At 69.6% G+C, this 55,669-nt stretch carries 54 protein-coding genes (1 of these 54 cut by a window edge); 22 read left to right on the top strand and 32 right to left on the bottom strand.

Annotated elements, in window-relative coordinates; translation table 11 throughout:
• Positions 1–892, bottom strand: partial view of a DNA topoisomerase III gene (locus tag BUE42_RS02090; RefSeq protein ID WP_073462456.1) — the start only. It extends 1,784 nt beyond the left edge of the window; only the first 892 of its 2,676 coding nucleotides appear in the window; its start codon is at positions 890–892; its stop codon lies beyond the left edge, outside the window.
• A gap of 174 nt (positions 893–1,066) precedes the next feature.
• Between BUE42_RS02090 and BUE42_RS02085 the strand changes: the two genes are divergently transcribed.
• From BUE42_RS02085 to BUE42_RS02075, 3 genes are read left to right on the top strand one after another with little or no spacing between them, the layout of a single operon-like run.
• Positions 1,067–1,540 (top strand): SET domain-containing protein, encoded by a 474-nt coding sequence (locus tag BUE42_RS02085; RefSeq protein WP_056803783.1) that lies wholly within the window; start codon positions 1,067–1,069, stop codon positions 1,538–1,540.
• A gap of 7 nt (positions 1,541–1,547) precedes the next feature.
• Positions 1,548–2,540 carry a biotin--[acetyl-CoA-carboxylase] ligase gene (locus BUE42_RS02080; protein ID WP_073462455.1) on the top strand — a complete coding sequence of 331 codons (993 nt, stop codon included), beginning with the start codon at positions 1,548–1,550 and terminating at the stop codon, positions 2,538–2,540.
• Positions 2,540–3,205, top strand: coding sequence for a hypothetical protein (locus tag BUE42_RS02075; protein ID WP_073462454.1), 666 nt, complete (start codon positions 2,540–2,542; stop codon positions 3,203–3,205). The genes BUE42_RS02080 and BUE42_RS02075 overlap by 1 nt, the downstream gene beginning before the upstream one ends.
• A gap of 36 nt (positions 3,206–3,241) precedes the next feature.
• Here the strand turns inward: BUE42_RS02075 and BUE42_RS02070 are convergent, their stop codons facing one another.
• The 5 genes from BUE42_RS02070 to tkt all read right to left on the bottom strand — a co-directional run bounded on the left by BUE42_RS02070 (position 3,242) and on the right by tkt (position 11,092).
• Positions 3,242–5,047: a S8 family peptidase gene (locus BUE42_RS02070; protein WP_073462453.1), complete on the bottom strand. Its 1,806-nt coding sequence runs from the start codon at positions 5,045–5,047 to the stop codon at positions 3,242–3,244.
• Between the two features lie 22 nt (positions 5,048–5,069).
• Positions 5,070–7,097, bottom strand: coding sequence for a S8 family peptidase (locus BUE42_RS02065; RefSeq protein WP_073462452.1), 2,028 nt, complete (start codon positions 7,095–7,097; stop codon positions 5,070–5,072).
• A gap of 219 nt (positions 7,098–7,316) precedes the next feature.
• Complete coding sequence (gene gap, locus BUE42_RS02060) at positions 7,317–8,315, bottom strand: type I glyceraldehyde-3-phosphate dehydrogenase (RefSeq protein ID WP_073462451.1); 999 nt, start codon at positions 8,313–8,315, stop codon at positions 7,317–7,319.
• A gap of 38 nt (positions 8,316–8,353) precedes the next feature.
• Complete coding sequence (locus tag BUE42_RS02055; protein WP_083613817.1) at positions 8,354–9,031, bottom strand: TonB family protein; 678 nt, start codon at positions 9,029–9,031, stop codon at positions 8,354–8,356.
• 3 nt (positions 9,032–9,034) lie between these two features.
• A complete protein-coding gene (gene tkt / locus BUE42_RS02050; protein ID WP_073462449.1) occupies positions 9,035–11,092 on the bottom strand; it encodes a transketolase in 2,058 nt (685 codons plus the stop codon).
• Positions 11,093–11,184: 92 nt separating this feature from the next.
• Between tkt and speD the strand changes: the two genes are divergently transcribed.
• Entirely contained in the window at positions 11,185–11,547 is a 363-nt protein-coding gene (gene speD / locus BUE42_RS02045) for an adenosylmethionine decarboxylase (protein WP_073462448.1), read from the top strand.
• Positions 11,544–12,248, top strand: a complete 705-nt coding sequence (murU, locus tag BUE42_RS02040; protein ID WP_073462447.1) for an N-acetylmuramate alpha-1-phosphate uridylyltransferase MurU — start codon at positions 11,544–11,546, stop codon at positions 12,246–12,248. The genes speD and murU overlap by 4 nt, the downstream gene beginning before the upstream one ends.
• Here the strand turns inward: murU and BUE42_RS02035 are convergent.
• From BUE42_RS02035 to BUE42_RS02010, 6 genes are read right to left on the bottom strand one after another with little or no spacing between them, the layout of a single operon-like run.
• Positions 12,245–14,227, bottom strand: a complete 1,983-nt coding sequence (locus BUE42_RS02035) for a glycosyltransferase (RefSeq protein WP_073462446.1) — start codon at positions 14,225–14,227, stop codon at positions 12,245–12,247. The two genes, murU and BUE42_RS02035, sit on opposite strands and share 4 nt — an antisense overlap.
• Before the next feature lie 34 nt (positions 14,228–14,261).
• Entirely contained in the window at positions 14,262–15,581 is a 1,320-nt protein-coding gene (locus BUE42_RS02030; RefSeq protein WP_073462445.1) for an NAD(P)/FAD-dependent oxidoreductase, read from the bottom strand.
• A gap of 36 nt (positions 15,582–15,617) precedes the next feature.
• A complete protein-coding gene (locus BUE42_RS02025) occupies positions 15,618–16,742 on the bottom strand; it encodes an ABC transporter permease (RefSeq protein ID WP_073462444.1) in 1,125 nt (374 codons plus the stop codon).
• Positions 16,739–17,683, bottom strand: a complete 945-nt coding sequence (locus BUE42_RS02020; RefSeq protein WP_073462443.1) for an ABC transporter ATP-binding protein — start codon at positions 17,681–17,683, stop codon at positions 16,739–16,741. Before BUE42_RS02020 ends, BUE42_RS02025 begins: the two co-directional genes overlap by 4 nt.
• Positions 17,680–18,645 (bottom strand): HlyD family secretion protein, encoded by a 966-nt coding sequence (locus tag BUE42_RS02015; RefSeq protein ID WP_073462442.1) that lies wholly within the window; start codon positions 18,643–18,645, stop codon positions 17,680–17,682. Before BUE42_RS02015 ends, BUE42_RS02020 begins: the two co-directional genes overlap by 4 nt.
• The gene (locus BUE42_RS02010; RefSeq protein ID WP_073462441.1) at positions 18,642–19,286 is read right to left on the bottom strand and encodes a TetR/AcrR family transcriptional regulator; all 645 of its coding nucleotides are present in this window, start codon (positions 19,284–19,286) and stop codon (positions 18,642–18,644) included. The genes BUE42_RS02015 and BUE42_RS02010 overlap by 4 nt, the downstream gene beginning before the upstream one ends.
• 61 nt (positions 19,287–19,347) lie before the next feature.
• Here BUE42_RS02010 and BUE42_RS02005 point away from each other — a divergent pair, with 61 nt between their 5' ends.
• Positions 19,348–19,704 carry a hypothetical protein gene (locus BUE42_RS02005; protein WP_143171258.1) on the top strand — a complete coding sequence of 119 codons (357 nt, stop codon included), beginning with the start codon at positions 19,348–19,350 and terminating at the stop codon, positions 19,702–19,704.
• A gap of 49 nt (positions 19,705–19,753) precedes the next feature.
• Here BUE42_RS02005 and BUE42_RS02000 read toward each other — a convergent pair whose 3' ends face one another.
• Positions 19,754–20,734 (bottom strand): potassium channel beta subunit family protein, encoded by a 981-nt coding sequence (locus BUE42_RS02000; protein ID WP_073462439.1) that lies wholly within the window; start codon positions 20,732–20,734, stop codon positions 19,754–19,756.
• 143 nt (positions 20,735–20,877) lie between these two features.
• Here BUE42_RS02000 and BUE42_RS01995 point away from each other — a divergent pair, with 143 nt between their 5' ends.
• Genes BUE42_RS01995 through BUE42_RS01985 form a run of 3 tightly spaced genes read left to right on the top strand, consistent with a single transcriptional unit; the run spans position 20,878 to position 24,725 of the window.
• Positions 20,878–21,813, top strand: a complete 936-nt coding sequence (locus tag BUE42_RS01995; protein WP_073462438.1) for a hypothetical protein — start codon at positions 20,878–20,880, stop codon at positions 21,811–21,813.
• 26 nt (positions 21,814–21,839) lie between these two features.
• Complete coding sequence (locus BUE42_RS01990) at positions 21,840–23,228, top strand: aminopeptidase P N-terminal domain-containing protein (RefSeq protein WP_073462437.1); 1,389 nt, start codon at positions 21,840–21,842, stop codon at positions 23,226–23,228.
• Between the two features lie 27 nt (positions 23,229–23,255).
• Positions 23,256–24,725, top strand: a complete 1,470-nt coding sequence (locus tag BUE42_RS01985) for a GGDEF domain-containing protein (protein ID WP_073462436.1) — start codon at positions 23,256–23,258, stop codon at positions 24,723–24,725.
• Between the two features lie 12 nt (positions 24,726–24,737).
• On the opposite strand, the gene BUE42_RS01980 is transcribed toward BUE42_RS01985, so the two are convergent.
• Positions 24,738–25,034 (bottom strand): type II toxin-antitoxin system RelE/ParE family toxin, encoded by a 297-nt coding sequence (locus tag BUE42_RS01980; RefSeq protein ID WP_073462435.1) that lies wholly within the window; start codon positions 25,032–25,034, stop codon positions 24,738–24,740.
• Positions 25,031–25,261, bottom strand: coding sequence for an addiction module protein (locus BUE42_RS01975; RefSeq protein WP_073462434.1), 231 nt, complete (start codon positions 25,259–25,261; stop codon positions 25,031–25,033). The genes BUE42_RS01980 and BUE42_RS01975 overlap by 4 nt, the downstream gene beginning before the upstream one ends.
• Before the next feature lie 113 nt (positions 25,262–25,374).
• Between BUE42_RS01975 and BUE42_RS01970 the strand changes: the two genes are divergently transcribed.
• Complete coding sequence (locus BUE42_RS01970) at positions 25,375–25,791, top strand: LIC_13387 family protein (protein ID WP_073462433.1); 417 nt, start codon at positions 25,375–25,377, stop codon at positions 25,789–25,791.
• On the opposite strand, the gene BUE42_RS01965 is transcribed toward BUE42_RS01970, so the two are convergent.
• The 6 genes from BUE42_RS01965 to BUE42_RS01940 form a co-directional block, all read right to left on the bottom strand.
• On the bottom strand, positions 25,785–27,419 hold the full coding sequence (locus tag BUE42_RS01965; protein ID WP_073462432.1) for a flavin monoamine oxidase family protein: 1,635 nt from the start codon (positions 27,417–27,419) through the stop codon (positions 25,785–25,787). The two genes, BUE42_RS01970 and BUE42_RS01965, sit on opposite strands and share 7 nt — an antisense overlap.
• Entirely contained in the window at positions 27,416–28,987 is a 1,572-nt protein-coding gene (locus tag BUE42_RS01960; protein ID WP_073462431.1) for a polyamine aminopropyltransferase, read from the bottom strand. The genes BUE42_RS01965 and BUE42_RS01960 overlap by 4 nt, the downstream gene beginning before the upstream one ends.
• Position 28,988: 1 nt before the next feature.
• A complete protein-coding gene (locus tag BUE42_RS01955) occupies positions 28,989–29,210 on the bottom strand; it encodes a DUF350 domain-containing protein (RefSeq protein ID WP_056804825.1) in 222 nt (73 codons plus the stop codon).
• Between the two features lie 40 nt (positions 29,211–29,250).
• Positions 29,251–30,828, bottom strand: a complete 1,578-nt coding sequence (locus tag BUE42_RS01950; RefSeq protein ID WP_073462430.1) for a DUF4178 domain-containing protein — start codon at positions 30,826–30,828, stop codon at positions 29,251–29,253.
• A gap of 10 nt (positions 30,829–30,838) precedes the next feature.
• Complete coding sequence (locus BUE42_RS01945) at positions 30,839–31,876, bottom strand: SPFH domain-containing protein (RefSeq protein ID WP_073462429.1); 1,038 nt, start codon at positions 31,874–31,876, stop codon at positions 30,839–30,841.
• A gap of 123 nt (positions 31,877–31,999) precedes the next feature.
• A complete protein-coding gene (locus BUE42_RS01940; RefSeq protein WP_159445355.1) occupies positions 32,000–32,854 on the bottom strand; it encodes an EpsD family peptidyl-prolyl cis-trans isomerase in 855 nt (284 codons plus the stop codon).
• 216 nt (positions 32,855–33,070) lie between these two features.
• Between BUE42_RS01940 and BUE42_RS01935 the strand changes: the two genes are divergently transcribed.
• Positions 33,071–34,306, top strand: coding sequence for an FAD-dependent monooxygenase (locus BUE42_RS01935; protein ID WP_073462427.1), 1,236 nt, complete (start codon positions 33,071–33,073; stop codon positions 34,304–34,306).
• 4 nt (positions 34,307–34,310) lie between these two features.
• On the opposite strand, the gene BUE42_RS01930 is transcribed toward BUE42_RS01935, so the two are convergent.
• The 5 genes from BUE42_RS01930 to BUE42_RS01910 are packed head-to-tail and all read right to left on the bottom strand — an operon-like array spanning position 34,311 to position 38,749.
• Complete coding sequence (locus tag BUE42_RS01930; RefSeq protein ID WP_073462426.1) at positions 34,311–35,522, bottom strand: ROK family transcriptional regulator; 1,212 nt, start codon at positions 35,520–35,522, stop codon at positions 34,311–34,313.
• Entirely contained in the window at positions 35,519–35,953 is a 435-nt protein-coding gene (locus BUE42_RS01925) for an RbsD/FucU family protein (protein ID WP_073462425.1), read from the bottom strand. The genes BUE42_RS01930 and BUE42_RS01925 overlap by 4 nt, the downstream gene beginning before the upstream one ends.
• A gap of 17 nt (positions 35,954–35,970) precedes the next feature.
• Entirely contained in the window at positions 35,971–36,738 is a 768-nt protein-coding gene (locus BUE42_RS01920) for an ATP-binding cassette domain-containing protein (RefSeq protein WP_235002057.1), read from the bottom strand.
• A gap of 41 nt (positions 36,739–36,779) precedes the next feature.
• Complete coding sequence (locus BUE42_RS01915; protein ID WP_073462423.1) at positions 36,780–37,733, bottom strand: ABC transporter permease; 954 nt, start codon at positions 37,731–37,733, stop codon at positions 36,780–36,782.
• A complete protein-coding gene (locus tag BUE42_RS01910; protein WP_073462422.1) occupies positions 37,733–38,749 on the bottom strand; it encodes a sugar ABC transporter substrate-binding protein in 1,017 nt (338 codons plus the stop codon). Before BUE42_RS01910 ends, BUE42_RS01915 begins: the two co-directional genes overlap by 1 nt.
• A 192-nt stretch (positions 38,750–38,941) precedes the next feature.
• Here BUE42_RS01910 and BUE42_RS01905 point away from each other — a divergent pair, with 192 nt between their 5' ends.
• Positions 38,942–39,868 (top strand): carbohydrate kinase family protein, encoded by a 927-nt coding sequence (locus BUE42_RS01905; protein ID WP_073462421.1) that lies wholly within the window; start codon positions 38,942–38,944, stop codon positions 39,866–39,868.
• On the opposite strand, the gene BUE42_RS01900 is transcribed toward BUE42_RS01905, so the two are convergent.
• A complete protein-coding gene (locus tag BUE42_RS01900; protein ID WP_073462420.1) occupies positions 39,869–40,684 on the bottom strand; it encodes a carbon-nitrogen hydrolase family protein in 816 nt (271 codons plus the stop codon).
• Positions 40,685–40,831: 147 nt separating this feature from the next.
• Here BUE42_RS01900 and glnE point away from each other — a divergent pair, with 147 nt between their 5' ends.
• From glnE to BUE42_RS01885, 3 genes are read left to right on the top strand one after another with little or no spacing between them, the layout of a single operon-like run.
• The gene (gene glnE / locus BUE42_RS01895) at positions 40,832–43,636 is read left to right on the top strand and encodes a bifunctional [glutamate--ammonia ligase]-adenylyl-L-tyrosine phosphorylase/[glutamate--ammonia-ligase] adenylyltransferase (RefSeq protein WP_073462419.1); all 2,805 of its coding nucleotides are present in this window, start codon (positions 40,832–40,834) and stop codon (positions 43,634–43,636) included.
• Between the two features lie 20 nt (positions 43,637–43,656).
• Entirely contained in the window at positions 43,657–44,235 is a 579-nt protein-coding gene (rrtA, locus tag BUE42_RS01890) for a rhombosortase (protein WP_073462418.1), read from the top strand.
• Positions 44,228–45,127, top strand: coding sequence for a DMT family transporter (locus BUE42_RS01885; RefSeq protein WP_073462417.1), 900 nt, complete (start codon positions 44,228–44,230; stop codon positions 45,125–45,127). Before rrtA ends, BUE42_RS01885 begins: the two co-directional genes overlap by 8 nt.
• 9 nt (positions 45,128–45,136) lie before the next feature.
• Here BUE42_RS01885 and BUE42_RS01880 read toward each other — a convergent pair whose 3' ends face one another.
• The 3 genes from BUE42_RS01880 to BUE42_RS01870 form a co-directional block, all read right to left on the bottom strand.
• Positions 45,137–45,625 carry an adenylyltransferase/cytidyltransferase family protein gene (locus BUE42_RS01880; protein WP_073462416.1) on the bottom strand — a complete coding sequence of 163 codons (489 nt, stop codon included), beginning with the start codon at positions 45,623–45,625 and terminating at the stop codon, positions 45,137–45,139.
• The gene (locus BUE42_RS01875; protein WP_073462415.1) at positions 45,625–46,497 is read right to left on the bottom strand and encodes a ferritin family protein; all 873 of its coding nucleotides are present in this window, start codon (positions 46,495–46,497) and stop codon (positions 45,625–45,627) included. Before BUE42_RS01875 ends, BUE42_RS01880 begins: the two co-directional genes overlap by 1 nt.
• A gap of 82 nt (positions 46,498–46,579) precedes the next feature.
• Entirely contained in the window at positions 46,580–47,506 is a 927-nt protein-coding gene (locus BUE42_RS01870; RefSeq protein WP_073462414.1) for a MerR family transcriptional regulator, read from the bottom strand.
• Positions 47,507–47,634: 128 nt separating this feature from the next.
• Between BUE42_RS01870 and BUE42_RS01865 the strand changes: the two genes are divergently transcribed.
• The 4 genes from BUE42_RS01865 (at position 47,635) to BUE42_RS01850 (ending at position 51,940) form a co-directional block, all read left to right on the top strand.
• Positions 47,635–48,216, top strand: a complete 582-nt coding sequence (locus BUE42_RS01865) for a glutathione peroxidase (protein WP_073462413.1) — start codon at positions 47,635–47,637, stop codon at positions 48,214–48,216.
• A gap of 323 nt (positions 48,217–48,539) precedes the next feature.
• Positions 48,540–49,883, top strand: coding sequence for an NAD(P)/FAD-dependent oxidoreductase (locus tag BUE42_RS01860; protein ID WP_073462412.1), 1,344 nt, complete (start codon positions 48,540–48,542; stop codon positions 49,881–49,883).
• On the top strand, positions 49,880–50,680 hold the full coding sequence (locus tag BUE42_RS01855; RefSeq protein WP_073462748.1) for a DUF1365 domain-containing protein: 801 nt from the start codon (positions 49,880–49,882) through the stop codon (positions 50,678–50,680). The genes BUE42_RS01860 and BUE42_RS01855 overlap by 4 nt, the downstream gene beginning before the upstream one ends.
• Before the next feature lie 36 nt (positions 50,681–50,716).
• On the top strand, positions 50,717–51,940 hold the full coding sequence (locus BUE42_RS01850; RefSeq protein WP_073462411.1) for an SAM-dependent methyltransferase: 1,224 nt from the start codon (positions 50,717–50,719) through the stop codon (positions 51,938–51,940).
• A gap of 6 nt (positions 51,941–51,946) precedes the next feature.
• On the opposite strand, the gene corA is transcribed toward BUE42_RS01850, so the two are convergent.
• Positions 51,947–52,906, bottom strand: coding sequence for a magnesium/cobalt transporter CorA (gene corA, locus BUE42_RS01845; RefSeq protein ID WP_073462410.1), 960 nt, complete (start codon positions 52,904–52,906; stop codon positions 51,947–51,949).
• Positions 52,907–53,186: 280 nt separating this feature from the next.
• On the opposite strand from corA, the gene hpf reads away from it, so the two are divergent.
• The 3 genes from hpf to hprK all read left to right on the top strand — a co-directional run bounded on the left by hpf (position 53,187) and on the right by hprK (position 55,299).
• The gene (hpf, locus tag BUE42_RS01840) at positions 53,187–53,525 is read left to right on the top strand and encodes a ribosome hibernation-promoting factor, HPF/YfiA family (protein ID WP_047501829.1); all 339 of its coding nucleotides are present in this window, start codon (positions 53,187–53,189) and stop codon (positions 53,523–53,525) included.
• A 315-nt stretch (positions 53,526–53,840) separates the two neighbouring features.
• Positions 53,841–54,311 carry a PTS sugar transporter subunit IIA gene (locus tag BUE42_RS01835; RefSeq protein ID WP_047501831.1) on the top strand — a complete coding sequence of 157 codons (471 nt, stop codon included), beginning with the start codon at positions 53,841–53,843 and terminating at the stop codon, positions 54,309–54,311.
• A 31-nt stretch (positions 54,312–54,342) separates the two neighbouring features.
• On the top strand, positions 54,343–55,299 hold the full coding sequence (gene hprK, locus BUE42_RS01830) for an HPr(Ser) kinase/phosphatase (RefSeq protein ID WP_073462409.1): 957 nt from the start codon (positions 54,343–54,345) through the stop codon (positions 55,297–55,299).
• A gap of 85 nt (positions 55,300–55,384) precedes the next feature.
• Here the strand turns inward: hprK and BUE42_RS01825 are convergent.
• A partial coding sequence (locus BUE42_RS01825; RefSeq protein ID WP_143171257.1) for an IS30 family transposase occupies positions 55,385–55,669 on the bottom strand: 285 nt, incomplete at its 5' end.

Here is a 55,669-nt window from a genome sequence, read left to right as displayed (position 1 = left end):
TCAGGTCGTACAGGCCGGGCGCGCTCTGTGTGCTGGGCTTGGCCTCTTCGGTGACGCTGGCCGGCTGGCCCCGCGTGGCCTCGGCGATGGCGTTCGCATCGGCCGCGTTCCACAGGCGGTCGGCGCGCTGCTCGGCGTCGTCGGGGTTCTTCTTCCACTTCGGGTCGAACCACTTGCCGTCGTACTCGCCGGCCTGCGCCGCGAAAGTGGCCTTCAGCTCCCAGTAGTCGCGCGAGACGTGCTTGCGGATCTTTTCCTCGCGCTCGACGACGATCGACAGCGTGGGCGTCTGCACCCGCCCCACAGTGGTCAGGAAGAAGCCGCCGTCGCGCGAGTTGAAGGCGGTCATCGCCCGCGTGCCGTTGATGCCGACCAGCCAGTCGGCCTCGGAGCGGCTGCGCGCCGCCTGGGCCAGGCCCTGCAGGCTCTCGTCGCTGCGCAGGTTGTCGAAGCCGTCGCGGATGGCCGCCGGCGTCATGCTCTGCAGCCACAGCCGGCGCACCGGGTGCTTGCTCTTCGCGTGCTGCTGGATCAGCCGGAAGATCAGCTCGCCCTCGCGGCCCGCGTCGCAGGCGTTGATCAGGTCGGTGACGTCCTTTCGCTTGACCAGCTTGACGATCGCGTTCAGCCGCCCCTTGCTCTTGTCGATCGGGTTCAGATCGAAGTGCGGCGGGATCACCGGCAGGTTCGCGAAGCTCCACTTGCCGCGCTTCACGTCGAACTCCTCCGGCGCCTTGATCTCCAGCAGGTGGCCGACGGCGGAGGTCACGATGTGGTGCTCGCCTTCGAAGTACTCGTCATGCTTGTCGAACTTGCCCGCGGTGGGCGTCAACGCGCGCACGATGTCCTGGGCGACGGAGGGCTTCTCGGCAATGATCAGTGACTTGCTCATGGGACTTTCTGGTGATGGCTCGGCCGGGGTCGGCGCGTGCTCTCTACAATCCGGGCTTCTCGCGCGCATGCACGCATACGCATGCACGCGCGCGCACCCATGAATTCAATGTACCCAAAGAAATCGATGACGCAAGCCGGCACCGTCAAGTCCCCTCGGTCCAGATCGACCCCCGTGAAAGCCGCGGGCCAGGCGGCCGCCGCCGGCCGGCGCATCCAGGTGCGCCGCTCCGGCGTGCACGGCAAGGGCGTGTTCGCGATCGCCCCGATCGCCCGCGGCGAGGTCGTCATCGAGTACAAGGGCGAGGTCATTCCGTGGGAAGAGGCGCTGCGCCGCCACCCGCACGACCCGAAGGATCCGAACCACACCTTCTACTTCCAGCTCGACGGCGACATGGCGATCGACGCCAAGTACGGCGGCAACGCGGCGCGCTGGATCAACCATGCCTGCACGCCGAACTGCGAATCCGACGAGATCGACGGCCGGGTGTTCATCAAGGCCCGGCGCGCCATCAAGCCCGGTGAAGAACTGTTCTACGACTACGGCCTGATCATCGACGAGCGCTACACGCCGAAGCTGAAGAAGGAATACGAATGCCGCTGCGGCACCCGCAACTGCCGCGGCACGATGCTGGCCCCGAAGCGCTGAGGCTGCGATGAGCGACCACCCCGAAGACGACCCCCTCGATCCGACGCTGCCCGCGCCGACGCCGCAGCACTGGGGTGCCGAAGCGCTGTGGCAGCAGCTCGAGCCGCTGCTGCCGGGACTGAGCATCGAGGTGGTCGCGCGCATCTCGTCGACCAACACCGCACTGCTCGAGCGCGCCCGCGTCAACATGAGCGCGATCGACGAGGCCGCGGCCGAGCTGGTGCAGGTGCGCCGCAGCGTCGAGAGCGCCGCGTTCGGCCGGCGCGCCGCCGACGTGCAGCCCTGCCTGCTGGTGGCCGAGCACCAGACCGGCGGGCGCGGCCGCATGGGCCGGGTCTGGAAGGCCGCACCGGTCGCCTCGCTGACCTTCTCGCTGTCGCTGCCGATGAACCCGCCCGACTGGTCGGGGCTGTCGCTCGCGGTCGGCGTCGCGCTGGCCGAGGCGCTCGACCCGCGCGCCCCGGGCGACGCCGGCGCGCCGCGCATCGGCCTGAAGTGGCCGAACGACCTGTGGCTGATGGAGCCGGGCGCCGAAGGGGCCCGGATCGGCCGCAAGCTCGGCGGCGTGCTGATCGAGACGGTGGCGGCCGGCCCGCGGCGGCTGGCGGTGATCGGCATCGGCATCAACGTGCAGCCGATGCATGCCACCACCGAGCTGAACACCGGCTACGGCTGCGTGCAGGAGCTCGACTCCACGTTGACCGCGCCCGGCACGCTGGCCCGCGTGGCGCTGCCGCTGGTGAAGGCGTTGATCGAGTTCAACCGGCGCGGCTTCGGTGCCTTCGTCGACCGCTTCGCCACCCGCGACCTGCTGCGCGGCCGCGCCATCACGACGACGCAGGCCGACGTGGCCGAGGGCATCGCCGACGGCGTCAGCGCCAACGGCATGCTGCGCGTGAGCACCGCCGAGGGCACGCGCGAGGTCGGCAGCGGCGAGGTCAGCGTGCGCCTGACGCCGTCCGACGGCGGTGCGCCCGACCCGCAGGCCGAGGACGCCTGATGCTGCGCGCGATCGTGCTGTTGCTGCTGCTGGCGAACCTGGGCTTCTATGCCTGGACGCAGGGGCAGCTCGACGGCGTGGTCGGCGTGCGCGCGCAGGGCGACCGCGAGCCCGAGCGGCTGGCGCGCCAGGTGCGTGCCGACAGCGTGCGGATCCTGCCGGCGAGCGCCACCACGGCGCCGGCCGGTGGCCCCGGCGAGCCGGCGCTGGCCTGCCTGGAGGCCGGCCCGTACACGCCGGCGCAGATCAGTACCGCCGAGGCGGCGCTGCAGGCCGCGTTGCCGCCCGGCAGTTGGAGCAGCGTGAAGAACGAGCTGCCGGCGGTCTGGATGGTCTACATGGGCAGGTACCCGAACCGCGAAGGCCTGCAGAAGAAGGAAGACGAGCTCAAGCGGATGAAGGTGCCGTACGAGGAGCTGCGCAACGCGCCCGAGTTCGAGGTCGGCCTGTCGCTCGGCCGGTTCGACAACAAGGATTCGGCCGACAAGGCGTTGACCGAGTTGACGCAGCGCGGCGTGCGCACGGCCCGTGTCGCGCAGTTGTCGGCACCCGGCGTGAGCCACGCGCTGCGCATCCCGCGCGCCGACGACGCGCTGTGGGCGCAGGTGATGGCGCTGAAGTCCGACGCGCTGCTGGGGCGGCCCTTCGGCAGCTGTTCGAAATAAGCCCCGACCCTTCGACAAGCTCAGGGCGAGCGGTGTTCAGGCCGAATGGTGTTTGCGCCGCAGCGCGGCCACCGCCGCCAGCAGCCCCAACAGCCAGCCGAACCCCAGCGCACCGCCACCGCTGTCGCCCGGCGGGTTGATCGGCGGATCGTTCGGATTGCCCGGGTTGTCGCTCCCCCCATTCGCCGCCAGATCCTGCCCCTGCGCCGCCGCGGCCCGCAGTGCCGGCGTGTTGATCACCACCGACGACCAGTTCGGCGCGGTGTAGCCGGTCGGGTTCGCCGCATACACCAGTGCCTGTGCCGCATCCATCAAGCCGGCGCCGCAGGTGCTCGTCGTGCAGATGCAGCGCCCCGGGTTCGAATTCGCGCAGGCCCCGACCACCGGCGACGTGACGTGCGGCCGCGCGCTGCGCTTGAGCCCGTCGATCAGCTGCGCGGTCGTCAGGTTGGGGTTCACGCTGACCATCAGGCTCAGCACGCCGGACACCAGTGGGGTCGAGAAGCTGGTGCCGAACACGTTGACGTAGTTGCCGGTGCCGGGCGTGCTGAAACCGCTGTTGCTGATCGTCAACAGCCCGTCGTCGTTGACCGTGCTGCCCCAGTTGCCGATCTGCGACGTGTCGCCACCGACCGTCGCGATCTGGATGCTCGGGCCGAAGTTCGAGTAGCTGGCCTTGAAGCCGTCGCGGTTCACCGCGGCAACGCCGACCACGCCGCTGCAGTTGGCCGGGCGCGTCACGCCACCGCTTTCATTGCCGGCCGGCGCGACGACGACGGTCTTCACCGCGGCCACATCGTCGATGGCGCTCTGGTACGCCTGATTGCACGCGTTGCTGCCACCGAAGCTCAGGTTGATCACGCGGGCCGGGTGCGGGTTGACGGGGATCGTGTTGTTGCTGCCGTCGAGCACCTGCAGGCCGGCGGCCCAGCGCATGCCGTCGACGATGTCGCCGACCGTCGCGCCGCACTTGCCGGAGATGCGCACTGGCAGCACCCGGCTGGTCCAGTTGACGCCGGCCACGCCGACGCCGTCGTTGCTGGCCGCGGCCGCGATGCCGGCCGTCGTCGTGCCGTGCCACGAGCTGTCTTCGACGCCGCAGCCGGCAAAGTCGGGGCTGCTGAGGTCGGCTTGCGTGACCCAGTCGCCCGGATCGCTCGGGTCAGTGTCCCAGCCGTTGCCATCGTTCGAATACGCGAGTTCCGAGACGAAATCGCGGCCCGGCCAGTAGCGCGCGGCCGACAGGTCGGGGTGCGTCGTGACGCCCGAATCGAGGATCGCGATCGTGACCGCAGCGTTGCCGGTCGTCGTGTCCCACGCGCCCTGCACGCCGGGCACGCCGCGCATCCGGTCGCTCGCCACGTTCGCGTCCGATCCGCTGACCGGCTGCAGCCACCACTGTCCGGTGGTGCTGACCGTCTTCGGGAAGCGCGGGTCGGTCGGCAGCGCCAGCCGGCGCTCGATGTCATTCGGGACGACCCACTCGACCTCCGGCTGCGCGCGCAGCCTGGCGGCCAGCGTGGCCGCCTCGCCGGCCGACAGCACGTGGTCGAAATCCACCCGCTGCGCCGCGCGCCCGTTCGGCGAGATCTTCAGCGCGGCGAGGCCGGCGGTCCGCATCACGCCCTGCAGCCGTTCGGTGCCCACCTTCGTGGTGCCGAGGGCCGCGGCCTGTTCGTGCGACGGCGCATCCTTCAGCTTGACCAGCAGCCCGAGCGCGCGGGGCGCTTTCGATGTGACTGTCAGGGACCGTTCCGGCTGGGGCGAGGCGGCAGCGGCGTGGCCGGCGGCCAGGGCCCCGAGCACCGCGAGGGCGCTGGGGAGTGTCAGAAAGTGGCGCATGGGTGTCTCCGTCGAGCGGAGATCATGCCCCAAGGCGAGGCGTCGAGTTGTGTGCAAGGGTCTGGCGGCGGGCGGCGCGATGGCGCGCGCGCGACGACGCCTGCAGCGCCAGCACCGCCGCCAGCAGGCCGGCCAGCCACGGCCAGCCGAGGGCGCCACCGCCGCTGTCGCCGCTGGAGGTGGAGGGCGTCGTGGCCGGGGTTGTCGGCGTGCCGGGCCGTCCCGGCGTCGTGGCTGCATTGACCGTGACCGACGCGGTGCTGGTGGCCTGCGCCGCGGCGTCGTCGGTGACGGTCAGGCTCACGGTGACGCTGCCGGCCGCCGTTGTCGCGACCGTCGCGGTCGCGGCATTGGTCGCGCTGGTGAAGCTGGCGATGCCGCTGCCGGCGGTCAGCGCCCACTGGTAGCCGGTGATCGCATGGCCGGCCGGTGCCGACGAGCCGCTGCCGTCGAACGTGACCGAGGAGCCTGCCGTCGTGCTGGCCGAGCTGGTGTCGATGCGCGCCACCACCTGGGCCACGGCCGCCACCGCCGCGCCGGCGTCCAGCAGCCCGGCGCCGCAGGTGGTCTTCGTGCAGTAGCACTCGGCGCTCTGCGCGGTCGCCGTCGGCGCATGGCAGGCCACCACGCCGGCGGCTGCGCCGGTGGTCGGGAACGCGCGCGCGGTGCTCTTCAGCACGCTGATCGCCTGGGCCGGCGTCAGCGCCGGGTCGGCCGAGAACATCAGGCCGAGCGTGCCGGCCACCAGCGGTGTCGAGAAACTGGTGCCGAGCGACGGGTTGGCGCTGTCGGTGTAGGTGCTGGTGCCCGGCGTGGTGCTGCCGGTGTTGGTGGTCGTCAGGATCGGATAGAGACACGCGCCGCTGGTGTTGACGCAGTTGCCGGCGGGCGCGGCGATCGTCAGCTCCGGCCCGAGGCTCGAGAAGCCGACCTTGCTGCCGGTGTGGCGCACGCCGGCCACGCCGACGACGCCGGGGCAGTTGGCCGGCACGTTGACCGCCAGGCCGTCGTTGCCGGCCGCCGCGACGACGACGACGCCGGCAGCGGTCAGTTCGGTCATTGCGTCCTTGTAGGCCTGCGAGCAGGTGCCCGACCCGCCGAGGCTCAGGCTCAGCACCTTGGCCGGGTTGGTGTTGACCGGCACGCCGGACACCGTGAAGCCGGCGGCCCAGCGCATCGCCGCGATGATGTCGCTGTCGTCGCCGCCGCACTTGCCGAGCACGCGCACCGGCAGCAGCTTCACGTCGCGCCCGATGCTGGCCATGCCGCTGCCGTTGTTGGTCGATGCGCCGACCAGGCCGGCCGTCTGCGTACCGTGCCAGCTGCTGCCTTCGGCGCCGCAGCCGGCGAAGTCACCGCTGGCGTCCTCGGCCGACGTGATCCAGTCGCCGGGGTCGCTCGGGTCGTTGTCGCGGCCGCTGCCGTCGTTCGCGGTCGCCGCATCGCTGACGAAGTCGTAGCCCGGCAGCAGTTTGTTGGTGAGCTCGGGGTGGTCGGGGCGGATGCCGGTGTCCAGCACCGCGACGACGACGCTGCTGCTGCCGGTGGTGATCGCCCAGGCCGTCTCGGCATTGATCGCCGACACCACGCTGCTGGTGGATGCGCGCAGGTACCACTGGCCGACGGACGGCGACACGGATCCACCACCCAGATACAGCGGATCGTTCGGCGCCGCGAACGCGCGGCGGCGGCCGTCCGGCACGGCGTACTCGACATCCGACAGCGCCGACAGGCGCGCCGCCAGCTCGGCCGAGCTGAGCCCGCTCGCCTTCACGACCTGGCTGCGCGTGGTCAGCGCGTGGCCGTCGCTGAGCGCGAGGCCGAGCCGCTGCGACAGCGTCTGCGCCTGTTGCGGCGCGGCCTGCGTGCTGCCGCCGGCGACCGACAGCGCCCGCATCGCACTCGAATCGGCCTTGAACTTGACGATCACCCGCGCCTGCAGCTCGGCGGGGATCTTGCGCACGGTGGGCGCCTGTTCGGCGGCCGATGCGGCCGGCGCGAGCGCCAGGGCCAGCAGCGAGGCGATGCAGCAGGAGATGAGTCGCTTCATGGGACAACCTGGAGGGGCTCGCGGCCCGGAACGGCCAGTGTAGGCAGCGGCGGTGTGTCCAGGGGTGAACCGGACATCGGCTGACACGCTTGGAGACAACTCTGCCCCGCAGGGCGTGCACATTCAACGGATGGCAACACATCGGTCGCTGCACGGCAGGCGGCCGGCCATGAAAAAGGCCTCCCGTGGGAGGCCTTCCAGCGGCAATCGCGATGGCGATTATTTCGAAATCACGCGGACCATCTCGAGCACCTTGTTCGAGTAGCCCCATTCGTTGTCGTACCAGGCCACCAGCTTCACGAAGGTGCTGTCGAGCGCGATGCCGGCATCGGCGTCGAAGATCGAGGTGCGGGCATCGCCGCGGAAGTCGGTCGCGACGACCTTGTCCTCGGTGTAGCCGAGGATGCCCTTCAGCGCGCCTTCGGACTGCGCCTTGAACTCGGCGCAGATCTCCTTGTAGGTCGCTTCCTTGTTCAGCTCGACCGTCAGGTCGACCACCGAGACGTCGGAGGTCGGCACGCGGAACGACATGCCGGTGATCTTCTTGTTCAGCTCGGGGATCACGACGCCGACGGCCTTGGCCGCGCCGGTCGACGACGGGATGATGTTCTCGAGGATGCCGCGACCGCCGCGCCAGTCCTTGTTGCTCGGGCCGTCGACGGTCTTCTGCGTCGCGGTGGTGGCGTGCACCGTGGTCATCAGGCCGCGCTTGATGCCCCACTTGTCGTTCAGCACCTTGGCGAGCGGGGCCAGGCAGTTGGTGGTGCACGAGGCGTTGGAGATGATGTCCTCGCCCTTGTAGGTCTTGTCGTTGACGCCGAACACGAACATCGGCGTGTCGTCCTTCGACGGGCCGGTCATCACGACCTTCTTGCCGCCGGCGGCGATGTGCTTGGACGCGGTCTCCTTGGTCAGGAAGATGCCGGTGCCCTCGACGATGATGTCGGCGCCGACCTCGCCCCACTTCAGTTCGGCCGGGTCCTTCACGGCGCTCAGGCGGATCTTCTTGCCGTTGACGATCAGCGTGTTGCCGTCGACCGCCACCGTGCCGTCGAAGCGGCCGTGCACCGAGTCGTACTGCAGCATGTAGGCGAGGTAGTCGGGCTCGAGCAGGTCGTTGATCGCGACGACCTCGATGTCCTTGAAGTTCTGGACGGCCGCGCGGAACACCATGCGCCCGATGCGGCCGAAGCCGTTGATGCCGATCTTGATGGTCATGAGATCTCCTTGGGGTGAAGCTGAGCGACGGCCGTCGATCAGTTGATTTTGAAACTGAATGCCCGGTCGACCGAGAAAGGATCGCCCGGTTTGAACTTGTAGGCCAGCATGGCCGCCATGGCGATCGCATCGAGCTTGGTATCGCCGGATGATTGCAGCATGCTGACCATCTCCACCGAGCCCGAGTCGTTCACGCGGGCCCGCAAGTTGGTGGTGCCCTCAAAGGCATATGCCAGATGCACGCCAGGAATCTCGGGGGCATGGATCAACCTCTCCGCGATGGCGGCGGCAACCGTGGCCGGATCGGCGCGAGCCAGGCTCTCCGCATTCCAACTGAGCACCGCGGTGTCCTGGTAGCGGCGTCCCTTGTCACGCTCCCATTCGAACCCTTTCGGCAGGTGGTAGCGCGACGAATTCACTCTTTCGACCACGGCCGCGTCGATGATCTCGTCGCCACTGCCCTGATAGACGCAGTCGATCGCAACCTTGCCTGATGCATCGATCAAGTGGTACTGGAAGCCGACGGTACCTTCATGGCCGGCAGCAAACGCCGCCTCCGGGTACTTGAAGGCCGGTCCGCTTCGGCGAGCGAGCGAAGGCACGTCCAGCATCGACGCGCAGCGTGTTGGCGCGGCCTGCCCCCACGCAGCACTCACGAAGAGCAGGCTTGCCATGCCGGAGAACGTTGCCCACCGACGCTTGTCGACCGCATCCATCACTTACTTGCCCAGCACGACACGCACCGTGTCGGCCACGTTCTCCGGCGTGAAATGGAAGTGCTTGAACAGCACCGGTGCCGGGGCCGATTCGCCGAAGGTGTCGATGCCGACCACCGCGGCGCAGCCGTACTTCCACCAGCCGTCGCTGACGCCCATCTCGACCGCGATGCGCGGCACGCCCTGCGGCAACACGCTGGTCTTGTAGGCGGGGGCCTGGCGGTCGAACACCGAGGTGCTGGGCATGCTGACCACGCGCACCGCGATGCCGCCGTTCTCGGGCTTCGCGAGCAGCTGCTGCGCATGCAGCGCGAGCTGCACTTCGGAGCCGGTGGCGATGATCACCGCCTGCGCCTTCTTCTTCAGGCCCACCTCGCTCGGCTCGGCCAGCACGTAGCCGCCTTTCGCGATGGTGTCGACGGCGGCCTGCGGCTCGCCGGCCGCGAATTCGGCCTTCGGCGCGTACGGCAGGTTCTGGCGCGACAGCAGCAGCGCGCTCGGGCGTCCCGAGTTGCCGATCGCGGCGCCCCAGGCCACCGCGGTCTCGGCGGTGTCGGCCGGGCGCCAGACGTCCAGGCCCGGGATCAGGCGCAGCGCCGCGGCATGCTCGACCGACTGGTGGGTCGGGCCGTCTTCGCCGAGACCGATGCTGTCATGCGTGAACACGTGGATCACGCGGATCTTCATCAGCGCCGCCATGCGGATCGCGTTGCGGCTGTAGTCGCTGAAGGTCAGGAAGGTGCCGCCGTACGGGATGAAGCCGCCGTGCAGCGCGATGCCGTTCATGACGGCGGCCATGCCGAACTCGCGCACGCCGTAGTTGATGTGACGCCCGCCGTTCGGCGAGCCGTCGGCTTCCATGCGCAGCGGCGGCGTGCTGCTGGTGTTGGTCAGGTTCGAGCCGGTCAGGTCGGCGCTGCCGCCGAGCAGTTCGGGCAGCGCCTTCGTGAACGACTCCAGCGCGATCTGGCTGGCCTTGCGGCTGGCCACGTTCTCGGCCTTCGCGTTGGCGGCCACCGCGGTGTCGAGCAGCAGCTGCGGGAAGTTCTTCGGCAGCTCGTGGTCCATGCGGCGGATGAACTCGACGGCCAGCTCCGGGAACGCCTTCGAATAGGCCTCGAACGCGTCGACCCACTGCGTCTCGGCGGCCAGGCCGTCGGCGCGGCTGTCCCACTGCTCGTAGGCCTGCTCCGGGATCACGAACGGCTCCCAGGTCCAGCCGAGGGCCTCGCGGGTCAGCTTGATCTCGTCGGCGCCCAGCGCCTCGCCGTGCGCCTTCGAGGTGCCGCCGCGGTTCGGCGAGCCCTTGCCGATGGTCGTCTTGCAGCAGATCAGCGTCGGCTTGTCGGCCTTCTTGGCCGCGGTGATCGCGGCATCGACCGCGGCCGAGTCCTGGCCGTCGACGGCGGCGATCACGTTCCAGCCATAGGCCTCGAAGCGCTTCGGCGTGTCGTCGATGAACCACGGCGCGACCTTGCCGTCGATCGAGATGCCGTTGTCGTCGTACAGCGCGATCAGCTTGTTCAGGCGCCAGGCGCCGGCCAGCGCGGCGGCCTCGTGGCTGATGCCTTCCATCAGGCAGCCGTCGCCGAGGAACACATAGGTGTGGTGGTCGACGATCGCATGGCCGTCGCGGTTGAATTCCTTGGCCAGCAGCTTCTCGGCCAGTGCCATGCCGACGGCATTGGTGACGCCCTGGCCGAGCGGGCCGGTGGTGGTCTCGACACCCGGGGTGTAGCCCACTTCGGGGTGGCCGGGGGTCTTGCTGTGCAGCTGGCGGAAGTTGCGCAGCTCGCTCATCGGCAGGTCGTAGCCGGTCAGGTGCAGCAGCGCGTACAGGATCATCGACGCGTGGCCGTTGCTCAGCACGAAGCGGTCGCGGTTGGCCCAGTGCGGGTTGGCCGGGTTGTGGCGCAGGTGGCGGCCCCACAGTGCGACCGCCATGTCGGCCATGCCCATCGGGGCGCCCGGGTGGCCGGAATTGGCCTGCTGGACGGCGTCCATCGCCAAGGCGCGGATGGCGTTCGCCATCAAGGTGGTGTCGTGGGCGAGGGCAGTCATGCCGGGCGGCTCCTGGGGTTGGGTTCGGGACGATCGCGTCGGGGCGCGGGGGCGGAAGCGGCGCATTTTAGGCGCCACCGATAATCCTGCCGATGCAAGGCCTGCACCTCACCGCCGACCTGCGCGGCTGCGCCCCCGGCAACCCCGCGATGACCGAGCCCGACGCGCTGCGGCGGCGCTGCCTCGCGGCCGTCGCGGCCGCCGCGCTGCAGCCGGTCGGCGAGCTGTTCCACCGCTTCCCGGCGCCGGGCGGCGTGACCGGCGTCGTGCTGCTGGCCGAATCGCACCTCGCGGTGCACACCTGGCCGGAGCTGGGCGGGGTGACGCTGGACGTCTACGTCTGCAACCTCGGGGCCGACAACTCGGCCAAGGCGCATGCGCTGCTCGAGGCGCTGCTCGGGGTGTTCGAGCCGGCGCGGGTCGAACGCCAATCGCTGCTGCGGGGCGCCGCATGAAGGCCATCATCCTGGCCGCCGGCCGTGGCGAGCGCATGCGGCCGCTGACCGATGCGACGCCGAAGCCCCTGTTGCCGGTGCACGGCAAGCCGCTGATCGAATGGCACCTGGCGGCGCTGGCGCGCGACGGCGTGCGCGAGGTGGTGATCAACACCGCATGGCTGGAGGAGCAGATCCCCGCCGCGCTCGGCGATGGCAGCCGCTGGGGCCTGCGCATCCGCTACTCGATGGAAGGGCGCGACCACGGCGGCGCGCTGGAGACCGCCGGCGGCATCGCGAAGGCGCTGCCGCTGCTGGTCGACCGGCCGGACGAGTGCTTCTGGGTTGTCTCGGGCGACATCCACGCCCCCGGCTTCCGCTTTGACGCCGAGCAAGGCGCGCGCTTCGCCGCCGGGTCGCTGCTGGCGCACCTGTGGCTGGTGCCCAACCCGGCGTTCCATGCGAAGGGTGATTTCGGGCTCGATGCCGAAGGCTTCGGGTTGGCCGACGCCGCCGGGCCCGACGGCCTGCGCTGGACCTACGCCAACCTCGCGCTGTGCCGCGCGTCGCTGTGCGCCGGCATCGCGCCGGGCACGAAGGCGGCGCTCGGCCCGCTGCTGTTCGCCGGCATGCGCGAGCGGCGCATCAGCGCCGAGGTGTGGCGCGGCGCGTGGGAGAACGTCGGCACGCCCGCCCAACTCGACGCCTTGAACGGCCCCTAGTTCGACCTGCGCATCGCGTCCACCAGCTGCGCCGTTGCCGCCGTCCAGGACTTGGTGGGCAACAGGCGATCGAGGTGCCGGCGGAAGGCACTGCGGTCGATCGCGTCGCCGGCAGCAAGGCGCGACATCGCTTCGACCAGCGCGTCGAAGTCGGGTTCGCGATAGTGTGCCGGCCGGCCCGGTTCGTCGCCGTCGCGGCTGAGCAGCCTGCTGGGCAGGCGAGTCGCCACTGTCGGCGGGCAGAAGTCATCCGTCGAGCCGCCGTCGGTCACGATCACCGGCACCGCGCAGGCCAGCGCCTCCAGCACCGGCAGGTTGAACCCCTCGGCACGGTAGGGCGAGACATAGCCATCGGCCACGCCATAGAGCCCGGCCAGACGGGTCTGAGACAGATTGCTGCCAACCAGCGCAATGGCGTCGATCGTTTCGGCCGTGAAGAGGGCAGGATGCCGGTTCGACAGGTCGCGCAGGGTGTTCTCGGCTGTCGTGACGGCGTAGACCGCCCGTTGGTCCTTGAGAATCAGCCGGATATCGCGGCGACGCTGCCGCAGCGTGGCGAAAGCCAGCATCAACAGGTCGACGCCCTTGTTCCAGAACGCCGCGCCGAGGTTCAGGAACACGATCTCGTGCTCCCGCAGAGCCAGTTGGCGGCGCCATTCGGCGCGCTGCAACGGCTCGAGCGGCGCGAACACCTCGCGGTTGACGCCGCAGGTGACGATGTCGATGTCGTCGGCGTCCAGCCCCTCGTCGACCAGGCGCTGCTTGGACCACAGGCTGGAAGTGACGACGCGGTTGCCGCCCGCCGTGAAGCGGCGGATGTCCATGCGGCCGTCCGCGAAGTTCGCTTGCGTCAAGCCGCACTCGGTGACCATGTAGGTGAAGGTCCTTCGCGAGTCGTGCAGCTGCGGCGCGGCGAACGGTGAGCTGATGCGGTAGACGCCGTCCGCGGCTGCACCTTCGGGCACCACAGGCACTGCGTCGATCTTCGCCTGCTCGGCCGGCTCGAATCCCGCAGGCACCGTGCGCGGGTTCCAGTGCCCGAGCGCGAAGGGCAGGTCGCGGCAGCTCAGCACGACATCACGTCGCCGCAGCAGTTCGAGGATCTGGCACTGGTGGATCAGCGCGAACGAGTGGTTGATGCCGCGCCAACCCTCGACCACCAGCTGCATCGGCGGGGCATCCCCGGGGTCTTGCTCCGCATCCGCCCCACCATCGGCTCGCACCGGCACGACCTGCCCCAGCCCGGCCAGGCGCCCCTCGAACGCCAGCCGCCCGACCGCGATGCGCAACTCCGGTCGGGCCGGCTCCGCCGCCAGCATCTCGCGGGTGATGTCCAGCGCCCGGAGGGTATCCCCGCTCGCCTCCAACGCGACGACAAGGTTGGAGCGGGCCGTTGGCATCCCGGGCTGCAGCGCCAACGCGCGCTCGAAGGCCTGCACAGCCTGCGCAGGTCCCTGCTGCGAAAAAGTCACGTACCCGGCGAACAGGTGGAAGTCGGCACGGTCGGGGTGGAACTCGATCGCACCGCGCATCACCGCCGACGCACCGGCCAGATCGCCCTGCTCGTACAGCAAACGGCACAACGGCGCGCAGGCGGGCGCAAAGCTGGGTTGGGCCTGCAGCGCGGAGCGGTAGTACGCGATGGCCTGCGCCGGCCGGCCCGCTGCCTGCGCCAGCTCGCCCAGCAGGTAGAGAGGGTCTGCCGATCGCGGCGCCAGCCGGGCTGCGGTGGCCAGAACCGACTGTGCCTCGGCGTTGCGGCCCGCCTCCTTGAGGGCGCCCCCCCACGCCGTGAAGACCTCCGCATCGGTCGGATCGTGCTCGGCGAAGCGTTGGTACAAGCGAGCCGCATCAGCCAGCCGCCCCTCGCCGAGTGCCTGTGTGGCCGATCGCCTCAAGGCGGCGGGGTCGTCATCGGTCACAGGGAGCGTCGCTGCGGGCGCCACGCGGCCGTCCAGGCCCTTGAGAAACTTGAACATGGCGCAAGCCGGCGATCGGGATGGGCAGCAGAAGTCAATGCAGCTTGATTTTCGGTCGATACGTCCGGTCGAGAAACTCCGACAAGGTCACCAGCACCATTCGCCAGAAGCCACCCAGCGCCATCTGGTGCTGCTTGTGCAGCGCCCAGTACATGAACTGCGCGAGCCGCCCTTCGATGAACAAGCTGCCGCGCGTCAGGCTGCCCATCAGGCTGCCGACCGACGAGTACTCCGACAGCGACACCAGCGAGCCCTTGTCGCTGAACACGAACGGCTTCACCGGCTGGCCGGCCAGCAGCTTCGGGATCGCCTTCACCAGGTACATCGCCTCCTGGTAGGCGGCCTGCGCGCGCGGCGGCACCCAGGTGCCGTCGGGCTGCTGGCAGGCCGCGCAATCGCCGAACGCGAAGATGGCCGGATCCAGCGTGGTCTGCAGGTTGCCGTTGACCATCAGCTGGTTCAGCTTGTTGGTCGCCAGCGCGTCCTGGCCGTTCGACGCGCCCAGCGTGCGCAGGAAGTCCGCCGCCTTCACGCCCGCCGCCCACACCGTGAGGTCGGAGCCGATCACCTTGCCGCTCGCCATCCGCAGGCTGTCGGCGGTCACCTCGACCACGCGCTCGTTGGTGTGCACCTCGATCGCCAGCTTGCGCAGCTCGCGCACCGCCGCTTCGCTCAGCCGCTCGGGCAGTTGCGAGAGCAGCCGCGGCGCCGCCTCGACCAGCACGATCTGCAGGTCCTTCTCGGGGTGGATGTGGTCGAAGCCGTAGTTCGCCAGCACGCGCGCCGCGGCATGCAGCTCGGCGGCCAGTTCGACGCCGGTGGCGCCGCCGCCGACGATGGCCACCGTCAGGCGCCCGCTGCCGGCCGCGCGCGGCACGCTCTGCGCGCGGATGCAGGCGTTGATCAGCCGGTCGTTGAAGCGCTTGGCGGCCGGCGGGCTGTCGAGCTTGATGGTGTGCTCGGCCGCGCCGGTGGTGCCGAAATCATTGGTCTGGCTGCCGACCGCGATCACCAGCGTGTCGTAGGCCAGCGTCTGCGCCGGCGTGATCTCGCGGCCGCCCTCGTCGTAGCTCGCATCCAGCTGCACTGTCTTCGCGGCACGGTCGACACCCGACAGCCGGCCTAGCCGGAACTTGAAGTGGTGGCCGCGCGCCTGCGCGAGGAACTCGATCTCTTCGGCATGGGTGTCGAAGCTGCCGGCCGCGAGCTGGTGCAGCAGCGGCTTCCAGACGTGCGTGCGCGCCGCGTCGACCAGCGTGATCTCCGCCAGCCCTTTGCGCCCGAGCGACTTGCCGAGCTGGGTCGCCAGCGCGAGCCCACCGGCGCCACCACCGACGATCACGATCCGTTGCATGCGAAGCCTTCGTTGTTCTGATTCAGGCCAAGGGTATCAGTCGACTGTCTGGCGGTAGCGCATGAGCGCGATGGTGCCCGCCACCGCCATGAACAGCGCGATCGGCCACAGGTGCGGCGCCACCTCGACCAGCCCGTTGCCCTTCAGCATGATGCCGCGCACGATGCGCAGGAAGTGCGTCAGCGGCAGCGCCTCGCCGATCGCCTGAGCCCAGCCCGGCATGCCGCGGAACGGGAACATGAAGCCGGTCAGCAGCATCGACGGCAAAAAGAAGAAGAACGTCAGCTGCATCGCCTGCAGCTGGTTGCGCGCGATCGTCGAGAAGGTGAAGCCGACCGCCAGGTTGGCTGCGATGAAGAGCACCAGCACCGCCGACAGCAGCAGCACGCTGCCTTCCATCGGCACATCGAACAGCAGGCGTGCGGCCGCGAGGATCACCGTCACCTGCACGTAGCCGATCAGGATGTAGGGCACGATCTTGCCGAGCATCACCTCGACCGGCCGCGCCGGCGTCGCCAGCAGGTTCTCCATCGTGCCGCGCTCGCGTTCGCGTGTCATCGCGAGCGAGGTCATCATCACCATCGTCATTGTCAGGATCACGCCGATCAGCCCCGGGATCACGTTGTAGCTGGTCAGTCCTTCGGGGTTGTAGCGGCGCTGCACGCGGATTTCGAACGGCGAGTCGGCTGGCCGCAGCGCGGCGAGCGGCCCGACCAGCTCGCGGCCGATCGCCCGCTGGCCGATGCGGTCCAGCGCGGCGACCGCGTTGCCGGTGGCCGCCGGGTCGGTGGCATCGGCCGCGACCAGCATCGCCGGGCGTTCGCCGCGCTGCAGCCGGCGCGAGAAATCCGGCGGGATCACGAGCGCGAACTGCACGCGGCCGGTGGCCAGCAGCGCATCGGCCTCGGCGACGCCGGCCGGGCGCTCGGTGATGCGGAAGTACTGCGAGTTCTCCAGCCCGGCGACGAAGCTGCGCGTGAACTCGCTCTGGTCCAGCACGACGATCGCCGCCGGCAGGTGCTTCGGGTCGTTGTTGATCGCGAAGCCGAACAGCACCAGCTGCACGATGGGCACGACGACCATCATCCCGAAGGTCAGCCGGTCGCGCCGCACCTGGCGCAGCTCCTTGATCAGGATCGCGATGAAGCGCTGCCAGCTCATGGCTTCTCCGTGGCGAAGTTGTCCTTCGCGTCCTGCATCAGCGCGATGAAGACGTCCTCCAGGCTGGGCTCGATCGGGTTCGCCTTCAGGTCCGGGCGGTTCACCGCGGCCAGCGCGTCGCGGATCGCCTGCTCGTTGTCGCCGCTGACGTGCAGCGTCGAGCCGAACGGCGCGACGGTGCGGATGCCTTTCGCCTCGCGCAGCCGGTGCCCGACCTCCACCAGGTTCGTGCCCGCCACCGCCCAGGTCACGAGCCCGGCACTGTCGATGACCTGCTGCACCGTGCCCTGCGTCAGCAGCTTGCCGTAGGCGATGTAGGCGAGCTCGTGGCAGCGCTCGGCCTCGTCCATGTAGTGCGTCGACACCAGCACCGTCAGGCCGGCCGCGGCCAGGTCGTGGATCTGGTCCCAGAAATCGCGACGCGCCGCCGGGTCGACACCGGCGGTGGGTTCGTCGAGCAGCAGCAACTGTGGCGAGTGGATCAGGCAGGCAGCGAGCGCGAGGCGCTGCTTCCAGCCGCCCGACAGCGAGCCGGCAAGCTGCGTGCGCCGCGTCGCGAGCCCGAGCTGCTCGAGCGTGGCCGTCACCTTGGCGCGGCGGTCGGGCACCGCGTAGACGCGGGCGACGAAGTCGAGGTTCTCCTCGATGCTCAGGTCTTCGTAGAGGCCGAAGCGCTGCGTCATGTAGCCGACCTGCCGCTTGATCAGCCGCGACTGCGTGCGGATGTCGTGGCCCAGGCAGGTGCCGCCGCCGTCGTCGGGCGTCAGCAGCCCGCACAGCATGCGGATCGTCGTCGTCTTGCCGCTGCCGTTCGGGCCGAGGAAGCCGTGGATGCGGCCCTTCTCGACGCGCAGGTCGACATGGTCGACGACGGTGCGGCCGCCGTAGCGCTTGGTCAGGCCATGCACGTCGATCAGCGCGGGGGCAGCGGCATCGCTCATGAGGTGGCGCCCAGCAGCACCTGCAGCGGTTGGCCGGGGTGCAGGCGGCGGGCGTCGGCCGGCTCGGGCCGCGCCTCGACCATGAACACCAGCGCCGCGCGGTTCTCGCGGCTGTAGATCAGCGGCGAGGTGAACTCGGCCTCGCGGGCGACGAAGCTCAGCCGCGCGGCGATCGGCGCGCCGCAACCGTCGCAGTGCAGGCTCACCGCCTGGCCGACGCGCAAGGCGCCGACCACCGCCTGCGGCACGAAGAAGCGCGCCTTGATGTTGCCGGGCGGCAGCAGCGTCAGCACCGGGCCGCCCAGCGGCACGTACTCGCCTTCGCGGTACAGCACGTCGACCACATCGGCGGCAGCGGCGGAGGCGGGCACGCGCTGGGTCTTCTGCGCGACGCGCCAGTCGGCCTGGTCGAGCTGCGCCTGCGCGGCCTTCACCTCCTGCGCGGCGGCGGCGATCTCCGGCGTGCGCGCACCGAGGTTTGCGACGCGCAGCTGCGCCGCCAGTTCGTTGACGTGCGCCTGGTCGCTCGCCACCTTGCTGCGCGCCTGGTCCAGCGTGGCCGGCGAGTTGAACTGCTCGGCCACCAGCTTCGCGGTGCGCGCCAGTTCGGCGTTCGACAGCGCGAGCGCCGCCTGCGCCTGCGCGAGCTGGGCGCGCGCCGCCGCCAGTTCATCGGGCCGCCTGCCCTGCTGCAGGTTGAGCAACTGCTGCTGCGCGGCGCGCAGGCGCGATTCGGCTTCCTCGCGCGCGGCACGCTCGCTGTCCTGCTCCAGCACAAAGGCCGGTGCCGCCGCATCGACGCGGTCGCCGCGCTGCAGGTGCAGCCTGGTCAAGGTGCCGGCGACGGGTGCCGACAGACGCACGTAGTCGCCTTCCGCATAGCCGGCATAGCCTTCGGCGGGCGGCTCCGAGCAGGCGGCCAGCGCGGCCGCGATCGTCATCAACAGCGCGAGATGCTTCATGGGGTCTCCTCGGGGCGGGTGAGCCAGGCGCGCAAGGCCGCGTCGATGCGCGTCTCGATCGCCGCATCGGACAGCAGGTGGTCGTCGATCAACGCGTTGGCCTCGGGCAGGCCGCCGGCGCCCTGCATCGCGGTGCCGATCAGGATCGGCGATGCGACGCCGGCGGCGATGAAGGCCAGCACCTGCGGCGGCGGCGCGGGCCGGAACTCGCCGCGCTGCTGCGCCTGCGCGATCAGCCGGCCGATGACCGCGATGTGGCGCGGCAGGTTGGCCAGCAGGAACTCGCGCGCCAGCGCCTCGCCGGCCATCGCGTCGGCCAGGATGCGCACCATCAGGTGGCGGTGCCGGCGGCCGAAGTGCGCCAGCACGCGCACCGCGCTGCGCAGGTTGTGCACCGGCGACGCCGCGGAGTCGGTCTCGACCTCCAGCGTCAGCGCCGCGAACATGTCTTCGTAGGTGCGTTGCAGCACCGCGCGGATGAAGTTGTCCTTGGACTTGAAGTGGTAGTGAAACATGCCCAGGTTGACGCCCGCATGCTCGGTGAGCCGCCGCACCGACAGCCCGGCGCAGCCGGTCTGCGGCAGCAGTTCGAGGCCCGCATCGAGCAGGCGCTGGTCGACGTTCTGGGAGGGGCGGGGCATGGATTAACTATACGAACGTATAGTTATGTCGTCAATGCGGGTACTCGCAGAATGTCGACCCATGGACTTGAGCCCGCCTCCGCCGGATGAAACTGACTTCAACAAGCATGCGAGCCGCCAACAGGCTCGCCGTCATCAGGCTGGTGTCGAGCGAGAACGCCTCATGCGTCATCAGAGGCTCGCTTCGAGCCTGCTGGCCATGTCCTCGGAGGATTGCGCGCGGATGATTGACGGCGCCAGACAGGTCGTCCGGCGCTGGCGACAGGAGCGCCTTTGCAGCGACGACTACATTGATCGGTGGAGCGAGATCCTCCAAATGCCGATTCCGGAGATGGCCGTGGCGATGGGTTCGGACCTCGATGGATGGGGGACGGCGTTGCGACAGAACTCGCCCTGGGTCGGAATGGCGGGCGAATAAAAGCAGAAAGGGCCCCGCAGGGCCCTTCTCGATTCTTACCGCGGTCGCCTCAAGCCGCGAACGGCGTCGTGATCTCGTCGATCTTCGCCAGCACCTCCGGCGTCAGCTTCGGCGTGATCGCCAGCGCGCCCAGGTTGTCCTGCAGCTGCGACAGCTTCGACGCGCCCAGGATCACCGTGCTGACGCGCGGGTTGCGGTTCACCCAGGCAACGGCCAGCTGCGCCAGGTTGCCGCCCAGGTCGCGGGCGATCGGCTCCAGCTTCGCGACGGCGGCGTTCTTGTCCGCATCGGTCAGCCCCTTCAGCAGGAAGCCCATGCCTTCGAGCGCGCCGCGGCTGCCCTGCGGCACGCCGCCGCGGTACTTGCCGGTCAGCAGGCCGCTGGCGAGCGGGCTCCAGGTCGTCAGGCCCAGGCCGATGTCGTCGTACAAGCGCGCGTACTCCTGCTCGACGCGCTGGCGATGGAACAGGTGGTACTGCGGCTGCTCCATCACCGGCTTGTGCAGGTGGTGGCGCTCGGCGATGTCGTACGCAGCGCGGATCTCGGCGGCGCTCCACTCGCTGGTGCCCCAGTACAAGGCCTTGCCGCGGGTGATCATGTCGCTCATCGCCCACACCGTCTCCTCGATCGGCGTGTGCGGGTCGGGCCGGTGGCAGTACACCAGGTCGATGTGCTCCAGCTGCATGCGCTTGAGCGAACCGTCGATCGCCTGCGTCAGGTACTTGCGGTTCAGCGTGTCGCGCCGGTTGACGGTGTTGCCCTCGCGGTCGAGGCCCCAGAAGAACTTGGTCGACACGATGAAGTTCAGGCGCGGCCACTTCAGCTGGCGGAACGCCTCGCCCATCACGACCTCGCTCTGGCCGGCGGCATAGGCTTCGGCGTTGTCGAAGAAATTGACGCCGGCATCGAAGCCCGCCGCGAGCATTTCCTTGGCCGAGCCGGTGTCCACCTGGTTGTGATAGGTGACCCACGAGCCGAGCGACAGCTCGCTGACCTGCAGGCCGCTGCGGCCCAATCGACGGTATTTCATCGCTACACCTCGTTAAGAATTGCGGCATCTTAGCCACAGCCCCCCGGTCGATTCGCACACCGCGCACGAGCCCCCACGCCCGAGTGCGGGTACTCTCGTCGGTCCCCTTTGCGGACGGTGCGCTTCGCGTTACCGTCGCGTCCGTGACCAAGATTCTTCGCCCCCGCTCTCTCCTGCTGCCGCTGGCGCTGTGCGCGCTCGGCAGCCCGTCCGTGGCCCAGGCCGCTGCCGCCCGCAGCGCCGGCGGCCTCGCATCGTTCAGCACCTGGCTGATGCTGCCCTTCCTCGTCGCGTTCGCGGTCGCCGGCCACATCCTGATCGGGCGCGGCGCGAAGGCTCTGACCGCGTCGTTCCAGCCGCTGGCCAGCGGCGAGCTCGAACTCGCCGGCTACGACCGCAACGTCTATGGCACCTCCGACCGCGCGATGCTCGAGGTCGTGGTCGTCCCGTTCGTCGCGGGCCTGGTGATCTGGCTCGGCGTTGCGCTGTCGTTCGGCTGGCTGATCTTCGTGGGCATCCTCGGCGTGCTCGGCGCGGTCGCCTTCGACATGGCGCGCTGGGAGCGCGTCGGCGTCAGCGCGAACTACGTCTGGTTCCAGCGCGGCGTCACCGGCAAGGTGCACCAGGTGGCGATCGAGAACATCCGCGACGTGAGCGTCGTCGAGGAAGACGGCACGCTGCCGACGCTGCGCCACCAGAACCGCAACCGCGTCTGCCGCCTGTTGATGCGCATGACCGACAAGCGGGTCGTGGCCTTGCCCAAGACCGATGCCGAGACCCAGCTCGAGGCGGTGGAGAACGTGGCCAACCAGATCCGCTGGCGGCTGCAGGCCTTGCTCGACAAGCAGAACGACAAGCGGGGCGACAAACCGGCCGGCGTGGCCCCCCGACCCGGCTTCGTGGCCACCCGCCCGGGCCCGCCCGACACCGTGGCCGGTGCGCCCGACCCCGACGGCGGCCGCATCCCGACGGAGGGCGACAAGGAAATGCTGCGCGAGCTGCGCCGCCTGCGCAAGCAGCGCGCCGCCGCCGCCGCGGCCACCGATCCGTCGAAATCCCGCGCGGACAGCGAGTTCTGACGCGCCGGCGCACCGCCCTCCGCCCGATGCGCACCCACCCTTTCCGCCGGCGCCGTGCCGAGCTGGCCCGCCGCCTGGCCGCCGCCGGTGGTGGCATCGCGATCGTGCCGACCGCGGCGATGCAGATGCGCAACGGCGACAACGAGCACCCGTTCCGCCACGGCAGCCATTTCCACTACCTGAGCGGCTTCGACGAGCCGCACAGCTGCCTGGTGCTGCATGCCGACGGCCGCAGCGAGCTGTTCTGCCACGCCGTCAACGCCGAGCGCTCGGTGTGGGAGGGGCCGATGCTCGGGCCCGAGGCCGCGCCGCAGGCGCTCGGCGTCGACCTGGCCTGGCCGATCGAGCGCCTCGACGAACTGCTGCCCGAGCTGATGGGCCAGGTGCGCAACGTCTGGACGCTGTTCACCGTGCCGAGCGCGCTCGACCAGCGCCTGCCCGGCTGGCTGGCGCGCGCCCGCACGCGCGCCGGCCTCGGTGCCGAAGGCCCGGTGCACCGCGACCTCGGCCCGCTGGTCGACGAGATGCGCCTGATCAAGGACGCCGACGAGATCGACACGATGCGGCGCGCCGCGGCGATCTCGGCCGGCGCCCATGCGCGGGCGATGCGCTACTGCGGGCAGCGCTTCCACGCCGACCCGGCGGCCGCCGTGCGCGAGTACGAGATCGAGGCCGAGCTGCTGCACGAATTCCGTCGCCACGGTGCGAGCGGGCCGGCCTACGGCAGCATCGTCGCGGCCGGCGGCAACGCCTGCGTGCTGCACCATGCGGCCGGCCCGACCGAGCTGCGCGCCGGCCAGCTGTGCCTGGTCGACGCCGGCTGCGAACTCGACGGCTACGCGAGCGACATCAGCCGCACCTTTCCGGCCGACGGCCGCTTCACCGCGCCGCAGCGCGCCCTGTACGACGTGGTGCTGGCCGCGCAGCAGGTGGCGATGGCCGCGACGCGGCCCGGCTGCCGGCAGCGCGATGCCCACGAGGCGGCAGTGCGCGTGCTGTCGCAGGGCCTGCTCGACCACGGGCTGCTGGTGCGCGACCGCGATGGCGATGTCGATGCGGTGATGGCGAGTGGCGCCTACCGGCGCTTCTACATGCACGACACCGGCCACTGGCTCGGGCGCGACGTGCATGACGTCGGCGAGTACCTGTCGCTGCAGGAGCCGGCCGTCGACCAGCCGGATTTCCGCGGCGGGCGCGTCGTGCGTTCGCCGTCGCGCAAGCTCGAATGCGGCATGGTGGTGACGCTGGAGCCCGGCCTGTACGTGCAGCCGGCGCCCGACGTGCCCGAGGTTTTCTGGAACATCGGCATCCGCATCGAGGACGATGCGGTCGTGACCCCCGGCGGTTGCGAGCTGATCAGCCGCGGCGCACCGGTGGAACCCGCCGCCATCGAGGCGTGGATGAACGCGCACTGAGGTCGCCGCTGCCAAAAAGGGCATGTCATGAACGTCAACGAGGCCTTGCCCCCCGCCGAACTCGCCGGCCTGTTCGACCTCGCGCCGGTGTCGCTGTGGCTGGAGGATTACAGCGCGCTGCATGCGCTGTTCGCCCGCTGGCGCACCGATGGCGTGACCGACCTGCGCGCCCACCTGCGGGCCGACCCGCGCCGCGTCGCCGAATGCTCGGCCTGCCTGCGCGTGCTGCAGGTGAACCGGCGCACGCTCGAGCTGTACGGCGCGCGCGACCTGGCGCACCTGGTCGAGAGCTTGCCGCGGGTGTTCCGCGACGACATGTTCGAGCAGCTCGTCGAGGAGCTGGCCGCGCTGTGGGAGGGCCGCACCCGCTTCACGAGCCAGACGGTGAACTACGCGCTGGACGGCCGGCGGCTCGACATCGTGCTGAACGCGACCGTGCTGCCGGGCCACGAGGCCGGCTGGGACCGCGTGCTGCTGTCGATCGAGGACGTGACCGAGCGCACCGCGGCTGCCGAGGCGCTGCGGCTGAGTGAGCTGTATGCGCGCGGGCTGTTCGAGCATTCGCCGGTGTCGCTGTGGGTCGAGGATTTCAGCAGCGTGAAGCGGCTGCTCGACGAGGCGCGCGCGCAGGGCATCAGCGACTTCCGGGTGTTCACCGACGTGCATCCGGAGTTCGTCAGCCGCTGCCTGCAGGAGGTGCGCGTGATCGACGTGAACCAGCAGACGCTGCGCATGTTCGGCGCGCCCGACCGCGACACGCTGCTGCGCCGGCTGGGCGACGTGTTCCGCGACGACATGACGGCGCATTTCGGCGACCAGCTGCACGACCTGTGGAACGGCAAGACCACGCACCAGCGCGAGGTCGTCAACTACAACCTGGCGGGCGACAAGCTGCATGTGTACCTGCAGTTCTCGGTGCTGCCCGGCCATGAGGCCGACTGGGACCTGGTGCTGATCTCGCTGACCGACATCACCGCGCGCAAGCAGGCCGAGGCCTACCTCGAGTTCCTCGGCAAACACGACCCGCTGACCAAGCTGCGCAACCGGGCCTTCTTCGTCGACGAGATCAACCGGCTGGAGCGCAAGGGCCCGTGGCCGGTGACGGTGGTGGTCGGCGACCTGAACGGGCTGAAGACCATCAACGACACGCAGGGCCATGCGGCCGGCGACGCGCTGCTGCGGCGCGCCGGCGAGGTGCTGACGAAGGCGATCGACAAGCCGATGTGCGCGGCGCGCATCGGCGGCGACGAGTTCGCGCTGCTGCTGCCGGGGATGGACGCCCGTGCCGCGCAGCTGCTGCTGGACCGGCTGGCCTCGCTGTCGGAGCTGAACAACCAGTTCCACGGCACCACGACGCTGAGCTTTGCGCTGGGCATCGCGACCTGCGAAGCGGGTGGGCGCATCGAGGCCGCGGTCAACGAGGCGGATCACGCGATGTACGCGTCGAAGAAGGCGTTCTATGAGAGCGCGCAGATGGATCGGCGCAAGGCGGGGTGAGCGGGCGTGCCCTCAGTCGACACGCGAAGCCCAGTAGTTCGGGCGTTTTCGATGAGGCGCGATGGCGACGATAAGCAGCACTTCTTTCTCGGGCTGGTAGACGATGCTGAAGGGGAACCCCTTGACGAGGACGCTGCGCGTCTCCTTGAAGCTCGGTGCGCCACCCAGGGGGTGTGTCCTGACACGAGAGATTGCAGCCTCGACCGCGGTCTGGAAGCGCAGGCCGGCTCCCGTGGCAGCCTTGGAGTAGTAGGTGACTTCCTTCAGCAGTTCGATCTCTGCGGCGGGAAGGAAGATGACCTTGATCACCGTGCTATTCGGCGGGCCTTGGCGAACACATCTTCCGCATCGATCGGCAGGACCTCCCCTCGCTCGAACTCGGCCAACCTGCGCTGGATTTCGTTCTCCCACGCCGCATCAAGCTCGGCGGCGGCTGGCTCATTGAGCGATTCCAGCAATTGCTCGACAAGCCGTTCCCGGTCTTCCGGCGGCAAGGCGCGGCCAAGACTGAGGATGTGGGACACGGGATCGGACATGGTCGGCTCCTGATGGCTGGATAGCAGTCTAGCGCCGGCGCATCGCATCACCCTGCAACGCCCGGGGTTGCGCCTGGTAACGACGCTTGCTCTTCCGACCCACACAATCTCTCATGTCCCAAATCCTGATCCTCGCCGGGGCCGCGATCTACGGCCTGCTCGGCCTGCTGCATCTGACGTACACCTTCTTCGGCACGAACTTCGATCCGCGCGATGCCAACGTTGCCCGCGCAATGCGCTCGAGCTCGCCGCGCCTGACGCGCGACACGACGATGTGGAAGGCCTGGATCGGCTTCAACGCGAGCCACAGCCTCGGCGCGATCCTGTTCTCGCTGGTCTACCTGATGCTCGCCGCGCGGCACATGGACGTGCTGCACCGCTCGCCCACCTTCGTGTGGCTGGCCGGCATCGCGAGCGCCGCCTACGTCGTGCTCTCGCTGCGCTACTGGTTCCGGATCCCGCTGGCCGCCACGGCGATCGCGACGAGCTGCTTCGTCGCCGGGGCCATCACGATGTCATTGGGCTATTGACGCTGCTTGAACGCCGCCGCAATCCGCCGCGCCGCCTCGTTCCCATGAAAGAACGCCTCCTCGAACACCGAGTACCCCGAGAGATCGGCATGCGCGAACTGCACCCGGCCGCCGCCTGAGGCCAGCGCCGCCAGCGCGGTGCTGCCGCGCACGCCGGGCAGCGGGATGCTCATCGCATGGCCATAGCGCATCAGGTCGATGCGCGCCAGCTTGTCCGGCAGGTCCGGGTGCGCCTCCACCAGCGTCTGCAGCACCGCCTGCGACCAGGCCTGCCACGGCTGGTCGAGCAGGCGCTTGCGCTGCGCGATGAGCTGCGCCTCGTTGTCGCCACCCAGCGCCCAGTACGCCGTCAGCACCGTCGGGCCGGGGTAGGGCCGCGTCGCCTGGTGCATCGCGTCGACATACCCGAGCGTGCTGCTGCCGTACAGCACGTTGTCCCACGACGGGGGCGCGCCGGGCTGGTCGTCCAGTGCGTCCGACAGCTGCAGGTTCGCGACCAGCCACGGTGCGTAGCGCATCGCGGCCACCGCTGGCTGCAAGGCCGCCGGCGGCGTGCGCAGCACGCGGGTCGCGATGAACAGCGGCATCGCGAGCACCGCGTGCGCCGCGGTCCAGCGCTCGGTGCGCTGGGCCTTCGCGTTCCACAGGTCCAGCGTCACCTCGTGCCGGCCTTCCTCCAGCGCCAGCGCGACGCAGCCGTCGTGCAGCCGGCCGGTCAGCGGCGTCGCCAGACGTTGCGCGAGCCACGCGTTGCCCTCGGGCCAGGTCAGCACGCCGTCGTCGTGCGCCCGCGCATCGTCGCCCGGCGCATGGAAGCCGTGTCGGCTCGCGAAGTAGTGCAGCCCGGCCCAGGCCGATACCTGCGCGGCACCGGCGCCGTAGTCGTCGCGGCAGCAGTAGTCCAGGTACCAGCGCAACGGCGGCGCGGTGATGCCCTGATCGTCGAGCCAGCGCGCGAAGCTCACGCCGTCCAGCGCCTGCAGCGCCGGCGTCCACGCGGCGCGTGCCGTCGGCAGCGCGAAGCTGCCGCTCGGCCCGGCCAGCGACACCAGCTCCGCGAAGCGGCGGTACTGCGCGAGCGTTGCGTCGCGCTGCGATTCGGGCAGCGCGGCGATCGGCGGCAGCAGGCCGTCGTGCCAATGGCCGTCGATGAAGAGCCGCTCCTGCGGGCTGTGGCACAGGTGGCGCTCGTCCCACACCGCGCGGCCGCCCTCGGTGCGGCGCAGCCCCAGCGATTCGAGCAGGCCGACCAGCTCCACCGCGTCGTCGCCCGGCACCGGCAGGTAGTGCGCGCCGAGCGGGCAGGCCATGCCACCCATGCGGTGCGCGCGGCTGTTGCCGCCGGCGCCATCCTCCAGGTCGAACACGTGCACGTCGTCGATGCCGGCCAGCGCCAGCTTGCGCGCGCACGACAGCCCGGCGATGCCGGCGCCGACGATGATCACGCCCGCGCGCTTGTGCACCGTCGGCTCGGCCAGTGTGCGGCCCCCGTCGCGCAAGCGGTGGCCGCGCTCGTGCTGCGCGCCGACCCATTCGCCGCCGTAGGCCGGCGGTCGCTTCGCCTCGCAGCCGGCCAGCCCGACGAAGGGCAGTGAAGCGGCACGGGCCAGCCAGCTGCGTCTTTTCACTGGTGCACCTTGCCCCATTCTTCTTCGAAGGTCTGCACCAGCACCTGGTTCGACAAGCGGTTCACGTCGGCGGGCACGCGCGCCATGTCGATCGGAAAGTCGAACAGCGCCGGCAGGCCGGAGAGGCTGACGAAGCGCAGCCCCTCGGGCAGCTGCGTCGGCATGCGGTACGGCCGGCGACTCGCGAGGATGAAGCCCCACTCGCCGAAGCTCGGCACATGCGCGTGGTACGGCGTCACCTGCAGGCCCGCGGCCTCCAGCGTGGTCGCCACCGTCCAGAAGCTCTTGCGCGCGATCAGCGGCGAGGTGGTCTGCACCACCGCATAGCCGCTCGCGTTCAGGTGCTGCTCGACCAGCCGGTAGAAGCCGGTGGTGTAGAGCTTGCCGATCGAGAAGTTGGTCGGGTCCGGGAAGTCGATCACGATCACGTCGAACGCGCCCGGGGTCTGCTCCAGCCACGCGAAGGCATCGGCATTGACGATGCGCAGCTTCGGCGACTGCAGCGAATCGCCGTTCAGCGCGCGCAACATCGGCGACTGCGCGAACAGCGTCGTCATGTGCGGGTCGAGCTCCACCAGCGTGACCTGCTCGACGCCGGGGTATTTCAGGATCTCACGCGCCGCCATGCCGTCGCCGCCGCCCAGCACCAGCACCTGGCGCGGCGCACCGTGGCCGGCCATCGCCGGGTGCACCAGCGCCTCGTGGTAGCGGTACTCGTCGCGCGAATGGAACTGCAGGTTGCCGTTCAGGAACAGCCGCACGCCGACGCTGCTCGACGTGACGACGATGCGCTGGTAGGCGCTCGACGCGCTGTAGACGATGCGGTCGGCGTAGAAGCGGTCCTCGGCCCAGCTGCTGACGCGCTCGGCCCCCGCGAAAGCCGCCAGCAGCGCCACGATGACGCCGCCGCAGGCGAGCGCATGCAGGCTCCAGCGCCGCAGCTCGCCCTTGAACAGCCACAGCGCCCACACCGCGACCGCGGCGTTCAGCAGCCCGAAGAACGCACCGGTGCGGATCAGGCCCAACTGCGGCACGAACAGCAGCGGGAACGCGATCGCGACGACCAGCGCGCCGAGGTAGTCGAAGGTCAGCACCTGCGACACCAGGTCCTTCAGCGCATAGCGTTCGCGGAAGTGCCGCTTCAGGATGCGCATCACCAGCGGGATCTCCAGCCCGACCAGCGTGCCCACCAGCAGCACCAGCGCATACAGCGCGAAGCGGAACGACGGCGCGGCCAGCGTCTGCAGCGCGAACAGCGCGAGCGGCATCAGCCCGCCGACCAGCCCGACCAGCAGCTCGATGCGCAGGAAGTGCGCAATGATCTGCCGCTCGAAGAAGCGCGACAGGTACGAGCCGATGCCCATCGCGAACAGGTAGCTGCCGATGATGGTCGAGAACTGCAGGATCGAATCGCCCAGCAGGTAGCTCGCCAGCGTGCCGGCCGCAAGCTCGTAGACGAGCCCGCAGGCGGCGACGACGAAGACCGACGCGAGCAGCGCCACCTCGGCCGGGCGGATGCCGGGCGGCGGTGGACTCGGGGCAGGGGGACCGACCGCCGCGTCGTTCACGCTATCCGTGGATGGCCGCAGAGACGATCATCCCGATCGCGATGCACATCGCGCCGACCACGATGGCCAGCGCGACGTTCTTCTTCTCGACGATCTCGGCCCACAGGTCGTAGGGCGTGATCTTGTCGACGATGACGAAACTGATCCAGAAGACCAGCACGCCGATCAGCGCAAACAGGATGGAGCCGACGAAGATGCCGGGCTTCATCCATTCGATTCCCATCATGAGAGCCTCCTGGGTGTGGTTGCGTGGGTGCGGGTTTTCATTTGTGGCCGCCGCCGCTCGAGAAGCCGCCGAACGAGCCGCCGCCGGTGCGAAAGCCGCTGCCGCCGCTGCGGTTGCTGTTCAGGCAGCTGACGTACTCCTGCGAATTCTCGCCGTAGGTCGTGCGCAGGCCGTCGCAGTTCGACGAACTGCTGCCGCTGCTGCAACGGAACAGCATCAGCAGCACGGCGATCACGAACATCGCGAGAAAGATCTTGGCCAGCAGCCCGCCCGAACCGGACGACGGCAGCGCATCGCGCTGCAGCGCCGCACGCTGGCCCGCGTCGAGCCGGAAGGCCTTCAGGATGGCGTCGGCGCTCATCGCGTCGCCGGCCGACCAGACGATCTCGTCGCCGGTCTGCTCGCGGTTCAGCCGCTTGCTGCCGGATTGGTAGTCGGTGTTGAGCGTGCGCTGTTCGCGCGTGAGCTGCCAGTAGAACTCGCCGAGCACGTAGGTCACCTGCCCGGTGTAGGTGTAGAGCTTGCGGTAGGTCGCGCCCTGGTAGACAGCACTGTCGCCACGCAGCTGCGGCACGCCGGTGATCGGCGCCGTCCAGCTCCAGCCGTCTTCCGCGTCGACGAGAAACGCGAAGCCCTCGCTGCGGTGGTACAGCAGGTACTCGCGCCAGAAGGTCTGCTCGTCGTCCGGGCCGTCCGGCAGCTCGCAGCGTTCGACATAGCCGACCACCTGCCACGGCAGCGGCGCCTTGCCGCCGAGCGCCAGCGTGCCGACGCTGCCGAGCGGGATCTGCGGCTCGCTGCCGTTGTCCTGCACGTAGTGTGCGAGGTCGCCGCCGACGCCCTGCGACACGTCGACCACCGAATGGCACTGGTGGCAGACGATGGATTGCGTCGTCGCCAGCTTCACCTCGAGCGAGGTGCCGCAGTTCGGGCATTCGATGCTGCGCGCCTTCAGCGTCTTCTCGGCGGGCTCGGCCAGGCCGGTCATCGCCAGTTCGCTGATCGCGACCGAGCGGCCGACCGACCACTTCGGCGCGGCCGGGTTGCCGTAGTCGAGCGTGCCGACCTCGTCGCGCGTGCTGCGCAGGTCGCTGACGACGAAGCCCCGTTCGGTGTTGGGCTTGACCGGCAGCTCGCCCTGCGCCGCGATCAGCTTCGCGGCCGAGACCGAGGCCACCGACCACGGCTGGCCGTTGACGATCTGCTGCTGGCCCGGCCGCAGGCTGGTCGGGTCCGGCGCCGCGGCCTGCAACGGCTGGTCGAAGGCCAGCACGTAGCGGCCGTTGTCCTCCGACAGCCAGCCGCTGCGGCCGTTGTCGAACAGCGCGTGCCACTCGTTCCAGGTGCCCTCGGCATAGCGGTACTGCAGCCGGCCCACCAGCGTGAAGGCGGCGCCCTGCATGCGCCCGCTCGCACCGAGCTGCAGCGGCGAATGGTCGTCGAACAGCTCGGCGCTCTGGCCGATCTTGCGCAGCGCATCGCCGTCGCGCACGATGGTGCTGCGGCAGAAGCTGCAGACCGCGAAGGCCGACGCGGCCGAGCGGAACTCGACCTCGGCCCCGCAGTTCGGGCAGGCCGCGCGGTAGACGCGCTGGGGGCTGGGGTCGGTTGCCAAGAACTGGTTTCTAGACCAGCTTCTTCAGCAGCTCGGCCTTCTTGGCGTCGAACTCGTCCTGCGTCAGGATGCCCTTGGCCTTCAGATCGCCGAGCTTCTCGAGCGTGGCCATCACCTCGTCGGGGCGGATCGCCGCCGCGGCGGCTGCCGCGGCCGGCGCCGCCGGCGGCTGCTGCAGGCCCTGGCCCAGCTGCTGCGCCAGCACCTGGCCGAGCGCAACGCCCGCACCCAGGCCCATCGCGTCGCCGGCGATGCCGCCACCACCACCGCTGCCTTCGGCGAACTTCGGCAGCGCCTGCGCCGTCTGGTACTGCATGAACTTGCCCATGTCGTTGCCGACCATGCCCATGCCGATCTTCTGGTCGAGGATCTTCTGCAGCTCCTCGGGCAGCGAGATGTTCTGCAGCGTCACGCTCTCGAGCAGCAGGCCGAGCTTGTTGAACGCCGGCTGCGTCGCCTCCTGCAGCGCCTTCGCGAACTCGACCTGGTTGGCCGCGAGGTCAAGGAAGGCGATGCCGCTGGACGCGACTGCGTCGGAGATGTGCTGCAGCATCAGCGCGCGCAACTGGCCGTCGAGTTCGGCGGTGGTGTAGCTGGCGCGCGTGCCCGAGACCTCGGTGTGGAACAGCTTCGGGTCGGCGATGCGGTAGCTGTAGTTGCCGAAGCCGCGCAGGCGCACCGCGCCGAAGTCCTTGTCGCGGATCGTCACCGGCTGGGTCGTGCCCCAGCGCTGGTCGATCTGCTGGCGGGTGCTGAAGAAGTAGACGTCGCTCTTGAACGGGCTCTGGAACAGCTTGTCCCAGTTCTTCAAGTAAGTGAGCACCGGCAGCGTCTGCGTCGTCAGCTTGTAGGTGCCGGGGCCGAACACGTCGGCGACCTTGCCCTCGTTGACGAACACCGCCATCTGCGATTCGCGCACGGTCAGCGAGCCGCCGTACTGGATCTCGTTGTCGGCCATCGGGTAGCGCCAGGCCAGCACGCCGTCGCCGGACTCGGTCCACTCGAGGATGTCGATGAACTGTTTCTTGATGAAATCCATCAGGCCCATGGCGTGAAGCTCCTGGAAGACGACCGGCTCCGGGATCGGAGTGCGGCGAATAATACGCCGCGGCATCGGCCCCTCGTCTCCCCCTTTTTGGTGAACCGCGTGGCGCGGCCCCCGGTGGATCGGCTAGCGCAGCAGCGGCGCGGACGCCGCGGCGCTCCACTGCATCGAGCGGCCGATGTACTCGACCTTGGCCTGCTGCTGCAAGGCCGCGAGCCCGCGCTCGACCGCCTTGCGGCGCCGCTCGCCGCGGATCAGCGCCGCGATCTGCTTGACGGCCGCCGAGCGCGACACCGCGGCCGGCTGCGTCTGCAGCACCGTCAGCACGCGCACGCCGCCGTCCTGCGGCAGCACCAGCGACTGGCCGACGCGCAGCGGCACCAGGCCGTCGAGCAGCGCCTGCGGCGTCTCTTCGGGCTGCAGCGCGAACTGGCGCGCATTCAGCGGCACGCCTTCGACGCGCAGCGCCTCCATCGTCTTGTCGGGCGTGGTCGCGGCCTGCAGCCGGGCCTTCAGCGCATCGATGCGCGCGGCCGGCAGCGGCAGCACCGCCTCCTGCAGCCACATCAGCCGGCGCTGCGCGAACCACGCGGGATGGGCTTCGTAGAACTGGTCGATCTCGTCGCTGGATGGCTCGACCGCAGTGCCGGCGAGGCGCTCTCCATAGACGCGGGCCAGCACCTCGCGCTGCGCGGCCTCGATCATCTGCACGGTGCGCGGGTCGCGGTCCAGGCCGGCCTTGCGCGCCGCCTGCGCCGCGAGCGATTCCTGCACCAGCCCGGCCACCGCCTGGCGGCCCGCGGCCTGCGACTGCGCGTCGCTGTCGCCGATCGCGCCACGCGGCAGCACCAGTTCGAGCTGGTGCTCGCTGACCGGCTCGCCGTTGATCTTGAAGGCGGCCTGTTCGGTGGAGGCGCCGGCCTGCGGGCTGCAGGCACCGAGCATCGCGCCTGCGGCAACGATGGCAGAGGTCAGGAGCAACAGGCGCGCGGGAACTGCGAAGGCGGGCATTGGTGGGGTACGGCGAAGGGACATCAACCGGCACCGTACCCCCTCGGGGCCCCGGCTGACATGCCCTGAGTCGGGGGTAGGACAGTGGCGAGCCGGCGATCGGTGCGAAATGTCACGCCAAGCTCTCTGAAAGGGGTCGGGCGCGGCAGCGCGACAATGCCGTTTTTTCGCCACACGAGGTGCCCGATGAACGCTCCCCGCCCCACCTCATCCGCCTCCGGCAAGCCGTTGACGCTGGCCGTGGTCGGCGCCGGGCCGGTCGGGCTGGCGCTGGCGCTGCTGGCCGCGCAGTCGCTGCCGCAGGCCCAGGTCAGCGTGTTCGATGCCCGCCCGCTCGACAAGGACGTGTCCGCCGACCCGCGCACGCTGGCGCTGTCGCTCGGCAGCGTGCAGTTGCTGCAGCGGCTCGACGCCTGGCAGGCCGAGGCGGCGCAACCGATCGTCGAGGTGCATGTCTCGCAGCAGCCGCCGTCGCTCGGTGCGGCGCTGGCCGCGTGGATCGGCGAGCCGACGGTGCGCATCAGTGCGCTCGAAGAGGCGGTGCCGATGCTGGGTGCGGTGCTGAGCTACGGCGGCATCGTCGCGCCGCTGCAGCGGGCCTGGATGGCGGCCTGCGAGCGCGAGCCGCAGCGCTTGCTGAGCCGCTTCGGGCAGCCGGTGCAGGGGCTGAAGCCGTTGGACGATGGCGTCGAGATCGATGCCGGCATCGCCGAGCGCTTCGACCTCGCGGTGGTGGCCGAGGGCGGCGTGTTCAGCCAGTTGCCGCGCGAGCGCCTGGGCCGCCTGCGCGAGCCGCTGCACCACGACTACCACCAGACCGCGTGGGTCGGCACCGTGACGCTCGCGAACGCGCGGCCGGGTGTCGCCTACGAGCGCTTCACGCGCCACGGGCCGGCGGCGCTGCTGCCGCTGAAGAACGGGCAGGCCTCGCTGGTGTGGTGCGTGCCGGGGAACGACGACCCGGTCGAGCCGCTGACCGATGCGCAGCGGCTTGCGGTGCTGAACACGATGTTCGATGCCGAGGTCGGCGCGATCACCGCGCTGTCGCCGCTGAAGCGCTTCGCGCTCGGGCTGAGCGCTGAGCGCACGCTGACCGACGGGCGCACGGTGCGCATCGGCAACGCGGCGCAGACGCTGCACCCGGTGGCGGGGCAGGGGTTGAACCTGGGGCTGCGCGATGCGTTCGAGCTGGTGCAGGCCTTGTCGCGCAACCGGGATGTGGCGCAGGTGCTGCGGCGGCTGGAGTGGCAGCGCGGGCCGGACCGCTGGGCGATGATCGCCGCCACCGATTTCCTCGCGCGCAGCTTCACGTGGAAGCTGCCGGGGGCGGGGGCGGCACGGGGGCTGGGGATGGCGGCGCTGCAGGCGTTGAAGCCGGTGAAGTCGGCACTGGCGCGGCAGATGATGTTCGGCTCGCGCTGAGCGATCAGGGCTCCAGCTTCAGGAACAGATCCCGGTCCGGCGCGAAGTTCGCATACAGCGGCAACAGCGCCCCGCCCATCGCCCGCGCATCCGAACCGATCGTGCCCGGCAGCACCTCCGGCCGCGCGACGCCTTCCCAGCTGTAGCCGTCCAGCGCCACTGTCAGCTCGCGCAGCAACGCGGCCAGCAGCCCGCGGCCGAACGAGCCGTCGATGATCACGCCTTCCAGGTCGAGCAGGCAGGCCGCCGTGTGCACCGCCAGCGCGATGCCGGGGCAGGCGTCGCGCAGCCAGGCCTCGGTGATCGGCAGCCAGGGCTCGCTCAGCGCCCGCTCGTCGAGCCAGGCCTGTTCGGCCAGCCCGGCCTCGCGCCAGCGCGCCTCCAGGTCGAACAGCGAGGCCAGGCTCAGCAGCTGCCGCGGCAGTCCGCTGCCGTCGTTCGCGCCCAGCGCGAGTGAACCGACGGCGCCGGCGTTGCCGCTGACGCCGCCGCGCAGGTGGCTGTCCAGCACCAGCCCGCCGCCGATGAAGGTGTCGACGAAGATGTAGAGATAGCTGCGCATGCTGCGTCCGCGGCCCGCCACCAGCTCGGCCACGCAGGCCGCCGCCGTGTCCTTCACGAACACCACCGGCAACTCGGTGAGCGCGGCCACGCGGGCGCGGATGTCGATCAGCGCCCAGGCCCGCGCCGCCTCGGCCGACACCCCGAGCAGCGACTCCCAGCCACCGAGTGACAGCGGCGCTGCGACGCCCACGCCGTGCAGCACGCGCGCCCGCTCGGGGCCGAGCCGCCCGCGCAACTCGGCGAGCCCGTCGGCGATCTCGTCGAACAAGCTGCGCGGATCGGGGAAGGCATAGGCCCGCACCAGCCGCTCGCGCACCTGGCCGGTGAAGTCGACCAGCAGCATGTCCATGCCGCGCCGGCCGATCTTGATGCCGATCGAGAACGCGCCGTCGGGGTTCAGCGCCATCGGCACCGACGGCTGGCCGACCTTGCCGCGCACCGGCGCCTGCTTGACGACCAGCCCGTCGCCCTCGAGCCGGCCGATGATCAACTGCACCGTCTGCGGCGTCAGGTGCGTCAGGCGCGCGATCTCAGCCTTGGGCAGCGCGCCGTGCAGCCGGATCGCCTGCAGCACCACGCGCTCGTTGAACTGGCGCATGCCCACGTGGTTGGAGCCGCGCGGCCGCAGCCGGCTCGCCTGGAGTTCGGTCATGGCCGAAGGGCGTCGGCGATGACGCCCTTCTTGAAGAGGATGTTGGCGAACGGTTGCATCTCGCCAGTCTGCACGATCGCGTACGCGCCGCGCACGCGATCGTAGAACGCGAAGCGCTCGACGGCCTCGCACTGCGCGCCCAGCGGGTCGAGGATCTCGCGCTGCAGCGCCGAGCGGTAGCCCTCGGCCGTGCCGCTCACCTGCATGTAGGCGACCGGCCGCGGCACGGCTTCGTCGAGCGGGAACACCGACAGCACCGCCGCGCAGGCCCGCGCCATGCCGATGCCGGGCAGGCGCAGCACCGGCTGGCCGCCGGCCAGCGATTCGGCGGTGAAGTTGGCATCGGCCAGCACCACCTCGTCGCCATGGCCCATCTCGCACAGCAGCTTCAGCAGCGCCGGGGTCAGCACGGGATCGATGTTCTTCAGCATGGTGTCTCGGTACGGGTTCAGGCCAGGCAGTCGGCCGGCAGTTCGTCGACCCGCTTCGCACCGGTCATCACCGCCACCGTGTCGCTCATGCTGATCTTCTTCGGATTGACGACCGCGGCGCGCTTGCCGAGCCGCGCGATGTGGATGCGGTCGGCGATCTCGAACACATGCGGCATGTTGTGGCTGATCAGGATCACCGGCAGGCCCTTGTCGCGCACGCGGCGGATCAGCTCGAGCACCATGTTGCCTTCCTTGACGCCGAGCGCCGCGGTTGGCTCGTCCATGATGACCACGTGCCGCGCGAACGCCGCCGCGCGGCCCACCGCGACGCACTGGCGCTGCCCGCCCGACAGCGTCTCGACCGCCTGCGTCATCGAGCGGATGCCGACCTTCAGCTCGTTCATCCGCGTGACGCTTTCTTCCAGCATCTTCTTCTTGTCGAGCATGCGCAGCACGTTGCCGAGGAAGCCCGGGCGGCGCAGCTCGCGGCCGAGGAACAGGTTCTCGGCGATGCTCATCGCCGGTGCCACCGCGAGGTCCTGGTAGACGGTCTCGATGCCGGCACGGCGCGCGTCGATCGGGCTCTTGAAGTGGATGGTCCTGCCGTCGAGCTTGATCTCGCCCTCGTCGGGAATCGTCGCCCCCGACAAGGCCTTGATCAGCGAGGACTTGCCGGCGCCGTTGTCGCCGATCACCGCGAGGATCTCGCCGGCGCGCAGCTCGAAATCGGCGCCGTCGAGCGCGACGACCTGGCCGTAGCGTTTCACCAGGCCGCGGGCCTCCATCACGAGGGGCGCTGGTGCGTTCGTTGTCGTATCGGCAGCCATCAGCGCGCCCCCTTGCGAGAAAGTTGGTCGGTGGCCACCGCCAGGATCACCAGCACGCCGGTCACCAGCACCTGGTAGATCGACGACACGCCCATCAGCGTCAGCCCGTTGCGGAACACGCCGACGATCAGCGCGCCGACCAGCGAGCCGAGGATCACGCCGCGCCCGCCGAACAGGCTGGTGCCGCCCAGTACCACCGCGGTGATCGCGTCCAGGTTCTCGGTCTGCCCGGCGTTCGGGTCGCCGACCCCGGTGCGCGCCACCGACAGCAGCGACGCGATGCCGTAGAACACGCCGGCCAGCACGTACACCGACAGCAGCACGCGCTGCGTCGGGATGCCGGTCAGCCGGGTCGCCTCGGGGCTGTTGCCCACTGCATAGACGTGGCGGCCGGAGGCCGTCTCGCGCAGCGCGAACCAGGCCAGGCCGTACAGCGCGAGCATCAGCACCACGCCGTACGCGACGTTGGTGGTGCCGCCGAGCGCGAAGGTGTTGCCCAGCGCCGTCATCGCGTCGGGCACGTCGGTCACCGTCTGCGAGTTCGAGTACAGCTGCGTGATCGCGAACGCGATGTTCAGCGTGCCCAGCGTGACGATGAACGGCGGCAGCTTGATGCGCGTCACGAGCAGCCCGTTGACCAGCCCGAACAGCGTCGTGACGCCGATGCCGCACAGCACGGCCAGCAGCGGCGGCACGCCGAGTTCGGTGGCGAACTTCGTCATCACGATGCCGCCCAATGCCATCACCATGCCGCAGGACAGGTCGATGCCGGCGGTCAGGATGATCAGCGTCTGGCCGATCGCGATCACCCCCACCACCATCACCTGCTGCAGCACCAGCGACAGGTTGCCGCCGGTCAGGAAGCGCTCGTTCTGCGTCGCGAAGAAACCGCAGGCGAGCAGCAGCGCGATGAAGGGGCCGAGCGTCGCGAGCGGGGGCAAGCGCCCCTTCATTACTTCTTGCCCCAGCAGAGGTCGGTGCCGGTCTTCACGTCCTTGCTGTCGACGCCGGCCACCGGCTTGGCGGCGATCAGCGTGACGCCGGTGTCGGTGTAGCCGCTCGGCTTCTTGCCGGTCTTCGCATACGCGATGCCGGCCTCGACGCCCATCGCCGCCATCTTCAACGGGTACTGCTGCGAGGTCGCCGCGATGACGCCGGCGCCGACGTCCTTGATGCCCTGGCAGCCGCCGTCGACCGAGACGATCGTGACGCCCTTTTCCTTGCCGGCCGACTTCAGCGCCTTGTACGCACCGGCGGCGGCCGGCTCGTTGATCGTGTAGACCAGCGTCACCTCGGGGCTCTTCTGCAGGCAGTTCTCCATCGCGGTCTGGGCCTTGGCCTGGTCGCCGAAGCTGTCGGCCATGCAGACCACCTCGGCGGCCTTGCCGAGTTCGTTGCTCTTCGCATCGGGCGCAGCCAGCCCGAAGCCCTTCAGGAAGCCGTTGTGGCGCTGCGCGCCGACCGGGTGGCCGGGGAACAGGTCGAGCGTGACGATCTTCACCGGCTTGCCCGCCATCGCCACCTTCGCGTACTGGCCGATCAGCACGCCGGCCTGGTAGTTGTCGGTCGCGAACAGTGCGTCGGTGCCGTCGGTCGGGTCGGTCGGGCTGTCGAGCGCGATCACCAGCACGCCCTTGTCGCGCGCCTTCTTGATGGCCGGCACGATCGCCTTCGAGTCGCTCGGCGTGATCAGGATGGTCTTGGCGCCGGCGGCGATCATGTTCTCCATCGCGGTCACCTGGCCGGCGTTGTCGCCATCGGCCTTGCCGGCACCGGTCAGCAGCTTCGCGCCCTTGGACTTGGCGGCCTCGTTCGCGCCTTCCTTCATCTTCACGAAGAAGGGATTGGTCTCGGTCTTGGTGATCAGGCCGATGATCGGCTGGTCGGCGGCCTGCGCCGCGGTGCCGGCCACCAGCAGGGCAGCAGCGGCGGTGATCGACGAGAGGGTCAACTGGGTCTTCAAGCGCATGTCTTGTCTCCGGTGTTGTGGGTGAGGCGGCTATCGCGTATCGGGAACGCGCCGCAAAGTATGGGCAGCGCCGTTTAATAAATCAAGTTGATTGATTAATGGAAAACCCTGTAGCCTCCGCGACCCGCCGGCGGGCAAGCTGGCGGCCCGTTTGCAGTCCTTTCTCGCTGACTTTTCCCTCTGGAGCGATCGATGTTCGTGGTGTGCGGTGAAGCCTTGATGGATGTGTTCTCGACCGGCAGCACGCCGACCGGCGTCAGCATGGATGCGCGCATCGGCGGCTCGCCGTTCAACGTCGCGGTCGGACTGGCGCGGCTCGACCAGCCGGTGGCGTTCTTCGGCGGGGTGTCGAGCGGCTTCCTCGGCGAGCGGCTGGTGGCGTCGATGCAGGCGGAGCGCGTCGACACGCGGGCGCTGCACGTCAGCAGCGCGCCGACGACGCTGGGCCTGGTCGGGCTCGATGCGGCCGGTGTGCCGTCGTATGCGTTCTACGGGCACGGCGCAGCCGACCGCGAGGTGCCGCTGGAGGCGCTGCAGCGCGTGCCGGGCGACGCGACCGTGATCCATGTCGGCTCGTTCAACACCGTCGTCGAGCCGGTGGCCGGCACGCTGCGCGCGCTGGTCGAGCGCGAACACGGGCGCTGCCTGATCTCATACGACCCGAACATCCGCCTGAATGTCGAGCCCGATGTCGCGCGCTGGCGCGAACAGCTGCAGTGGATGCTGCCGCGCACGCACCTGCTGAAGGTGAGCGACGAGGACCTGGCGCTGCTGTACCCCGGCGTCGCGCACGAGGCATTGGCGCGCGAGTGGCTGGCGGCCGGTGTCACGCTGGTGGTGGTGACGCGCGGGGCGAAGGGCGCGATCGGCTGGACGGCATCGGCGCAGGCCGAGGCGCAGCCGGTGGTGGTGACGGTGATCGACACGGTGGGCGCAGGCGACACCTTCCAGGCGGCGCTGCTGACCTGGCTGGCCGAGCGCGATGCGCTGGCGGGGAAGGCGATCGCTGCACTGCGCAGCGATCAACTGGCCGATGCGCTGAACTTCGCGGCGCGGGCTGCGGCCATCACCTGCTCGCGGCGTGGCGCGGACCTGCCGCGTCGCAGCGAACTGGCCTGATCAGGCCGCGATCCACCTCGGCTGCCGGTGTGTCAGCGCCGGCAACTGCATCCTGACCTGCGCGATGCGCGCCGGATCGAGCGTCGCCACCACGACGCCTTCGCCCTCCTCGCGCATCGCGAGCACCTCGCCCCACGGGTCGACGATCAGGCTGTGCCCGAAGGTGCGCCGCCCGTTCTCGTGCAGCCCGCCCTGCGCCGGCGCGATCACGTAGCACTGGTTCTCGACCGCGCGCGCCCGCAGCAGCAGCTCCCAGTGCGCATGCCCGGTGGTGTGCGTGAACGCGGCCGGCACCGCCAGCAGGTCGCAGGGCGGCGACATCATCGCGCGGTACAGCTCCGGAAACCGCAGGTCGTAGCAGATGCTCAAACCCACGCGCAGCCCCTCGGCCTCGAAGGTCACCGGCTCGCTGCCGGCCTGCAGCACGCGGCCTTCGTCGAAGTTCTCGCGGCCGTTGTCGTAGCGGAACAGGTGCATCTTGTCGTAGCGCGCCGCCAGCGTGCCGTCGGGCGCGAACACGCAGCTCGCGTTGAGCGCGCGATCGGGGCTGCCGGTGCGCAGCGGCAAGGTGCCGCCGATGATCCACAGCCCGTGGCTGCGCGCCGCCTCGGACAACATCGCCTGGATCGGCCCGTCGCCCGGCACCTCGGCCACCGCCAGCTTGTCGCGGTCGCTGAGCCCCATCAGGCAGAAATACTCCGGCAGCCCGACCAGCTTCGCACCGGCGTCGGCGGCCTGCGCGATCAGCCGGCGGGCGTGGTCCAGGTTCTCGTCGACGCGGGGCGTCGAGACCGTTTGAAGCGCGGCGATCAGCATCGGGATTTCCCTGCAGAGTGTGGCCTTCCTCACACGGTGGCGGCCGGAGCGCCCGAGCTTACGTCGGACTCCGGGCCTTCGCCCGTCACAGGAATTGCGGCTGGGGCAGAATCCGACCGCCTTCCTCGACACGGGCAGCAACGTCTCATGGCTCTCGAGTCTTCCACCCTCGGCGCGCCGGCCTCCGACGCCACGGCCGCGCCAACGATGCCCGGCCCGGCTCTCGCCGAGCACAGCCGCTTCGTGCAGCGGATTCGCCGCCGCTTTGGCGCCGAGCTGTCGCTGCTGGCCCCGGGCCTGCCGACCCGCGAACCGATCGAGGCGCTGATCGACGCGCTGCTCGCCACCGACCGCACGCTGCCGAGCGCGTTGCGCGTGGCCCGCCACCTGGTGCTCGAACGCCTGGCCGTGCTCGACGTGGAGCAGGGCGCGGCGATGGAAGACATCACCCGCTCGATGACCGAGCTGGCCGAAACCACGCTCGACCGCGCGATCGCGCAGGCGCAGCGCGAGCTCGACCAGCGCTACGGCGCGCCGCTGAATGCCGACGGCCAGCGCATCGACTTCTGGGTCGTCGGCATGGGCAAGCTCGGTGCGCGCGAGCTGAACGTCTCGTCCGACATCGACCTGGTCTACGTCTACGAGGAAGACGGCGAGACCACCGGCCCGCAGCAGGTCACCGCGCACGAATACTTCTCGCAGCTCGCACGCAGCCTCTACGCGCTGATCGGCGACACCACCGACGACGGCTTCGTGTTTCGCGTCGACCTCGCGCTGCGGCCGAACGGCAACTCCGGCCCGCCGGTCGTCAGCCTCGCGATGCTGGAGGAGTACTTCCTCGTGCAGGGCCGCGAGTGGGAGCGCTTCGCCTGGCTGAAGAGCCGCGTCGTCGCGCCGCGCGAGAGCGTGCGCAACGGCCGCGCGCTCGCGCTGCGCTCCACCGTGACGAGCTTCGTCTACCGGCGCTACCTCGACTACGGCGTGTTCGAAGGGCTGCGCCAGCTGCACCGCAAGGTGCGCGACGAGGCGCAGCGCCGCGCCGCCGGCCGGCCCGAACGCGCGAACGACGTGAAGCTGTCGCGCGGCGGCATCCGCGAGATCGAGTTCATCGTGCAGCTGCTGCTGGTGGTGCGCGGCGGGCAGTTCCCCGAGATCCGCACCCGCTCCACCTTGAAGGCGCTGAGCAAGCTGACCGCCGGCGGGCTGATGAAGCCGGCCAGCGCCGAGCGGCTGGCCGAGGCCTACACCTTCCTGCGCCGCATCGAGCACCGCATCCAGTTCCTCGACGACCAGCAGACCCACCTGCTGCCGACCGCCGACGACGACCTCAACTGGATCGCACGCAGCATGGGCCTGCACTGCGGCAAGGTCTCGTGCGAGCTGCTCGAATTGCTGGGCGCGGCGCGCGAGATGGTGGCGCTCGAATTCGACGCACTGCTGCACGAAGGCCAGGCGCCCGCCGCCTGTCCGCCCGGCAAGAAGCCCGGCAGCTGCAAGACCTGCGGGCCGCCGCCGTCGCCGGTCGACAGCGAGGAGTTCATCGAGAAGCTGCCGCCCGAGATCGCGTCGCGCGTGCGCAGCTGGTGCGGCCAGCCGAAGATCCGCGCGCTGCGCGACGACAGCAAGGTGCGGCTGGCGCGGCTGATCACGCGCACCGTCGAGGCGGTCGGCGACCGGCGCTGCACGATGGATGCCGCCGCGCGCTTCGTCGACTGGGTCGAGCCGCTGCTGCGCCGCGAGAGCTACCTCGCGCTGCTGGTCGAGCGGCCCGAGGTGCACAACCGCCTGTTGCGCCTGCTCGGCCTCGCGCGCTGGCCGATGCGCTACCTGATGCAGCACCCCGGCGTGATCGACGAACTCGCCGACGAACGCCTGCTGCACAGCCGCTTCGACGCCGCCGAATTCATCGCCGACCTGGAAGCGCGCCACGAGGCCTGGGAGCGCTCCGGCCAGGCCGACGAAGAATCGCTGCTCGACACGCTGCGCCGCGCCCACCATGCCGAGGTGTTCCGCACGCTGGTGCGCGACGTCGAGGGCCACATCACGGTCGAGCAGGTGGCCGACGACCTGTCGGCGCTGGCCGATGCCACGCTGCAGTGCGCGCTGAACTGGGCCTGGGGCCACCTGAAGCTGCGCCACCGGCCGGCCCCGCGCTTCGCGGTGATCGCCTACGGCAAGCTCGGCGGCAAGGAGCTCGGCTACGGCAGCGACCTCGACGTCGTGTTCCTGTACGACGACGGCGACGAGGCCGACACCGACCGCGCCGCCGAGGTCTACGCCGCCTTCGTGCGCAAGTTGATCACCTGGCTCACGCTGCGCACCGCGGCCGGCGAGCTGTTCGACATCGACACCGCGCTGCGGCCGAACGGCAGCTCGGGGCTGCTCGTCACCTCGCTCGCCTCGTTCGAGAACTACCAGCGCGGGCGCGGCAGCAACACCGCGTGGACCTGGGAGCACCAGGCGGTGACGCGGGCACGCTTCTGCGCCGGCGACGCCGAGCTGGCGCCGCGCTTCGAGGCGGTGCGCCGCGCGGTGCTGTGCGCGCCGCGCGACCCGGCCGCGCTGCGCACCGAGGTGCAGGCGATGCGCGAGAAGGTGCGCAGCGCCCATCCGGTGCGCGGCGCGCTGTTCGACGTGAAGCACAGCGCCGGCGGCATGATGGATGCGGAGTTCGCGGTGCAGACGCTGGTGCTGGCCCATGGCGCGGACCATCCGGAGTTGCTCGACAACGTCGGCAACATCGCGCTGCTGCAACGCGCCGAGGGGTGCGGGCTGCTGCCGGCCGGCGTCGGCAGCGCGGCCGCCGATGCCTACCGCGAGCTGCGCCGCGCGCAGCACCGGGCGCGGCTCGACGAGCAGCCGACCCAGTTCGATCCGGCGCCGCTGGCCGCGTACCGCGATGCGGTGCTCGCGCTGTGGGCCGCCGTGTTTCCGGCGTCGGCCGGCGCTTGATCACCAACGCTCCCCGCGCATTGCGACAGCCCGGTCGGGCGTGGGCGCTGCTGTCGGCGTCGATCTTCCTCGCGACGCTCGCGGCGCAGGCGGTGCCGAAGGCGGTGCTCGACTGGCAGCCCGGGCTGGCAGCCACCGAGCCGTGGCGCTGGTGGACCGCGCTGTTCGTTCACTTCAGCCCGTTGCACCTGGGCGCCAACCTGCTGGGCCTGGTGCTCGTCGCGATGCTGGGCCTGTCGGCACGCGTGCCGTGGCCGGTGAGCGCGGCGTGGTTCGCGGCCTGGCCGCTGACGCATCTCGCGCTGCTGCTGCAGCCGGCGTTGCGCCACTACGGCGGGCTGTCGGGCGTGCTGCATGCGGCCGTGGCCATCGTCGCGGTGCACCTGCTGGCGCAACGCGCCGGGCGGTGGATCGGCGCCGCGGTGCTCGGGGGTCTCTGCATCAAGGTGGTCAGCGAGTCGCCGTGGCTCGGGCCGGTGCAGCACACGGCCGGCTGGGATATCGGCGTCGCACCGATCGCGCACGCCTGCGGACTGGTCGTCGGCATCGCCTGCGCGCTGGTCGCAGGTTTTCTCTCCAGAACAAGACCCGATGACTGAACGAAAGAGCGCGCTCGATTCGCTGGCCGTCACCTCGCTGATCGGCCTGTGCTTCCTGTGGGGCCTGAACCAGGTCGCCGCGAAGGCGGCGCTGCCCGAGGTGCCGCCGCTGCAGCAGGCGGCGCTGCGCTCGCTGGGCGGTGCGCTGCTGGTGTTCGTGTGGTCGCGCTGGCGCAGAATCCGGCTGTTCGAGCGCGACGGCACGCTGGGTGGCGGGCTGCTGGCCGGCGCGCTGTTCGCGGCCGAGTTCGTCTGCATCTTCCTCGGGCTGCAATTCACCAGCGCGTCGCGCATGGTGGTGTTCATCTACCTGTCGCCGTTCGTCGTCGCGCTCGGCATGCCGTTCATCGCGAAGTCGGAGCGGCTGTCGGGCGTGCAGGTGGGTGGGCTGGTCGCCGCGTTCGCCGGGGTCGCCTGGGCCTTCGCCGAGGGCTTTTCGCAGCCGGCCGTCGGCGCGCACCAGTGGATCGGCGATGCGCTCGGCGTGACGGCCGGCGTGCTGTGGGGCGCGACCACGCTGGCGATCCGCGGCACCCGGCTGTCGGGCGCGTCGGCCGAGAAGACGCTGCTGTACCAGCTCAGCGTGTCGGGTGTGCTGCTGGCGCTGGCGGCGCTCGCGAGCGGCCGGCCGCTGCCGCAGGCGCTGTCGCCGCTGGCCTGGAGTTCGCTCGCGTTCCAGGTGGTGGTGGTCACGTCGGCCAGCTACCTGATGTGGTTCTGGCTGGTGCGCCACTACCCGGCGACGCGGCTCGCGGCCTTCACGCTGCTGACGCCGGTGTTCGGGCTGCTGCTCGGGCTGTGGCTGCTCGGTGAGCCGATCACGGCGCGGCTGGTGGTGGCGCTGGTGGGTGTCGCGATCGGGATCGCTGTCGTGAACCGGACGTCGCGTTGATCCGGGACCTCAGGCCCTGATTCGCTTCACCAGCGCCGTCGTCGAATACCCGTCGACGAACGGAATCGCCAGCGCCTGCCCACCCCAGCTGCGCACGAGCCGCGTCTCGTCGAGCGTCTCCATGTCGTAGTCACCGCCCTTCACGTAGAGGTCGGCACGCACCTCGCCGAGCAGCGCGACCGGCGTCTTCTCGTCGAACAGCGTCACCAGGCTCACGCTCTCCAATGCGGCCAGCACGCAGGCGCGGTCGGTCTCGGCATTCAGCGGCCGGTCGGGCCCCTTGCCGAGCAGGCGCGCCGACGTGTCGCTGTTCAGCCCGATCACCAGGCTGCCGCCCAGCTCACGCGCCTTCGCGAGGTAGCTGACGTGGCCGCGGTGCAGGATGTCGAACACGCCGTTCGTGAAGACCAGCGGGCGCGGCAGAGCGGAGAGCCGCGCGGGCAACTGCTCGCGCGGGCAGAGCTTGTCGAGGAAGGACGCCACCCGGACGCCGTGCATCAGGCCGGTTGCGCGCCCGGGGTGGCACCCTTGGCCGCGGTCGCGATCGCCGCCGCCATTTCCTTGCGGAAGCGGTTCAGCTCCTGCACGCTCGCGAAGCTGCGTTCCATCAGCAGGCTCATGTTGTGCAGGATGCGCTCGACGACCTTGTTCTCCCAGACCGCGTCGAACTGGATCTGGCGGTCCAGCCACTGCTCCAGCCACTCGGGGTTGGGCAGGCGGCTCTGGATGGTGTCGCGCGGGAACAGCTTGACGTTCACATGCAGGTTGGTCGGGTGCAGCGCCTGCGCGGTGCGGCGGGCGCTGGCCATCAGCACGCCGACCTTCGCGAAGGCCGCGCGCGCCTCGTCGCCGAACTTCTGCATCGCGCGCTTCATGTAGCGCAGGTAGGCGCCGCCGTGGCGGGCCTCGTCGCGCGCGAGCGTCTCGTAGATGGCCTTGATCACCGGCTCGCTGTGCCATTCGGCAGCGCGGCGGTACCAGTGGTTCAGGCGGATCTCGCCGCAGAAGTGCAGCATCAGCGTCTCGAGCGCCGGGGCCGGGTCGAACTCGAAGCGCACCGCATGCAGTTCCTCTTCGCTCGGCACCAGGTCGGGCCGGAAGCGGCGCAGGTACTCCATCAGCACCAGCGAGTGCTTCTGCTCTTCGAAGAACCACACGCTCATGAAGGCCGAGAAATCGCTGTCATCGCGGTTGTCCCGCAAGAACATCTCGGTGGCCGGCAGCGCCGCCCACTCGGTGATCGCATTCATCTTGATGGTCTGGGCTTGCTCTTCGGTGAGCCGGCTGCCATCGAACTCATCCCAGGGGATGTCGGTGTCCATGTTCCATCGGACAGCCTCGAGTTGCTTGAACAGTTCGGGGTAAAGCATAGATAGGGCCTGTGGAAGTCCGGCGGCATTTTAGACGGCGCATCGTGACAGCCCGTCACACAAGAGTAGCGAAGAAGGTTATCTACCGTTCCCGCCAGCGTGTCAGCGCGCCCTGCAGGTCGCCGAGCGCGGCCAGCGCGGTGATGCCGGCCGGCGTGCGGCGGTGCAACACCGGGGCGGCGCCGCCCACCCACACCTCGACCGGCGGCGGCAGCTTGGCGCGCAGCTCGACCAGGCTGTCGGTGACCTGCTGCGGGTTGGTGGCGCCGCTGAAGGCCAGCACGACAATGTCGGCCTCGAAGGCCTGGGCCGCCAGCACGGTGTCCCACAGCGGCGTCTGCAGTCCGAGCGAGGTGCAGCGCGCGCCGGCCATGCCCAGCAGCACCTCGGCCAGCAGCAGGCCCAGCCCGTGCGGCTCACCAGGGAAGGTGGTCAGCAGCACGTTCGGCCGCGTGTCGGCCGGCGGCTGCGGCAGCAGGTACAGCGCCTGGCGCATCACGCCGTGCAGCACCTCCGAGCAGGCGTGTTCCTCGAAGATTTCCAGCTGCCCGCGCATCCAGGCGTCGCCGACCAGCGTATTGAGGGGGACCACCACTTCCACGACGAAGCGGCTCAGGCCCAGGCTCAACTGGGCCTGCGTCAGCAGGCGTCGCAATGCCACCAGATCATGGGCACGAACGAGTTCGAGGTACTGGTTCAACGCCGGCGCGACCGGCTCGAGCGGAGCGGCCGCGGTGGCGGTGCCGCGCACCGGCTCGGGGCTGCTCTCGCTGAGCCGGCGCAGCTCGTCGATCGGCATGCCGACGACCCGGCCGGGCCGGTGCCCGCCGTCCATCAGCCGGCGCACGATGCGCAGCTTCTCGACTTGGTCGAGCGGATACGAGCGCTCGCCCTGCGCATCGCGCTGCGGCAGCGGGAATCCGTAGCGGCGCTCCCAGACCCGCAAGGTGTCCTTGCTGAGCCCGGTGTCGCGCTCGACGGCGGCAATGGACAGGGTAGGGGCTTTCATCGTGGCACGCTCGGGTCGACAAACTTGCCAAGCGAACCAATATTGTCCAGGACAAAACTGGACAATGTCGGCAAAATTGAGCAGTTCGTTGGCATCGACACCCATCCTGACCTGGACAAACCGACCGCATGAAACACTTTCGACCCCTCCTCGCGCTGGCCTCGGCCCTGCTCGCAGGCGCCTTGCTGGCCCCCGCCACGGCATCGGCCGCGCCGTCGTGCCCGGCCCTGTTGAACCGCCAAGCGCTGCGCCTGCAGGACGAGAAGCCGCAGAACCTGTGCCAGTACGCCGGCCAGGTCGTGGTGATCGTCAACACCGCGAGCTTCTGCGGCTTCACGCCCCAGTACAAGGGCCTGGAAGCGCTGTACCAGCGCTACCGCGACCGGGGCCTGGTCGTCCTCGGGTTCCCGTCCAATGATTTCGGCGCGCAGGAGCCGGGCTCAAGCAAGGACATTGCGGATTTTTGCGAGAACACCTTCGGCGTGAAGTTCCCGATGTTCACGAAGACCCGCGTGACCGAGTCTGCCGGCGCCCAGGTCGATCCGCTGTACGTGGAACTGCGCAGGCGCACCGGCGCCGCGCCGAAGTGGAATTTCCACAAGTACGTGGTCTCGCGCGACGGCAACGCGGTGCTGAGCTTCGCGAGCACGGTCGAGCCGGACGACGCGGCCTTCGTGCGCGAGATCGAACGCCAGCTGGCGGCGAAGTGATGCGACCGGACCGGCGCCTCGATGTCACCGCGGTCGGCCACGCCCGGTGGCGGGTCACACGGAGACATGTTTTTTTTCGGAAGACGACGGAACTCGACTGGACACTGGGCGTCTCACCCCACCTGAGACGTGCCGGGGCGCTTGCCGGTGGCACGTGTTTGGATCCTGTTCTTGCGTTGCACAGCCGGCCTGCCCAGCAGGCTGAAATCCCGGGGCGGTTCTCCTCCTCCCTCCTCCCTCCCTCCTTCGCCGCGGGGCGCTGTGCAGCGGTTTTTATTCCCGGCCCGGGCCTCTGTGCCCCGGCCGACCGGGCCTGAGCTGCGATGCGTCGCGTTGCCGTCGTCGGCTCCGGCATCGCCGGCCTGTCGGTCGCGTGGCGGCTGGCCGATGAAGCCCAGGTCACGCTGTTCGAAGCCGGGCCATATTTCGGCGGCCACACGCACACCGTCGATCTGACATTGCCGGCCCGCGATGGCACCGGCGACGTCACGCACGGCGTCGACACCGGCTTCCTCGTCTTCAACGAACGCACCTACCCGCGGCTGATCGCGCTGTTCGCCGAGCTGGGCATCGCGACGACCGCGACCGAGATGTCGTTCTCGGTGCAGGCGCGCGCGACCGGCCTCGAATGGAGCGGCAGCGACCTGAACAGCGTGTTCGCGCAGCGCCGCAACCTGCTGCGCCCACGCTTCCTCGGCATGCTGGCCGAGGTGCTGCGCTTCAACCGCGTCGCGACCCGCATCGCCGAGCGCGGGGATGACGACAACGATGACGACAACGACGACGCGCAGATGCAGCAGTCGATCGGCGATTTCCTCGATGCGCAGCGCTTTTCGCCGCTGTTCCGCGACGGCTACTTCCTGCCGATGATCGGCAGCATCTGGTCGTGCCCGACCGAGCAGATGCTGCGCTTTCCGGTCGCGACGATGATCCGCTTCTGCCACAACCACGGACTGCTGCAGGTCGCAAACCGGCCGCGCTGGTTCACGGTGGTCGGCGGGGCGCGCCGCTATGTCGAGAAGATGCTGCCGCGCATCGCCGACGCGCGGCTGAACACGCCGGTGCGCAGCGTGCGGCGCCTGCCACCCGGCCAGGGCAGCGCCGGCGTGATGGTGCGCACCGACACCGGCAGCGAGCGCTTTGACGAACTGGTGCTCGCCTGCCACAGCGATCAGTCGCTCGCGCTGCTCGACGACGCGACGCCGGCCGAGCGCACGTTGCTCGGCGTGATCCGCTACCACCGCAACCGCGCGGTGCTGCACACCGACACGCGGCAGCTCCCGCAGCAGCGCCGCGCCTGGGCGGCCTGGAACTACGAGCGTGCGGCCGAACTGCCGCGCGAGCAGGCCGCCGTCTGCCTGCACTACCTGATCGACCGGCTGCAGCCGCTGCCGTTCCGCGAGCCGGTGATCGTCTCGCTGAACCCGGTGCGCGAGATCGCGGCCGACCGCGTGCACGGCGAGTTCGACTATGCGCATCCGGTGTTCGACGCGGCGGCCATCGCGGCGCAGCAAGGCCTGCCGGCGCTGCAAGGCCAGGCCCACACCTGGTTCTGCGGCGCATGGACGCGCTACGGATTTCATGAAGACGGACTGATGTCGGGCCTCGCCGTCGTCGACGGCCTGCGCGAACGGTGGGCCGCCGCGGAGCAGGGAGCCGCCGCGTGAGGCCCGGCGCGCAGGCGCTGATCGGCCGGGGCCAGGTGCGGCACGCGCGCCTGCGACCGGCCATCAACCGCTTCGCCTACCCCACTTACTTTCTGCTGCTGCCGCTGCGCAGCCTGCGCGCGCAGCCCTCCCCGGCGCTGCACCGCAACCGCTTCGGGCTCGTCAGCTTCAGCGACCGCGACCATGGCGACGGCCGCGACGACTGCCTGGCCTGGCTCGATGAGCTGTTGTTCACCGAGGGACTGCTCCACGAGACGCGCGGCGAGGTCTGGCTGCACTGCCTGCCGCGGGTGCTCGGCCACAGCTTCAAGCCGGTCAGCTTCTGGTACTGCCACCGGGCCGATGGCGGGCTCGGCGCGATCGTCGTCGAGGTCAACAACACCTTCGGCGAGCGGCATTGCTACCTGCTGCACGGCACGACGCTGGCCTGGGGCCGCGAGCTGACGGCCGACAAGGTCTTCCATGTCTCGCCGTTCTGCGAGCCGCGCGGCCGCTACCGTTTTCGCTTCATGCTGAGTGGCGTGCATCCACCGGCCGCGGATGCGCGTATGGACTCTCCCATGAGAACCATCGCCCGCATCGACCACGACGACAGCGAAGGCCCGCTGATCCGCACCAGCGTCTCGGGCACGCTCGCGCCGCTGTCGGCCCGCAGCGCCCGCGCCGCTTTCTTCGGCATGCCGCTGATGACGCTGGCCGTCGTCGCGCGCATCCACTGGCAGGCGCTGAAGCTGTTCTGCAAGCGCGTGCCCTTCGTGCGCAAGCCGGCGCCGCCGACGCAGTTCCTCACCCGCTGATCTCCCGCTCACCGACGCCTGATCGGGCGCCCCACCATGTCGTATCGATCCTCCACCAGCTTCGCGCCCCGGACCCTGCCCGACAGCGTGCCGATGGCGGCCCGCCCGGTGCTGCGCCTGCTCGAACGCCTGCGCCACGGCACGCTCGACATCCAGCTGCCGAGCGGCGAGCAGCTGCACTTCGGCAGCGGCGGCGAGCTTCGCGCAGCACTGCGGCTGCGCAACTGGAATGGCGCCACCGCGGCGCTGAAGTCCGGCGACATCGGCTTCGCCGAGACCTTCATCGCCGGCGACTGGAGCACGCCCGACCTGGCGGCGCTGCTGAAACTCTTCATCGCGAACCGCGACGAGATGGAGGCGCTGGTCTACGGCCGCTGGTGGGGCGCGCTGCTGCACCGGATGCGCCATCTGTTCAACCGCAACTCGCGGCGCGGCAGCAAGAAGAACATCCATGCGCACTACGACCTCGGCAACGCGTTCTACCGCCTGTGGCTGGACCCGACGATGAACTATTCCAGCGCGTGGTTCGACGGCGACCGCACGCAGGACATGCCGACGGCGCAAGCGGCCAAGATGCGGCGTGCGCTCGGCGAGTGCGGCGTGCGGCCGGGCGATCGCGTGCTCGAGGTGGGTTGCGGCTGGGGCGCACTGGCCGAATGCGCGGCAAGCGAGTTCGACGCGCAGGTGACCGGCGTGACGCTGTCGACCGAGCAGCTCGAGTGGGGGCAGCGTCGGCTGGCGGAGGCCGGCCTGCCGGGCGAACTGCGCTATCAGGACTACCGCGACATCGACGACGGGCCGTTCGATGCCGTCGTGTCGATCGAGATGTTCGAGGCGGTCGGCCACGATTACTGGCCCGGCTTCTTCGCGATGCTGCGACGCCAGCTGAAGCCGGGCGGACGGGCCTGCGTCCAGAGCATCACGATCCGCGACGACCTGTTCGAGCGCTATGTCCGCTCGACCGATTTCATCCAGCAGTACATCTTCCCCGGCGGCCTGCTGCCGAGCCCGCAGGCCTTTCGCGCCGCGGCGGCGCGCGCGGGTTTGCTAGTGGTCAACGAGCTGTCGTTCGGCGGGGACTATGCCGAAACGCTGCGCCGCTGGCGCGAGCGTTTCCTCGCTGAAGATGCAGGCGTGCGCCGCCTGGGCTTCGACACCCGCTTCATGCGCACCTGGGAGTTCTACCTCGCGTATTGCGAGGCCGCCTTCGAGACCGGCAACACCGGCGTGATGCAGTTCACCCTCGAGCGCGCGCCCTGAGAAGAATCAGAGCCAGCCCTTGCGGCGGAAGTACCAGAACGGGGCGATCACGCTGAGCGCCATCAACACCAGCGCGTACGGGTAGCCGAGCGACCAGTCCAGCTCGGGCATCGCCTTGAAGTTCATCCCGTAGATGCTCGCGATCAGCGTCGGCGGCAGCAGCGCGACGCTCGCCACCGAGAACAGCTTGATGATCTTGTTCTGGTTGATGTTGATGAAGCCGACCGTCGCGTCCATCAGGAAGTTGATCTTGTCGAACAGGAACGCGGTGTGGCTGTCCAGCGAATCGATGTCGCGCAGGATCTGGCGCGATTCCTCGAACTGCTCGGCGTTCAGCATGCGGCTGCGCATCATGAAGCTCACCGCGCGCCGGGTGTCCATCACGTTGCGTCGGATGCGGCCGTTCAAGTCTTCCTCGCGCGCGATCGCGGCCAGCACCAGGGCGGCGTCGCTGTCGGTGATCTCTTTCTTCAGCACCCGCGCGCCGACCGCCTCGAGGCTGTCGTAGATGCCTTCGAGCGCGTCGGCGCTGTACTCGGCATCGGCGTCGTAGAGCTTCAGCAGCACGTCCTTCGCGTCTTCGATCAGCGCCGGGATGCGGCGCGCCCGCAGGCGCAGCAGCCGGAACACCGGCAGGTCTTCGCCGTGGATCGAGAACAGCACCTTGTTGTGCAGGATGAAGGCGACCCGCACGTTGCGCGGGGTTTCGTCGTCATCGATCAGGAAGTCAGAGCGGATGTGCAGCTCGCCGTTGTCTTCTTCATAGAAGCGGGCCGATTCCTCCAGGTCGTCGTCGACCACGTCCTCGGGGATGGTCACGCCGAAATGCTCGGCGATCCAGCTCTTTTCTTCGGGGGTCGGCGCCTCGAGGTCGACCCACACCGGCGTCACGTGGGCCAGGGTGTCAGCGCTCGCGATCTCTTCCTGAAACAGGCGGCCGTTGACCAGCGTGAACACATTCAGCATGCAAGGGCTCCGGCAGACGTTCAGGTCAACGCAGGATTATCACATCGCTGAAAACGTCGACCTTCTCACGCCTTCGGCGCGGCGTCCAGTGCGAGGGGCCGATACCGGTGTTTTGCGGGTGTCTTTTGCTTGTCACACCCCACGTCCGGGTGCACACTGTTTTCAACGACCTCCCGGTCCACCCCTTTCGAAGCATTTCCAAGCATCTCCACGCATCGCCTCCAGCCGTTCACGGCGACCCCCTCCCGCTTTCCCCCACACCCCTGCGAAAGGAGATCTCATGAATTTGACGATCAGCGGACACCACCTCGAGGTGACACCGGCCCTGCGTGAGTATGTGCTCACCAAGTTGGATCGGATCACGCGCCATTTTGACCAGGTGGTGGACATCAACGTGCTGCTATCCGTCGAGAAGCTCAAGGAGAAGGAACGCAGGCAAAAGGCTGAAGTCACGCTGCATGTCAAGGGAAAGGACATCTTCGTCGAGAACTGCCATGAAGATCTCTACGCGGCCATCGACCAGTTGATGGACAAGCTGGACCGGCAGGTTTGCCGCCACAAGGACAAGCTGCAGGACCACCACCACGTGGCTGCCAAGCGGATCGATGCGACCTTGTGAGTCCGCGACGCATCTGAACGACCGTGAAGCGGCCTGCGGGCCGCTTTTTCGTTCCGATGAAAGGGCCGTTCTTCGTGCCGCTTCCGGTTGGATTTCTGCAAGGTTTCGCCCGCACCTGGTGCGCTGCCCCCCCCCAAACTGGTCCCGCACGTTGCTGCAATGCAGCGTCGCGTGCAGAATTTGGCCTCTGGCGACGCAGTCCGGCTCCGTGCTGTCAACCCGGTTTCTATAATTTCCCGTTAAGACTGTCGCGGCATACCGCCGTGGCACATCGCCGAATGAATGCCTCCATCCGAGGCCAGAAGTGACCCGCCGATGAACCGACTCGCCGCCATTCTCCCCGTGACCAACGTCCTGATCGACGTGGAGGCCACCAGCAAGAAGCGTGCGTTCGAGCACGCGGGCCTGCTGTTCGAGAACCAGCACGCCATCGCGCGTGCCACCGTCACCGACAACCTGTTCGCCCGCGAACGCCTGGGTTCCACAGGGCTGGGCCACGGGGTCGCCATCCCGCACGGCCGCATCAAGGGCCTGAAGAATCCGCTGGCCGCCGTCGTGCGCGTGCAGCAGCCGATCCCGTTCGACGCCCCCGACGACGAACCGGTCAGCCTGCTGATCTTCCTGCTGGTGCCCGAAGCCGCGACGCAGCGCCATCTCGAGATCCTGTCCGAGATCGCCGAGATGCTCAGCGAGCGCGAGCTGCGCGAGCGCCTGAAGAGCGAGGCCCCGGCGGCGCGCGTCCATGAGCTGATCTCCAATTGGGAACCGCTGAAGTCGGTCGCATGACCCGGTCCACGGGGTTCGACAGGGCCTTCGCGTGAAACCGTCGGTCATCAGCGCCGAGGCGCTGTTCGAGGAACACCGTCCGGCGCTGCGCTGGGAATGGATCGCCGGGCACGCCCACCCGGAGCGCCGCTTCGACGAGGCGGCGGTGCGCAACGCGCAATCGGCCGCCGACCTGGTCGGCTACCTGAATTACATCCACCCGTACCGCGTGCAGATCGTCGGCCGCCGCGAGGTTGCCTACCTGCAGGATGCGTCGCCGGAAGACCAGGAGCGCCGCATCCAGCGCATCGTGACGCTGGAGCCGCCGGTGGTGATCGTTGCCGACAAGCAGATTCCGCCGAACCGGCTGGTCGCGCTGTGCGACCGGGCCGACATCCCGCTGTTCGTCACCGACGAATCGGCCGGCCACGTGATCGACGTGGTGCGAGGCTATTTGAGCCAGCTGTTTGCCGAGCGCACGACGCGTCACGGCGTGTTCATGGACATTCTCGGCGTCGGCGTGCTGCTGACCGGTGAGTCGGGCCTGGGCAAGAGCGAGCTGGGGCTGGAGTTGATCTCGCGCGGCCACGGGCTGGTGGCCGACGACGCGGTCGACCTGTTCCGCACCTCGCAGACGGCGCTCGAGGGGCGCTGCCCGGAGCTGCTGATGAACCTGCTGGAGGTGCGCGGCATCGGGCTGCTCGACATCAAGGCGATCTTCGGCGAGACCGCGGTGCGCCGGAAGATGCGGCTGAAGCTGATCGTGCACCTGGTGCGCAAGGAGACGCTGGACCGCGATTTCGAGCGCCTGCCCTACGAGCCGCTCAACGAGGACATCCTGAACGTGCCGGTGCGCAAGGTGGTGATCGCGGTGGATGCCGGGCGCAACCTGGCGGTGCTGGTGGAGGCGGCGGTGCGCAACACCATCTTGCAGTTGCGCGGCATCGATACGTATCGGGAGTTCATCGAGCGGCATCAGCGGGCGATGCAGAACCCAGGGATGGAGTGATGCCCTGCCCGGGCGGGGGGCCGGGATTTCGCCCCGGCGGGCGAGTCACTTTCATTTGCCTTGCCAAATGAAAGTAACGGCGGTTTCAAAGCCCAAGTGCAACAGTGGGTTGAATTGCGCGGCTGGCGTCGAAGGCTGACTCGAAGAAGACCTCGGAGGGAGTGCGCCAACCGAGGGATTTACGAGGTCGAGTGTTGAGGTCCCAAGCGGTGTGGTCGAGCTCTCGTTGAGAGAACACGCTCAGATCGGAGCCCTTGGGCAGGAACTCACGGATCAGCCCGTTGGTGTTCTCGTTGATGCCCCGCTGCCAGGGGCTGTGGGGATCGGCGAAGTAGATCTTCAGGCCCGTGCTCTCGGCCAGCTTCTTGTG

It is taken from the genome of Rhizobacter sp. OV335 (genome assembly GCF_900142965.1).
GTDB lineage: Bacteria > Pseudomonadota > Gammaproteobacteria > Burkholderiales > Burkholderiaceae_C > Rhizobacter.
Note: the sequence above shows the minus strand (reverse complement) of the source record. Positions and strands in the feature narration are given on the sequence as shown.

Excerpts from the sequence above, each read along its gene's own strand:
- BUE42_RS02080 (WP_073462455.1), top strand. The coding sequence starts at position 1,548 with ATGAGCGACCACCCCGAAGACGACCCCCTCGATCCGACGCTGCCCGCG.
- BUE42_RS02075 (WP_073462454.1), top strand. The coding sequence starts at position 2,540 with ATGCTGCGCGCGATCGTGCTGTTGCTGCTGCTGGCGAACCTGGGCTTC.
- BUE42_RS02070 (WP_073462453.1), bottom strand. The coding sequence starts at position 5,047 with ATGCGCCACTTTCTGACACTCCCCAGCGCCCTCGCGGTGCTCGGGGCC.
- BUE42_RS02065 (WP_073462452.1), bottom strand. The coding sequence starts at position 7,097 with ATGAAGCGACTCATCTCCTGCTGCATCGCCTCGCTGCTGGCCCTGGCG.
- gap (WP_073462451.1), bottom strand. The coding sequence starts at position 8,315 with ATGACCATCAAGATCGGCATCAACGGCTTCGGCCGCATCGGGCGCATG.
- BUE42_RS02055 (WP_083613817.1), bottom strand. The coding sequence starts at position 9,031 with ATGGATGCGGTCGACAAGCGTCGGTGGGCAACGTTCTCCGGCATGGCA.
- tkt (WP_073462449.1), bottom strand. The coding sequence starts at position 11,092 with ATGACTGCCCTCGCCCACGACACCACCTTGATGGCGAACGCCATCCGC.
- speD (WP_073462448.1), top strand. The coding sequence starts at position 11,185 with ATGCAAGGCCTGCACCTCACCGCCGACCTGCGCGGCTGCGCCCCCGGC.
- murU (WP_073462447.1), top strand. The coding sequence starts at position 11,544 with ATGAAGGCCATCATCCTGGCCGCCGGCCGTGGCGAGCGCATGCGGCCG.
- BUE42_RS02035 (WP_073462446.1), bottom strand. The coding sequence starts at position 14,227 with ATGTTCAAGTTTCTCAAGGGCCTGGACGGCCGCGTGGCGCCCGCAGCG.
- BUE42_RS02030 (WP_073462445.1), bottom strand. The coding sequence starts at position 15,581 with ATGCAACGGATCGTGATCGTCGGTGGTGGCGCCGGTGGGCTCGCGCTG.
- BUE42_RS02025 (WP_073462444.1), bottom strand. The coding sequence starts at position 16,742 with ATGAGCTGGCAGCGCTTCATCGCGATCCTGATCAAGGAGCTGCGCCAG.
- BUE42_RS02020 (WP_073462443.1), bottom strand. The coding sequence starts at position 17,683 with ATGAGCGATGCCGCTGCCCCCGCGCTGATCGACGTGCATGGCCTGACC.
- BUE42_RS02015 (WP_073462442.1), bottom strand. The coding sequence starts at position 18,645 with ATGAAGCATCTCGCGCTGTTGATGACGATCGCGGCCGCGCTGGCCGCC.
- BUE42_RS02010 (WP_073462441.1), bottom strand. The coding sequence starts at position 19,286 with ATGCCCCGCCCCTCCCAGAACGTCGACCAGCGCCTGCTCGATGCGGGC.
- BUE42_RS02005 (WP_143171258.1), top strand. The coding sequence starts at position 19,348 with ATGGACTTGAGCCCGCCTCCGCCGGATGAAACTGACTTCAACAAGCAT.
- BUE42_RS02000 (WP_073462439.1), bottom strand. The coding sequence starts at position 20,734 with ATGAAATACCGTCGATTGGGCCGCAGCGGCCTGCAGGTCAGCGAGCTG.
- BUE42_RS01990 (WP_073462437.1), top strand. The coding sequence starts at position 21,840 with ATGCGCACCCACCCTTTCCGCCGGCGCCGTGCCGAGCTGGCCCGCCGC.
- BUE42_RS01985 (WP_073462436.1), top strand. The coding sequence starts at position 23,256 with ATGAACGTCAACGAGGCCTTGCCCCCCGCCGAACTCGCCGGCCTGTTC.
- BUE42_RS01975 (WP_073462434.1), bottom strand. The coding sequence starts at position 25,261 with ATGTCCGATCCCGTGTCCCACATCCTCAGTCTTGGCCGCGCCTTGCCG.
- BUE42_RS01970 (WP_073462433.1), top strand. The coding sequence starts at position 25,375 with ATGTCCCAAATCCTGATCCTCGCCGGGGCCGCGATCTACGGCCTGCTC.
- BUE42_RS01955 (WP_056804825.1), bottom strand. The coding sequence starts at position 29,210 with ATGGGAATCGAATGGATGAAGCCCGGCATCTTCGTCGGCTCCATCCTG.
- BUE42_RS01945 (WP_073462429.1), bottom strand. The coding sequence starts at position 31,876 with ATGGGCCTGATGGATTTCATCAAGAAACAGTTCATCGACATCCTCGAG.
- BUE42_RS01935 (WP_073462427.1), top strand. The coding sequence starts at position 33,071 with ATGAACGCTCCCCGCCCCACCTCATCCGCCTCCGGCAAGCCGTTGACG.
- BUE42_RS01930 (WP_073462426.1), bottom strand. The coding sequence starts at position 35,522 with ATGACCGAACTCCAGGCGAGCCGGCTGCGGCCGCGCGGCTCCAACCAC.
- BUE42_RS01925 (WP_073462425.1), bottom strand. The coding sequence starts at position 35,953 with ATGCTGAAGAACATCGATCCCGTGCTGACCCCGGCGCTGCTGAAGCTG.
- BUE42_RS01920 (WP_235002057.1), bottom strand. The coding sequence starts at position 36,738 with ATGGAGGCCCGCGGCCTGGTGAAACGCTACGGCCAGGTCGTCGCGCTC.
- BUE42_RS01915 (WP_073462423.1), bottom strand. The coding sequence starts at position 37,733 with ATGAAGGGGCGCTTGCCCCCGCTCGCGACGCTCGGCCCCTTCATCGCG.
- BUE42_RS01910 (WP_073462422.1), bottom strand. The coding sequence starts at position 38,749 with ATGCGCTTGAAGACCCAGTTGACCCTCTCGTCGATCACCGCCGCTGCT.
- BUE42_RS01905 (WP_073462421.1), top strand. The coding sequence starts at position 38,942 with ATGTTCGTGGTGTGCGGTGAAGCCTTGATGGATGTGTTCTCGACCGGC.
- BUE42_RS01900 (WP_073462420.1), bottom strand. The coding sequence starts at position 40,684 with ATGCTGATCGCCGCGCTTCAAACGGTCTCGACGCCCCGCGTCGACGAG.
- glnE (WP_073462419.1), top strand. The coding sequence starts at position 40,832 with ATGGCTCTCGAGTCTTCCACCCTCGGCGCGCCGGCCTCCGACGCCACG.
- BUE42_RS01885 (WP_073462417.1), top strand. The coding sequence starts at position 44,228 with ATGACTGAACGAAAGAGCGCGCTCGATTCGCTGGCCGTCACCTCGCTG.
- BUE42_RS01880 (WP_073462416.1), bottom strand. The coding sequence starts at position 45,625 with ATGCACGGCGTCCGGGTGGCGTCCTTCCTCGACAAGCTCTGCCCGCGC.
- BUE42_RS01875 (WP_073462415.1), bottom strand. The coding sequence starts at position 46,497 with ATGCTTTACCCCGAACTGTTCAAGCAACTCGAGGCTGTCCGATGGAAC.
- BUE42_RS01870 (WP_073462414.1), bottom strand. The coding sequence starts at position 47,506 with ATGAAAGCCCCTACCCTGTCCATTGCCGCCGTCGAGCGCGACACCGGG.
- BUE42_RS01865 (WP_073462413.1), top strand. The coding sequence starts at position 47,635 with ATGAAACACTTTCGACCCCTCCTCGCGCTGGCCTCGGCCCTGCTCGCA.
- BUE42_RS01860 (WP_073462412.1), top strand. The coding sequence starts at position 48,540 with ATGCGTCGCGTTGCCGTCGTCGGCTCCGGCATCGCCGGCCTGTCGGTC.
- BUE42_RS01850 (WP_073462411.1), top strand. The coding sequence starts at position 50,717 with ATGTCGTATCGATCCTCCACCAGCTTCGCGCCCCGGACCCTGCCCGAC.
- corA (WP_073462410.1), bottom strand. The coding sequence starts at position 52,906 with ATGCTGAATGTGTTCACGCTGGTCAACGGCCGCCTGTTTCAGGAAGAG.
- hpf (WP_047501829.1), top strand. The coding sequence starts at position 53,187 with ATGAATTTGACGATCAGCGGACACCACCTCGAGGTGACACCGGCCCTG.
- BUE42_RS01835 (WP_047501831.1), top strand. The coding sequence starts at position 53,841 with ATGAACCGACTCGCCGCCATTCTCCCCGTGACCAACGTCCTGATCGAC.